Here is a 55,005-nt window from a genome sequence, read left to right on the forward strand (position 1 = left end):
CGGTCTCATTCCGAACCCGGAAGCTAAGCCCTCCAGCGCCGATGGTACTGCACTCGGGAGGGTGTGGGAGAGTAGGACGCCGCCGGACTCAACGTAACGAAAGGCCCACCCCATCGGGGTGGGCCTTTCGTCGTTTAACAGGCCTATCGTCGTGGGGATGACGGACTCTTCGCGAGACGCTCGACAAGCGGTGCCGGTGATCCTGGATTGCGATCCGGGGCATGACGATGCGCTGGCCCTGCTGCTGGCCGTGGGCGACCCGCGGGTGCGGCTCCTCGGGGTCACCACCGTCGCCGGCAATCAGACGCTCGACAAGACGACCCGTAACGCACTGAAGATCCTCGCGCTGGCCGGCGTCGGTGACGAGCTCCCGGTGGCGGCCGGCTGCGATCGTCCGCTGGTGGGCCAGCTGATCGTCGCCGAGGACATCCACGGCTCGTCCGGCCTCGACGGTCCCCAGCTCGACGTGCCGGTCGCCCAGGTCGTCAACGTGCACGCGGTCGAGCTGATGCGCCGGCTGATCGTCGGCTCGCCCGAGCCGGTCACGCTGATCGCCACCGGACCGCTCACCAACGTCGCCCTGCTGCTGCGCTGTCATCCCGAGGTGCTGCCCCGAGTGCGGCAGCTGGTCTTCATGGGCGGTTCCACCGAGCGGGGCAACTCCACCCCGTACGGCGAATTCAATATCGTCACCGACCCCGAGGCCGCCGATATCGTCCTGCGCTCGGGCCTGCCCACCACCATGATCGGCCTGAACGTCACCCACCGCGCCCTGGCGACCACCGAGATCATCGCCGAGTTCCAGAGCATGGGCACCCGCCTGGGCGCCATCTGCGCCGAGCTGATGACCTTCTTCGCCGGCACCTACCGACGCGAGTTCGGCTTCGAGCACCCACCGGTACACGACCCGATAGCCGTGGCCGCCGTAATCGACCCGGCGATCCTCCGCACGATCGCCTCCCCGGTAGCGGTAGAGCTGGGCGGCACACACACCCGAGGCGCCACCGTCGTAGACCTGCATCGCCGCACGGGCCGAGCGCCAAACGCCGACGTAGCGGTAGCCCTGGACGTGCCCACCTTCTGGCGCCTGCTGATGACCGCGGTCCGAACCGTCGGCGCAGCCCCCCACCAACCGGCGGCCCGGAGGTGAAGCGAGGCCTCCACCCTGGCCGCGACGCGAGTGACGGTCGGGTCGAGAGTGGTCGTGTGACTATAGTCGCAGGCACGGGCCTCGTGACGCGGCCTGATTAGACGGCAAGGTTCCTGCCGGACATGCGCCGGAACGCCAACAACGTCCGGTTCGTGGACTTGTTTTTGTCTGTCGTCTCAACATCCAAGAACAGGAGCGGCAAGGCGAAGCCGTACCAGGTCAAGCAGGTCCTGGTCGCGATCAAGAAGCTGCAGGCGTGATCGTGAGCGTTCTTCCCAACTTCGGAACGCCTGAAGCCCCGGATCGGTCTTTTGCAACTAGAGGCGGTCCGAGGCTTTGTTGTGCTCGTCGCGCCTGCCGCCGGGCTGGAACCGCCGGCGCCGGGCCGCAGGTTTAGGCTTCCGGCGGTGGGCCCGGCCCGGCCCTGCTAGGCGGCGCGGGCGGCCCGTTCGCGGGTCGCCTCTTGAACCCGTACAGAAACTTCTCACAGAAATCGGGATCTACGTCGCTGAACCTGCTCTTTGAACGCCCGTGTGGAGATGCTGGACGATCGGATGGCTGCCGCGCCAGACTCATTGCGAGCGGAGCCGTCCAGCGGAGAGTGATTGTTGATGCGCAGCCATGACGAGCAAGTCCTGCGAACCACTCTGCCGGACATCGCGAGCGACTTCGGTGCGCTCGTGGCCGACCAGCTTGATCAAGAACAGGCAACGGCGCTTGATCACTCGTTGCGGAGGGTCCGCGAGGGGAACTCGGTCTCCGCGTTCCAGAGCGCTGCGCCCCAGCATGGCCGTGAGACCGGGTGATCGACACCTCTCCTGTCAAGCCGCGGCAATAGTTAACGCTTTAGTTCTGTTCGCTCTGCCATTCATCGGCCAAGACTGCGTAGAAAAGGGAGTCTCGCCAGCCGCCGTTAGTGAAGACGTGGTCGCGTATCCGACCTTCATACGCCATACCTAAACCGTGACGCGACGGCGATGGAGCCCGCGTTGTCGGGACCGATTGCCGACGAGGTCGGCTTGCTGGCCGTCCCACAGGTGCGGGAAGCCTTCGGTGCGGCGCCAGATGGTGCGTTGCAGGCGCAGGAAGCCGTCGGGCCCGCGACCGGGACGCGTCATCCAACCGCGCTGGTACTCCCCAGCTGAGGTGGCGGCGCTCCTGGGACATGGCCTGTCGAAAGTCAAAATGAAAATTGCCACCGGCGAACTGCGCTCAGTGAAGGACGGCAGCATCGCCGCATCCTGCCGGAATGGGTCGATGAATACATCCACGACCTGATCGAGCGGCAGGACGCGGCCTGATACCTGGCCGCGCCCGCGCCAACGGGGAAGGCTCCATCTATCCCTACCGCAACGGCTTCGCCGCCTACGTGTGGGTGGAAAAGCCCGATGGCACTCGAACCCGGAAGTACGTGTACGGGCAACGGCGCGAGGACGTCCACGAGAAGTGGCTCAAGCTGCATCAGCAAGCGAAGGCCGGCCCCATGGCCACGCGAGGTCTGACCGTGGCCGCCTATGCGACCTATTGGCTCCGCGAGATCGTGAAGCCGAACCTCGCGCCCGACACTTACGTCACCTACGAAACCCTCGCCCGGCTTTACATCATCCCCGGCATCGGCGCCCGCCGCCTCGATCGGCTACGCGTCAACGAAACCCAGACCTGGCTCAACGCGCTGCGGCGGCGCTGCCAATGCTGCGCCCAAGGAAAGGACCTCCGGCGGCCACCGCCGAAACGCCGCTGCTGCGCCGTCGGCCACTGCTGCCAAGACCTTCCGTCGGTCAATACCGTTGCCCACATCCGGCGAGTCCTGCGCACCCTACTGACCCAAGCCATCACCGACGGCCATATTCCTGTGAACATCGCCAAACGTGTCAAGGTCCCCACGGCCCGGAAGAAGAAGCGGCGAGCCTGGTCGAGCGACGAAGCACGGCGCTTCCTCGAATCGGCCCGGGACGACGACGATCCGCTCTACGCCGCGTACGTTCTCATCTTGGTCCACGGCCTGCGCAAGGGCGAAATGCTCGGCCTCACCTGGCCCGATGTCGACCTGACGGCATATGAACTCACCATCAACCTTCAGTTGCAACGCATCGGCAACCAATTGCTGCACCGGGAAACGAAAACCGAACAGTCCGAGGGCACACTCCCTCTCCCTGACGTCTGCGCCGTCGCGCTCCACCAGCGGCAGGCGATTCAGCAGACTCTGCGTGAGGCCGCCGGCCAAGCCTGGCAGGAGAACGGCTTCGTCATTACCACCCGCTATGGCACCCCGATCGAGCCGCGGAACTTCAACCGCTTCTGGAATCGGCGCTGTGACCTCGCCGGGGTACCCCGCATCACGGTCCGCGACGCCCGGCGCACCTGCGCCTCACTGCTGGCGGATCTCGACGTGCACCCGAGAGTCGCCATGCAGATCCTGCGGCACGCCCAGTTCGCGATCACGATGGAGATCTACACGGTGGTGTCCTCGGCCGCGACACGTGCGGCCCTGAAGAAGCTCGGCGAGTCTCTGGATCACTGACCACGCCGACCCTTACTGCTGTACTTCGCTGCTGTACCGGGCAGATCGGGTGGGATGCGTACCGGCCTACATGGGCCCTGACCAGGCGTTTTGGTGGGCCGCCGGGGACTCGAACCCCGAACCTAAGGATTAAAAGTCCTCAGCTCTGCCATTGAGCTAGCGGCCCGCGATCATAGAGTACCTGCGGTGTCCGGCGAATTTGCTCGGGCGGTCGGCAACCGCGTGTTTCGGCTGGTCACGGCAGGGATGGGCGGTGTCGGCCGTGGTGGGTGGCGGCCTCGAAGGCGGCGCCCACCTGGAGGGTCAGGCGGTCGGTTCGGGGGCGGGTGACTATCTGCAAACCGATCGGCAGACCGGTGGGGGTGAAGCCGGCGGGAACCGAGAGGGCGGGAGCGCCCAGCAGCGTCACGTGGTAGGCCGAGCGCATCCAGTCCAGGTAGGACTCCTGGGGGACGCCGGCCACCGAGTGCGGGTACTCCCAGTCGGCGGGGAACGGGGGGACCTGGCTCACGGGGGCCAGCAGGACGTCGTAACGGTCCCAGAATGCCAGGGACGCCTGCCACAGGCGGGACCACGCCTGCTGGGCGCGGCCCAGGTCGGCTCGGGTCAGCTTGCGGCCCTCCTCGATGTTCCAGGCCAGGGACGCCTTGAAGGCCGACGGGTGGGCGTCGTAGTCGGGGCCGAGGGCCAGATCGAACTGGTGGGCTCGGATCGTGCGGAAGATGAGCTCGGCCTCGGACAGGTCGGGGTCGGCCTCCTCCACCTGGCAGCCGAGCGAGGCGAACACCGAGACGGCGGGCGCGAGGACCTCGAGCACGGCCGGGTCGACGGGCAGGCCGCCGAGCGTGGGCGACCACGCGACCCGCAGGCCGGTGGGAAGGGAGTCCGCGAAGCCGGTGAAGGGGGTCTCCAGCGCTATCGGTGACCGTGCGTCGTACCCGGCCATCACCGAGAGCAGCAACGCCACGTCGCTGACCGTGCGGGCCATCGGGCCGGCCGTGGTCAGGGTGTCCCAGGGTGCGTCGGAGGGGAACGACGGGACGCGGCCGGGGGTCGGGCGGAAGCCGACGACGTTGCAGAAAGACGCGGGGTTGCGCAGCGAGCCGCCCATGTCGCCGCCGTCCGCGATCGGCTGGAGGCCCGCGGCCAGGGCGGCCGCGGCGCCGCCACTGCTGCCACCGGCGGAGCGATCCCGCGCGTACGGGTTCCGCGTCACGCCGAAGATCGGGTTGAACGTGTGGGAGCCGGCGCCGAACTCGGGCACGTTGGTCTTGCCGATGCGGATCGCGCCGGCGGCCTCGATGCGGGAGATGTGCAAGGCGTCGTGGTCGGGGATGAAAGAGGCAAGCAACGGTGAGCCGTACGTCGTACGCATGCCCCTGGTTTCGTGGGTGTCCTTGAACGCGATCGGCAGGCCGTGCAGGGGACCCGGCGCCTCGTACATGATCCGTTCGTCGGCGGCCACCGCGGCGTCGAGGGCGCCGGCCGGGTCGAGCGTGACGATCGCGTTGATCAGCGGATTGACCGTGTCGATGCGGGCCAGGAATGCGTCCACCACCTCGCGGGCGGACACCTCCCGGCGGCGGAGACGCTCGGCGAGATCGGTGGCGGTCAGATAGCACAGCTCGGATGTCATACCGACATCGTGCAGCGCATGCGGACCGCGGCCTCGTGTGCGGCAAGGAACCCGACCACCGACGCCGACCACGGGAACTTCTCGGCCTGGGCCCGAGCCCGGGCACGCCGCTCGTCCTCGGGGACCGCCAGCAGCCGGCGGACCGCCTGCGCGTAGGCCGGGCCCTCGCCCGCCGCCGCCAGGCCGGCCGAGCCGATCACCTCGGGCAGCGCGCTCTCCGAGCTCACCACCACCGGCGTGCCGCTGGCCAGCGTCTCCAGCGCGGCGAGCCCGAACGTCTCGATCGGGCCGGGCGCGATCGCCACGTCCACACTGGCCTGCAGCGTCGCCAGCTCGGCCGGATCGCTCACGTGCCCGAGGAAGCGCACCGGCAGACCTCGCTCGGCGGCCTCGTCCTGCAGCGTGTGCCGCAGGGGCCCGGCCCCGGCGACGACGAGCACCGCGCGTACGCCCGCCTGACGAAGACCCTCGACGGCCGCGAGCGAACGCCGGGGTTTCTTCTCCGGCGAAAGCCGGCCGCAGTGCAGCAGCAGCACGTCGTCGGGCGTGGCCCAGCGGGCGCGCATCTCGGGCGAGCGGCGGGACGGCGAGAAACGGTCGAGGTCGACGCCGAGCGGCACCCGCACCACGTTCGGCATGCCGATCCGCTCGAACTCGTTGGCCGCCCACTGGGTGGTGCAGACGATCTGGTCGTGGTCCTGGGCGGTGCGACGGTTGAGCACGTCGCCGATGCGCCGGCCGGACGCCGGGCCGAACAGCCGCAGCAGGCCGTCGAGGCTCTCGTGCGACACCATCATCGACGCCACGCCCTCGCGGCGCGCCCATCGGCCCAGCCAGCGCAGGGTGGTGCGGTCGCTGATCTCGATGCTGTCCGGCCGCAGCGTGCGCAGCATGGTGGCGAGGCGACGCCGTTCGAGCAGCACGCGGTAGCCGCCGACGCCGGGCACCAGCGGCCCGGGCAGCGTGATGACCCGGCCCTGCGGCGTCTGCTCGTCGGCGAACTCCGGCCCGGGAATGACCATCATCGACTCGTGCCCGGCGTCCCGGTAGCCGGTGCCGAGATGACGCAACGCCGTCTTGAGGCCACCCGACCGGGGCGCCACGAAATTCGCCACCCGCACGATCCTCACGCGGCCACCGCCATCACCGAGTTACCGCACACGGCCTCATAGTGCCCGATCAGTTCCTCGCCAACCGCCGACCAGCTGCGGCCTTGGATCGCCACCCGGCCGGCGGCGCCGAACATGGCCCGTTTCGAAGGATCGGCGGCCAGATCGCGTACGGCGTCGGTGAAGCCTTTTGCCTCGAAGGGCGGCACCAGATAACCGGACCGCCCGTGGTGCACGAGATCGACCGGACCGCCCGCGTTCGGCGCCACCACCGGCAACCCGCTGGCCATCGCCTCCTGCACCGCCTGACCGAACGTCTCGTACGGCCCGGTGTGCGCGAAGATGTCGAGGCTCGCGTAGATGCGCGCCAGCTGGAGGCCGCGCCGCACGCCGAGGAAATGGGCGCGGGGGAGAGCCTTGCGCAGGGCGGGACCGGCCGGGCCGTCGCCGACGATCACCAGGCGTACGCCGGGCAGGCGGCTGACCTCCTCGAGCAGGTCGATCTGCTTCTCCACCGCCAGGCGGCCCACGAATCCGACGACCACCTCGCCGTTCGGCGCCAGCGCGCGTCGCAGGCCGTCGCTGCGCCGGCCGGGATGGAACTGCACGTCGTCGACGCCGCGCCGCCACAGGTGGATGCGCTCCACCCCGTGCGCGCCGAGCGCCGCGCCCGACTCGGTGGAAGGCACGAGCGTGCGCGCGGCCGAGTTGTGCACCGTGCGGATCCAGCGCCACGCGGCGCCCTCGGTCATGCCGACCTTGTAGGCGCGGGCGTAGGCGGCCACATCGGTCTGGTAGACGGCGACCGCCGGCAGCCTCAGCGACCTGGCCGCCGCCGCGCCCCACGCGCCGAGGAAGAACGGGCTGGCCAGGTGCACCACATCGGTGCCGTGCGCCTTCAGCGCGCCGGTCATCGTGGGCGTGGGCAGACCCAGCCGGACCTGCGGGTAGCCGGGCATCGGCAGTGAGGCGATCCGGACCACCTCGTAGGGCACGTCGACCCGGGCATCGCGCAGCGCCGGCGGCGGCTGCGGGGCGATCACCATCGGCTGGTGCCCGCGACGCATCAGATGTTCGGCCGCTCGCACTACCGAGTGCGCGACCCCGTTGACATCCGGCAGGAAGGACTCCGTGACCAGAGCGACTCGCATACCGTCACGATGATCTGCGCCGATGTCCGGCACATCACATTGCCGTTAGCCGATTCCCGAACACAACTCAAACGCCGAGGGTGCTCGCGTACGCGCGGAACCGCTCGACCGCCCGGCCGCTGACCGCCTGGCCGTGGCCGAACACGGCGTTCTCGAAGTCGTGCGACGCCAGCTTGACCACGCTGCGGTCGAGCTCGTCGACGTTTTCCGCGGCGGACCGTGGCGCGCTGCCGACCTCGCCCTTCTTGCCGGCCGCCGCGTCGCCCGCGAACAGCACGCCGCCGGCCCGGTCGAGCAGGAACGAGACGTGCCCGCGGGTGTGGCCGGGGGTGTGCAGGGCGGTGAAGCCCGGGATCGGCTCGGACTCGTCGACCGAGATCACCTGGTCGATCTTCGTGGGCGCGGCGGTCATGAACCGGCCGACCAGGCGGACCAGTGCCCGCTTCGGCTCGGCCCGAGTGGCGCCGCTGATGATGGTGGCGTCGGCGGCATGGGCCACGACCCGGGCGCCCGAGCGGGTGCGCAGATCGGCGACGTTGCCGGTGTGGTCGAAATGATGATGCGTGAGCAGGATCGTGCGTACGTCGCCGATCTGCTTCTTGATCTCGTGCAGCGCCTTCTCGATGCGCGCCGAACGCCGGGGCAGGCCGGTGTCGACCAGCACGACACCGTCGTCGGTCAGGACCAGATGCACATTGACGAAACCGAGGCTGAGCTCGAAGACGCCGTCGACCACTTCTCGCACCCGGCCATTATGCCGCCTTGGTCAGCTTCGCCAGCCGTTCCGGCGTCGGCCAGCGCACGTCGTGGGCCCAGCCGAGCCGCTCGAAGATCCAGATGACCCGGGCCGAGATGTCGATCTGGCCGGGCCGCACACCGTGCCGGGCCTGCGTCGGGTCGGCGTGGTGCAGGTTGTGCCAGGCCTCGCCCATGCTCAGAATGGCCAGCGGCCAGAAGTTCGCCGACTTGTCGCGGGCCGCGAACGGCCGCTCGCCGATCATGTGGCAGACCGAGTTGACCGACCACGTGACGTGGTGCAGGAACGTGATGCGCACCAGGCCGGCCCAGAAGAACGCGGTCAGCGCGCCCGCCCAGGACCAGGTGATCAGGCCGCCGAGCAGGGCCGGGGCGACCAGCGTCGCGATCGTCAGCGGGCCGAACAGCCGGTGCACGATGCGCAGGTCGCGGTCGTCGAGCAGATCCGGAGCGAACCGTTCCTGGTTGGTCAGGTCGCGGTCGAGGATCCAGCCGAGGTGGGCGTGCCAGAAGCCGCGGGCGAGCGCGGCCGGCGAGGTGCCGAACAGCCAGGGCGAGTGCGGGTCGCCCTCCTTGTCGGAGAACGCGTGGTGCCGCCGGTGGTCGGCCACCCAGTGCAGGATCGGGCCCTGCACGGCCATGCTCCCGGCGACGGCCAGGGCCAGCCGGAGCGGGCGCTTGGCCTTGAACGAGCCGTGCGTGAAGTAGCGGTGGTAGCCGACCGTGGTGCCGAGGCAGGTCAGCACGTAGAAGCCGGCCGCGAGGGCCAGGTCGAGCCCGCTCAGGCCGTGTCCCCAGGCGAGCGGGACGGCCGCGAGCAGCGCCACGAACGGGACGATGACGAAGACGTAGACGGTGATGTGCGCGGGCATCGGCCGACGTCCGGCCAGCATGGTCTTGGACAAATGATCACCTCGTACCGGACGCTACAGGCCCTCGGCGGACGGCGGGCCTCGCTGCGGGGAACCCGGGCATGCCATCCCGTGAATCCCCCGCGCCGGTGATTCATTGACGTCTATTTATGCTGGAAGTAGCCTGTCTGCGGAACGGTGCCACGGTCTCATTCTCTCGAGGGCTCGTCGAGAAAGGACCTCCGATGAGACGTCGCGCCGTTTGGGCGCTTGCCTGCCTGCTGGCCGCATTCTCGGTCGTGGGCGTGCTGAAGCCGGCCTATGCCGCGGTCGGGTGCCGGGTCGCCTACACGATCCCGAGCCAGTGGCAGGGCGGCTTCCAGGCCTCCGTCACCATTTCCAACCTGGGCGACCCGCTGAACGGCTGGACGCTCGGGTTCACGTTCCCCAACTCCGCCCAGAAAGTGAGTCAGGGCTGGAACGCCACCTGGGCGCAATCGGGTCAGGCGGTGACCGCGGCCAGTGTCAGCTGGAATGGGGCGGTCGCCTCCGGTGGCACGGTCAGTATCGGGTTCACGGGCGCTTGGAGCGGGTCGAACCCTTCTCCGGCCGGTTTCACCATCAATGGCACGGCCTGCACCGGTGGCACCACGCCGACCACCCCGGCCACGCCGACCACTCTCCCCACGACGCCTCCGGCCGGGGATTCCTGGAACCCGCCGTCGAACCTGGCCGGGCCGCTCGCCTCCGTCTGGTCGCACGAGGAGCAGACGTACAGCGATCTCTATGGGTTCAGGAACTACGGCTGGGACCAGCTGGTCGCCGGCGCCGGGGCGATCAATTACTGCGTTCGCTGGGACTCGACCGCGCACGTGACGGCCGCCCAGCGCGATGCCGTGGCGGCCGCCCTGCAACGGCAGTACCAGAAGTGGATGGACCAGATGCTCGACAACGGCGCCGGCTGGAACAACTGGCCGTACAAACAGGTGCCGGTGAAGGTCGTCGGCTGGGCGGTACGCGATCGGTCACAGCTCGAATGGACCGACAGCTCGGTCGACGTCTATGTCAATAACATCCGGGAAAACGCGCCGCAGTGCAGCGAGCCCTGTGGTCGGTTCTTCCATCAGGACGGGAACTATTCGGGGTGCCCGGGCGGCGCCTCCCACCATTACGACCATTCGCTGTGGCTCACCGCGGGCTTCAGCGGCGGGGCCGGTGGCGACTGGGGTCAGCGGATCGGCTCCGAGTACTTCATGAGCAATCTGAGCACGGAAAACATCCACATTTTGCTGCATGAAATGGGACATACGTACGGGTTGGATGACTTCTACGATTGGGACCCGCTGCCCGGGCAAGGCTTCATCATGAAGGCCGGCAGCGCCACGCAGATCACCGAGTTCGACAAGTGGATGCTGCGCGACTTCTGGCGGCACCTGAAGAGCCGATACGGCCGGTGACGGAACCGCCGGCGTCCCTCACGCGGGGGCGCCGGCGGCCTTCGCGTCCTGCTCGATCTCGGCCGTGTCCGCCTTGAGCTGCTTGGCCTCGACCTTCTGGGCGTGCTTCATGGCCCGCTCGACCTTCGCGCCGATGTCCGACGCCGCCACCACGACCAGCGCCGCCTGGCCCTCGTCGAGCCGCTCGCCGAGCTCCTTGAGGTCTTGCCGGCTCATCCCGGACGCCGCGTGGCCGGCCACCGCGCCGAGGATCGCCCCGCCACCGGTCGTCGCCGCGAGCAGCCCGCCCCCGATCGCCGCGAACGGGAACAGCGCCACGACCAGGCCGGTCGCGAGCCCGATCCCGCCGCCGAGCACGCCGCCGACCCGGGTGGGCGTCTCGTGCTTCTTGACAATCTTGGTCTTCCCGCCTTCTCGGCGCTCGATGACCGCCGCGTCGTACGCGTCGATCAGGTGCGCCTCCCGATGCAGCTCCTTGACCAGGTCGTAGTCGGCCTCGGCGTCCTCGACGCTCGGATAGACCCCGGCATAAACCATGAACGTATCGAAAGCCATCGTTTCGCCTCCTCGGGCGATGCAGGTGCCGAAAGGGTCCCGTGCGCCGCGCCGGGCTCGCCTCATCCCGCGGTGATGACCCGATGTGCGCGCACGATCAGGTCGGCCGTCCGGGTCGCGATCGCCCGGCTCTGATCCCTGGTCAGGCGCCTGGTTCCCCAGGACGTGGCCAGCCGCCCCTCGGTGACCAGCAGCAGGGCGAACTGCCGCGCGGCCAGCTCGGGATCGGGCACGTCGAGAGTGCCCGCGTCGTGGCAGCGGCGCAGGTAGCCGGCGACCTCGTCGTCGAGAACCGAGGCGGGGCCGTCGTTCCAGTGCCGGTTGAGCCCGGGGTGGGCGGCTATTTCGCCGACGGTGATCCGGTGCAGGGCGGCGACCGCGGGGGACAGGGCGACGCCGAGGATGCGCTCGCCCGCCCGGATCAGCTCGTCGGCCGGGGCATCGGTCGGGGCGAGGACTTTCGGGGCCTTGAGGGCGGACGTGCGGCGTGCCTCGTCGACGGCGGCGAGGAAGAGGGCCTCCTTGCCGCCGAAGTGCCGATAGACCGTCTGCTTGCCCACGCCGGCGGTGGCGGCGATCTCGTCGATGCTCACCGCGTAGCCCGAGTGGAGGAACGCCGCGATCGCGGCCTCGACGATGGCCTGGCGCTTGGCCTGGGACGGGATGCCGGTCATGCCCGCCATTCTAGCCATCCCTAGACGAGACCGTCTCGTCTCGTTATGGTAGGCCGGCAAGACGAGACGGCCTCGTCTCATGATGGCCGGAACGGGGTGGCACGGTGGACGCTGATGTTGTGGTGGTGGGAGCGGGGCCGGTGGGGTTGTTGCTCGCGGCTGAGCTGGCGCTCGCTGGGGTGCGGCCGATCGTGCTGGAGCGGCTCGACGCACCGGACGGCGCGGATGGCGTGGGCGGCGCGGCGGGCGCGGCGGGCGTGGGCGGCGCGGTGGGCGCGGCGGGTGGGGGCGGCGCGAGCATGGGCGGCGCGGGCGGCGCGTGTGTGGACGCCGCGGGCGGAGTGGGAGCGGGCGATGGCGGGGGTGTGAGTGCGGGCGGCGCGGATGGCTCGGGCGGGCGCGGGAACGGGCCGGCGAGGCCGCCGCGCGCGCGGGGGATCGGGCCGCTTGCGGCCGAGGCGTTGCGGCGGCGCGGGCTGGGCGCGGCGCTGGATCGGGAGCAGGAGCGCGGCCTGCGGAAACTCGCTCGGGACCACGGGACGACCAAGTCGCACTTCGCGTGGATCCACAAGCTTGACCCGGCGGCGGCCGATCCGGGGCGGCGTGGGGCGCTGGTCGAGCAGGCCGTGCTCGAGGGGATTCTGCGGCGGCATCTGGCGGGGCTCGGCGTCGAGGTGCGCTACGGGCAGACGGTCACCGGCGTCCGCGGCGAACTTGGCCAGGTGGTGGTGACCAGCGAAAACCAGCGGTTCACCGCCGGGTGGGTGGTCGGTTGCGATGGCGGCCACAGCGCCGTACGGAAGATGGCCGGGTTTGAGTTCTCCGGGACACCGCCCCTCATGACCGTACGGCGGGCTCGCGCGCGGGTCGGCGATCCGTCGATGCTTCCGGCGCCGGGGCGGCTGCCGGGCGGGACGTTGCTCTATGACGAGCACAGCATCGCGACCTTCGACTTCTCCGCGTCTGAAGTGGACCGGGCGGCGCCGCTCTCGGCCGCGGAGATCGGGGCCAGCGTGCGGCGGGTGACCGGCGTCGACGTGGCGATCGAGGACTTCCGGGGCGGGCTGCGCTTCACCGATCAGGCCCGGCAGTCCGACACCTACCGGCTCGGGCGCGTGCTGCTGGCCGGCGACGCGGCGCACGTCCACTCGCCGAACGGTGGGCAGGGGCTCAATCTCGGGCTCATGGACGCCATGAACCTCGGCTGGAAGCTGGCGTCGGTCGTGCGCGGCGAGGCCCCGGAGGCGCTGCTCGACACCTACACCGCCGAGCGGCACCCGGTGGGTGCGGCCGTGCTGGCGAACACCCGGGCCCAGTCGGCGCTGCTCGCGCCGGGGCCACACGTCGACGCGCTGCGCGAGGTGTTCTCCGGGCTGATGGATCTGCCCGAGGTCAACCAGCATCTGTGCCGGCTGATCTCGGGGGTGACGACTCGTTATCCGATGCCGTATCCGACCGCCAACGAACGGACCGGCACGCACTCCCCGCCCCTGGTCGTCGACGGGACGCCGCTCGAGGACCTCACGACCGCCGGGAGGTGGCTGCTGCTGCACCCGCGGGCGAAGGACTTCGACACCGGCGGCCGGGCCGACGCGATCACCGTGGCCGCCGCAGACGCCATGCTCCTGCGGCCGGACGGCGTGATCGCCTGGGCCGAGGGGGATGGCGACCTAGGCCGCGCGCTCGAGGAGTGGCTCGGCCCGGGTCGCTGAGGCGGCCGGTCGCGGGAGCAGGGCCAGCGCCAGGAGGCCGGCCGTCAGGTAGCCGGCGCCCTGGATGGCGATCACCGGGACGATGCCGGCGTGCGCGGGCAGGGCGCCGGCCAGAGCGATGCCGACCAGCATGGCGGCCGCCTTCAGGGCGGTGATCGCGCCGAAGACCCGGCCGCGGTGGGCGTCCGACGTGGCCGTCTGAAATACGGTGACCAGGCCGGCCACGGTCAGCGCGCCGGGCAGGCCGACCAGCACCATGATGACCAGGGCCGGCCAGATCGCGGTGAGCAGCAGCGGGTAGAGGAACAGCGCGAGGTCGAGCAGGCCGAAGACGACCGCGCCGCCGCCGAGCAGCAGGCGGGGCGGGAAGCGGTGGCCGATCAGGGTGGCGACCATGCCGCCGGCCAGGCCGCCCACCGCCTGGACGGCCATGATCGTGCCGAAGATCTGGTTGCCGCCGTGCAGCACGTCGCGGACGAACGGCGCCATCAGCGTCATCATGATGGCCTCGCCGACGCCGGTGATCAGGGCGAACCCGAGCAGGGTCCGCAGCGTGCGGCTGGACAGAGCTACCCGCGTACCCTCTCGCCATTCCTTGAGCAGATGCGGCGTCGCCGTCGCCGTCGCGCCCGCCCGGACCACCCGATGCCTGATCGCCGCCAGCAGGGCGGCGGCCACCGCGAAGGTGGCCGCATCGGCCAGCGTGATCAGCCGGATGCCGCCGGCGGCCGCCAGCACCCCGCCCAGCGCCGCGCCGGTCAGCCGCGCCACGTCGCGCGCCTGGCCGTTCAGCGCGTTCGCGGTGACCAGCTCGCGCTCCGCGACCAGGGACGGGACCAGCGCGGCCTCGGCCGACGCGAAGCAGACCGCGAGCGTGCTCTGCACGGCGGCCACCGCGTAGACGATCGGCGCGCGCCCGGGCTGGTCGACCAGCAGCAGCGGGAGCAGGGTGCCGGCGAGCAGCAGGTTGCAGAGGATCATCGTGCGCCGGCGGTCCCACCGGTCGGCCAGCACGCCGGCGAACGAGCCGAGCGCCACCTGCGGAATCAGCGCCGCGAGGACCATGGCGGCGGACGCGATCGTCGACCCGGTGAGCACATAGACCTGGTACGCCAGGCCGGCGTTGAGGATCCAGTCGCCGGTGAACGAGACGAAGTTCGCCGCGAGCAGCAGCCGGTAGTCGCGGTTGCGGAGCATGTCAGCCTCCCGTGGCCGTCGGCCGCAACGGGACGGCGACCAGCGTGACGTCGATCGGAACGGCATCGGCCGGGCGGCTCGCCGGGTCGCCGATCGGGCGCCGCCGGACCAGCGGGTCGATCAGCGCGGACCAGGCGCGGCTCAGCTCGGCCATCTCGTCGAGGGTCAGGTAGACCAGGCTCTGCGAGATGCCGGTGTGCTCGGTCCAGGCCGGATCCTCCTCGCCGCGGCGCTGCTGCCAGTCGGTGAGGAAGGCGGCGCTGCGCTCGATCAGGACGCGCTCGAGGGCCTCGGCCGCCTCCTGCGCGTCGGCCGAGTCGCCGGGCTCGAAGCGGTTGGAGGTGTGGGTGACCCGCCACGGCCGCTCCCGGTTGTCGCCGGCGTCGGCGTGCTCGACGTAGCCGTATTTGGCCAGCTGACGCAGGTGGTGCGAGGCGAGCGCCTGGCTCACGCCGAGCTGACGGGCGGCCTCGGCCGCGGTGACCGAACCCTCGCGGCCGACCAGCGCGTGCAGCTTGAGCCGCAGCGGATGGGCGAGCGCCCGCAGCGCCAGCGGGTCGCCGACGACACGCCGGTCGTCGGCCTCACGGCCCGATTCCAAAGACATGCTTGGAATATTGCGCCCGTCGATGAGCGATGTCAAGCAAGTGTTTGGAATCCACATCGGTAGGGTTAGCCGGATCGGCCAGTTCCGGGAAATCCGCTGGTCAGCGCCGGGAAAGCCGGTCACTATCGGATCCGTGGAATACGGGGTCGAACAGTTGAGCGCGGGGTTCCGCGCCATGAACATGCTGGCCGGGTTCGTCCGGCGGGGCGGCCATCCGGCGGGGGTGGCGCCGACCATCCCGCTGCGGCCTTCCGAGAAGCAGTACGGGTGGTTCCCCGTCACCGTGGACGGGACCGATCGGCGGATCGCGGTCATCACGAACCTGCGGCTGATCGTCGGTCTCGGCGAGGAATATCCACTCTGGCTCATCACCCGGGTGCGGCCCGTTCCCGGGGAGTGGTCGGTGACGCTCGAGCTGCGTGGGCGCCCGCCGCTGACGCTGAGCGGGCCGTGGGTGCCGTGGTTGAGCGTCGTGATCTGTGCCGAGCTGTACGGGACGGCGTGGCCGCCGGCATCCGAGGTGACAGCCACCGTCCCCGCGCCGCGCCGCCGCCAGGTCGCGACCTGTCCGAGCCGCCGGTGATCTTCGGCTAACAGTGCGAAAAAAGCTGATGGCGGCCATAGACCGGCGCGCCCGTCGGCTGCGACGCTAAGCGATGTGTATGACTACGACCTGTTGGTGCTGGGCTCCGGGCCGAGCGGGCAGAAGGCCGCGATCGCGGCGTCGAAGCTCGGCCGTCGCGTAGGGATCATCGATCGTCGCGACATGATCGGCGGCGTCTGCATCAACACCGGCACGGTGCCGTCGAAGACGTTGCGCGAGGCCGTTCTCTACCTGACCGGCCTGAGCCAGCGCGACCTCTACGGGTCGAGCTACCGGGTCAAGGAGGAGATCACCGTCTCCGACCTGGCCGCCCGCACGCAGCACGTGATCAGCCGGCAGACCGACGTCATCCGCAACCAGCTGGCCCGCAACCACGTCGCGATGGTCACCGGCACCGGCCGGTTCGCCGACGCGCACGCGCTCTGGGTGGACGGCGGCGACGGCCGGGAAACCAAGGTCACGGCCGACAAGATCATCATCGCGGCCGGCACCCGGCCCGCCCGCCCGGACAGTGTGGACTTCGACGACCGCACGATCGTCGACTCGGACGGTGTGATCAACCTCGAGACCGTCCCGCGCAGCATGGTCGTGGTCGGCGCCGGCGTGATCGGCATGGAGTACGCGTCGATGTTCGCGGCGCTCGGCACCAAGGTCACCGTGGTCGAGCGGCGGGAGAAGATGCTCGACTTCTGCGACGACGAGATCATCGAGTCGCTGAAGTACCACCTGCGCGACCTGAGCGTGACGTTCCGGTTCGGCGAAGAGGTGGCCGCCGTCGAGAAGCACGCGACGGCCGCGCTCTGCATCCTCAAGAGCGGCAAGAAGATCGTCGCCGACACGGTCATGTACTCGGCCGGCCGGCAGGGGCAGACCGACGACCTTTCGTTGGAGGCGGCCGGCCTGGTCGCGGACCGTCGCGGGCGCATCGAGGTCGACCTCAACTACCGCACGGCGGTGGAGAGCATCTACGCTGTCGGCGACGTGATCGGCTTCCCGGCGCTGGCCTCGACCTCGATGGAGCAGGGCCGCCTGGCCGCGCACCACGCCTGTGGCGAGTCGGTCCGCGAGATGGGCTCGCTCCAGCCGATCGGCATCTACACGATTCCCGAGATCAGCTTCGTCGGGAAGACCGAGGACGAGCTGACCGATTCGTCGACGCCGTTCGAGGTCGGCATCGCGCGGTATCGCGAGCTTGCCCGGGGTCAGATCGTCGGGGACTCGTACGGGATGCTGAAGCTCTTGGTCGCTCCGGACGACGGCAAGCTGCTCGGCGTGCACGTCTTCGGGACCGGCGCCACCGAGATCGTCCACATCGGGCAGGCCGTGATGGGGTGCGGCGGCACGGTCGACTACCTGGTCGACGCGGTGTTCAACTACCCGACGCTGTCGGAGGCGTACAAGGTGGCGGCCCTGGACGCCTCCAACAAGATCCGCAACATCACCCGGATCGACGGTTAGGCGTTGTAGACCCAGACCTTGGTCTTCAGTGGCATCTTGGCCGTCGACCAGATCCAGTTGATCGCCGCGTTCGACACCCGGGCGCAGCCGTGCGAGGCCGGGTAGGGCGGGATGCTCGGCGAACCGTGCACCGCGATGCCGCCGTTGAAGTACTTCGGCCGGAACAGGTCGCCGAGCGGTCCGTGCCGCACGCCGTCGATCTGCCGGCCCATCACGAAGTGCCCGGTCGGGGTGTCGGCGAGGTAGGTCTGACCCTCGTAGTCGTAGTGCTGGTTCGAGCCGGTCGAGGTGTTGAGCGTGGCCACCACCTCGCCGTTCTTGACGAACATCAGCAGCTGCTTCGTCAGGTTGATCTCGACGAGGTAGCCGCTGCCGGCCTTCGACTTGGCCTTCGGGCGCACGCCTGCGTCGAGCGCCTTCTGAGTCTTGGGCCCGACCGTGCCGTCGCGGCCGATGCCCGCCGCCTTCTGCAGCGCGTAGACCGCCTGCTGGGTGGTGCCGCCGAACTTGCCGTCGACCTTGCCGTTCCAGTAGCCGAGGTCGGTGAGCCGCTGCTGGAGGGCGAGCACCTCGGGACCCTTCGCGCCGACCTTGAGCTTCTGCGGCTTCGCGGTCGGGGTGGGCGTCGCGGTCGGGCTCGTGCTGGGACTGGCGGTGGGGCTTGCGGAGGGCGATTCGCTCACGCTGGGTTCAACCGACGTCGGCTGTACGCTCGGAGCCGGCGCCGCCCCGGTATCGGTGGCGTCGTCCGAGTTGCAGCCCGTCGCGAGCGTGAGTGTCGCCGCGACCGCGATCGCGAGCGTCAGAGCCTTCCGCATCATGCGCTCCTCCTGTCCCACAGAGGATCATTGCCGAAAACGTCTCACAATGACCAGCAGATGGCGAATGAGATCTTTTCGCATCCGCATCGTGACCCACCGTGGCTGCTTCTCGCGGGTCTCTTCGAACGAGAGGTGGACGCGGTCATGAAAAAGAGTCAAGTACCCTTCGGCTATGTCATGGATGGCCAGCGCCCGGCACGGTGTACGCGAAGCCCCCGCCGGGCTCGCGCTCGTGCAGGATTTGCTGAACACCCGCGCGACCATGCACTACGGCTCTGATCTTCTGCTCAACCCCGATGACGCGCAGCGCTGGCTGACCGAGTCGCTGGCCACGTGGTCGCGGGTCTCCGGCCTCCCGGCGCCCACGTTGCTGATCTCCTCGACCGATCTGCGCTCGCTGCGCCGCCTGCGAACCGCCTTCGAGAACGTGATCCTGGCCGCCGGCGACGGCCGCCACGACGGCGCGCTGCCGCCCGCGGACGTGCCGGTGAGCCTGGTGCCCGACGCCGACGGCTGGGTGCGGATGGTCCCGACCGGCCGCGGCACCCGATGGCTGGCGTCCGCGCTGTGGGCCGAGGCGCTGCTGGCCCAGCAGGCGGGCCTGTGGCCGCGGCTCAAGCTGTGCCACAACACCGACTGCCGGGCCGCGTTCTTCGACACGTCCCGCAACAACAGCGGCGTCTGGCACGACGTCTCCACCTGCGGAAACACGGCCAACTTGCGAGCGTTCCGGGAGCGAAAGCGCCTGCTGGGCGGCAGCGGCGCCCAGCCCGGGCGGCCGCAGTTGCCCGGGCCCAGCATGCGCTGACGCGCCCTTCGCGCACCACCGGGGAACTTTGCGGGCGCGGCGCGCGACTATGGGTACATGGCTTGTGAGCGGTGGCGCGAGATGCTGTCTGCGCAGCTGGACGGCGAGGATGACCCGGCCGGCCGGCCGGCGGTCGATGAGCACCTGGCCGGGTGTGCCGGCTGCCGGGAGTGGCTCGACCAGGCGGCCACGGTCAACCGGTTGACCCGCATGGGTGTGGGCGCCGCGCCCGACCTCAGCGCCAGTATTCTCGCTGCCATTCCCGCCCAGGTGGCGGTCGCGCCCAAGAAGCGGTTCCCGTGGGCCACGGCGCTCTATGTCGCGCTGGCGGCGGTCGGCGCGGTGCAGCTGATTCTGGGGCTGGGGCAGGTCGGCGGGGGCGTGGCCGGCACCCACGTGCACGCGCCGGGGCTGGATGCCACGCCGGGACATCTGTGGCACGAGTCGGCGGCCTGGAACGTGGCCGTCGGGGCCGGGTATCTCTTCATCGCGCTGCGTCGCAGCCGGCCCTCGGGGCTGGTGCCGATGCTCACGGCCTTCGTCGGGATGTTGCTGCTGCTCTCGGTCAACGACCTGACCGGCGGGCGGGTCGACTCCACCCGGCTGGTCAGCCACGGCTTCGTCATCGGAGGATATCTGCTGGTCGTGGCCCTCACCCGGATTCCGGGCGGCTTTGCCGCTCCGCCGGGATTGCGCTCTACCGGCGGCTGGTCGGGCTGGCGGGCGCGCTTCGGCGATGACGACGAGGGAGAGCCGGTCTTCCGGCCGGGGCTGCGTCTGGTGCCCCGCGGCCCGATGACCGCGGAGCACGACGAGCATCGCCCGGCCGCATAGGGAGCTGGATCAGCGGGCCGGCGGGCGGATGGAGAGCTCGCGCCACTCGTCGGGGCCGGCCAGCAGGGCGCGGACGGTGTCCAGGGCCGCTTCCTCGCTCTCGTACTCGAAGAAGTGGGAGACGCCGTCGGCGCCGCCCGCGCGCTGCTCCACATACCACTGGTCGCCGCTCACCCGCAGGTATACGTCCTTGCGGGCGATGCGGCCCCATTTGCCGTTCCACCAGTGCTTACGCTGCTCCATCCCGGCACTGTATCGAACATTTGTTCGAGACACGCCGGGTCTGGATGATCTTTTTCGCAGCGTGCCCAAGGCACCGGTCAGCGCGGCGGCTCCTGGTCCCGGTTCAGGATGTCGTTCACGGCGCCGCGCTGCGCACCGGACGCGCCGGCGCCCTGCGCGAGCAGGTCGCGGATCTGGGTGAGCAGCACGATGTCCTCGCTGGGCGCCTTCGGCGGCGGCTCCTCGCCGCGACGGCGCCGCTCGGCCAGCACGTTGAGGGGCATGACGACCAGGAAGTAGAGGACGGCCGCGGTGATCAGGAAGGTGATGATCGCGTTGAGGAAGGTGGCGTAGTCGAAGGCGACGCCGCGGACCTTCCAGGTGCCGGCGCTCATGCCCTTGCCGCCACCCATCAGCTGGATGAGCGGCTTGATGAAGCCGTTGGTGAACGCGGTCACCACGGTGGTGAACGCGGCGCCGATGACGATGCCGACCGCGAGGTCGACGACGTTGCCGCGCATGATGAAGTCTTTGAAGCCTTGGAACATCTTGTTCACGAGCACACTCCAGCACGCCGAGGGGGTGATCCGTCGTCCGGCAGCAGGTTCCCACCACCGGTCGGCGACAAACTACGCCGATCGGGGTAACTGGAGAAAGTCAGTCGAGGGCCGGCTCTTGCGCGGCGACCGCCTCGTCGACCGTCGGATAGGTGCGCAGCACCTCGACGAGGCCACTGACCTCGAGGATGCGCAGCACCCCGCGCTGCGGTGCGGCCAGGCGCACGGTGCCGCCGGCGTCGTCGGTGCTGTTCTTGGCCCGGACGAAGACCGACAGGCCGGTGGAGTCGCAGAACGAGACCTCGGCCAGGTCGAAGACCAGCCGGGTGCGCCCCTTCTCCAGCAGGTCACTGATCTGGTCCTGCAGCTGGGGCGCGGTGGCCATGTCGAGCTCGCCCGCCACCGACACGACGACCATGTCGGCGCGCTGTTCCGTTTGTACCGTCAGGGACATTCAGGACCTCCAGATATGTGCTGAACGGTACTCCAGGTCACCCCGGAAGGGCAGGACGGGGGGCTGACCTTGGTGCTTAGTTGGCTTACAGCAACTATTGAACCCGCCGGTGATAGAGTCCGCGCGGTTGCGTACGAAGGTAGGGGAGTCAGCGTGGCGCTGAGCGCGGAAGAGGCAGGTCGCTTCGCCGTCCTGCTGGAAGAGAACGAGGCCGCTCTGGTCGGGACGTGGACCGATCGGGTCGCCGAGGGCCTGCGGGGCCGGCTGAGCCGTACGGAGCTGCAGCGTCAGACCTCCGACCTGCGTAAAGGCTTCCAGGCGGCGTTCGCCGGCGGGGCCACCGATCTGCACCAGGAGCCGGCCGACGAGCTGCGCGCCCAGCTCAGCGAGCTGTCCACCGGCCGGGCTCGGCAGGGCTTCAGCGCCACCGAGACGGCGGTCAGCGTCTTCTCCTTCAAGGAGGCGCTGCTCGGGGTCATGGACGGCGGCGACGCCGGCAACCTGCGGGACTATGTCGCCCTTTCGGGTTTCGTCGACCAGGCGGCGCTGTTCACCTTCGACACCTACGTGCGCGTACGCGAAGGGCTGATCGCCGACCAGGCCGAGCAGCTGCTCGAGCTCTCCACCCCGGTGGTCAAGCTCTGGGAGGGCGTGGTCGCCGTCCCGCTGGTCGGCACGCTCGACTCGGCGCGGGCCCAGGTGGTCATGGAACGGCTGCTGCAGACGCTGGTGGACACCGGCTCGCCGTACGCGATCATCGACATCACCGGCGTGCCGGCCGTCGACACCCAGGTCGCCCAGCACATCCTCAAGACCGTGGTGGCCGCCCGCCTGATGGGCGCCGACTGCATCATCTCCGGCATCCGGCCGCAGATCGCCCAGACGATCGTGGCCCTCGGCATCGAGTTCGGTGACATCGCGACCAAGGCGTCGCTCGCCGACGCGCTGCGCTACGTGCTCGGCAAGACGGGCTCGAATGCCCGCAAGTCCAAGGAGCGCTGACGTGGAGCGGGTTCCGGTCCTCAAGATCGGCGACATTCTCCTGGTCTCCATCCAGATCGACATGGAGGACCAGGTCGCCCTGCAGCTGCAGGAGGACCTCGCCGAGCGGATCGTGGCCACCAGTTGCCACGGCGTGATCATCGACATCAGCGCGCTCGACATCGTCGACTCGTTCGTGGGCCGCACGCTGGCCACGATCGCCTCGATCTCCCGGGTGCTGGATGCCGAGACCGTGGTCGTCGGCATGCGCCCGGCCGTGGCGATCACCCTGGTCGAGCTGGGCCTCTCGCTGCCCGGCATCCGCACCGCCCTCAACGTCGAGCTCGGCATGGCCCTGCTCGCCCGCGACCGGTACGACGACGTGGAACTGGACGCCGACGCCGCCGACGACGAGGACGCCGGCCCGGCCGCGGTGCCTCAGTCGTGAGTGATTCGGCCGAGCGGATCGCGGTCACCACCGACCAGGACGTCGTGCGGGTACGGCAGCTCGTGCGTACCGTCGCGGTGGCGGTCAAGCTCTCCCTGGTCGACCAGACCAAGCTGGTGACGGCCGCGAGCGAGCTCGCCCGCAACACGCTGGTCTACGGCGGCGGTGGCGCGGTCGACGTCGCGCGGGTCGACAACGGGCGCCGGCAGGGCATCCGGATCGTCTTCGCCGACGAAGGCCCGGGCATCGCCGACCTGGATCTGGCCCTCACCGACGGCTATACGACCGGCGGTGGCCTGGGGCTAGGGTTGAGCGGCGCGCGGCGGCTGGTCGACGAGTTCGACATCGACACCGCCGTGGGCCGGGGTACAACGATTACCGTCACCAAGTGGTGCCGATGAACGGAGGCACGGTGGCGTCGCTACCCGAAGGACTCCTCGACGGAGGTGTCTGGTTCCGGGTCGAGGCGGCCGCCACAGCTTCCGCTGTCCGTCGCACGGCCGAGCGGCTGGCCAACCATCTCGGCCTGCCCGAGCAGCGGACGGCCGACCTGTCGATCGTGGCCGCCGAGGCGGCGGGAAACCTGGCCAAGCACGCCGACGAGGGCGCGCTGCTGGTCCGGGCGGTGCGCACCGAGCAGCAGGCCGGCGTCGAGATCGTCGCGATCGACCGCGGGCCGGGGATGGCCGACCTGGCGCATTCGGTCGGCGATGGGCATTCCACGGCCGGCACGCTCGGCATCGGCCTCGGCGCGATCGTCCGTCAGTCGTCGTGGTCGGACCTCCATTCCGTACCGGGCAAGGGAACCGTCCTGATCGCCCAGGTCTGGTCCGCCGCTCCGCCGCCGCCCGCCTGGGCCGCCGGGGTGACCCGCCCGCTCACCGGCGAGTCGGTGAGCGGCGACGCCTTCGCCGTCCGCGAGTCGGACGGCCGGCGCCAGGTGCTGATGTGCGACGGGCTGGGGCACGGCGGTCTCGCGGCGGCGGCTTCACACGAGGCGGTACGCGTGTTCGCCGAGACGCCATCGGCCCCGCCCGCCGCGGTCGTCGAGGCGCTGCACCGGAAGCTGAACCACACCCGCGGCGCCGCGCTGGCCGTGGCCGAGCTCGATCCGGAGGCCGGCCTGGTGCGCTACGCGGGCCTCGGCAACATCGCCGGCACCGTGCTCGCCTCGGACGGCAGCCGCCGCGGGATGATCTCGCTGCCCGGCATCGCCGGTCACCAGCGGCGCCAGATCCGGCAGTACGACTACCCGATCGCCCCGGACTCGGTCGTGCTCATGCACAGCGACGGCGTGGTCGACCGCTGGAACCTGCTCGACTACCCCGGCCTGCTGGCCCATTCGGCCGCCGTGATCGCCGCGACCGTGCTGCGCGACGCGGGTGTCCGCCGTGACGATGCCGGCGTCCTGGTGGCGCGCTTGCCATGACCGACGCCGCCGAGCCGCTGACCAGGATGCGCCTGCGGGTGGAGCAGGATGTCTTCGTGGTGCGTCAGCTCGGCCGCGAGGTCGCCCGCGCGGTCGGCATGGAGCAACAGGACCAGACCCGCATCGCGACCGCGCTGAGCGAGGTGGGCCGGGTGATGGTCGCCGGCGGCCGGGTCGCCGAGGTGACGTTCGTCGCGGAGCCGAACGGGGTACCAACCTTGCGGGTGACGGTGGTGGACCCGCTGCCCGGTGGCGCGACCGATGTCGGCGCGCAGCTTGGACAGGTCGGCCGCCTGGTCGACGCGTTGGAGGTCGGCGATGGTGAGACCGGCACGGTGGTCCGGATGGCTCGACGGTTGCCCGCGAGCGCCCCTAGGTTGACCCCGGAACGCATGGAGGAGATCCGTACCGGGCTGGCCGAGCACGTGCCGGGCACCCCGCTGGACGAGCTGAGCGTCCAGAACCAGCAGCTCATCGCCGCCCTCGATGAGGTGCGAGCGCAGCGCGACGACCTGGCCCGGCTGAACGCCGAGCTGGAGGAGACCAACCGCGGCGTGATGGCCCTCTATCACCAGCTCTCCGACGAGCTGGAGGAGACCAACCGCGGGGTGGTGGCGCTCTACGCCGAGCTGGACGAGAAATCGGTGCAGCTGCGGACGGCGAGCGAGGCCAAGAGCCGGTTCCTGGCCAACGTGAGCCACGAGCTGCGCGCCCCGGTGACCGCGGTGATCGGGCTGGCCCGGCTGCTCAACGACCCGTCGTCCGAGCCACTGGCGTCCGAGCAGCGCCGTCAGGTCGAGCTGATCAGTGGTTCCGCGGTCGACCTGCTGGCCCTCGTCAACGACCTGCTCGACCTGGCCAAGGCGGAAGCGGGCCGGATCGAGCCGGAGTGGGCCGACGTCGACCTGCGGGCCGTCTTCGGCCAGCTGCGCGGCACGCTGCGGCCGCTCGCCACCCGCTCCGAGGTCGACTTCGTGGTCGAGGAGCCGCCGATGCCCACCCTGCGCACCGACGAGGTGCTGCTCGCCCGGGTGCTGCGCAACCTGCTGACCAACGCGATCAAGTTCACGGCCGAGGGCGAGGTGCGCCTGTCCGGCCGGCTGGTCGACGGCGACGTCGAGTTCGTCGTCGCGGACACCGGCACGGGCATCCCGGCCGAGCTGCACGAGCGGATCTTCGAGGAGTTCTACCAGGTCCCGGGCAGCCAGGCGATCAGCGGCAAGGGCACCGGGCTGGGGCTGCCCTACGCACGGCGGCTGGTCACGATCCTCGGCGGCGGCCTGCGGGTCACCTCCGAGCCGGGCGTGGGCAGCTCCTTCGCGGTACGGCTGCCGGCGTCATGACCGCGGCCACCGTCCTCGTCGTCGATGACAGTGCCACCAAGCGATACCTGCTGGTCAGCTGGCTCACCCGGGCCGGCTTCACGGTCCGCCAGGCGGAGACCGGCGGCGAGGCGCTGACGATGCTGCCGGGCTCGGGCGTCGATCTCGTCGTGCTCGACGTGAAGCTGCCGGACATGAGCGGCTTCGACGTCTGCGAGAGGATCAAGACCGATCCGGCGTACGGTGTGGTGCCCGTCATCCACGTGTCGGCTCACGCGGTCGACGTCAGTGACCGCACCCAGGGCCTGAACCGTGGCGCCGACGCGTACCTGGTCGAGCCCATCGAGCCGGACGAGCTGATCGCCACCTGCCAGTCCGTGCTGCGCTACTACTCGGCCCGCCGCCGGGCCGAGTTCCTGGCCGCCCGCCTGGTCCGCCTGGCCGAGGCCACTCTGGAGATCAACTCGGCGTCCACGCTGTCCGGCCTGCTCTCCGCGGCCGCCGCCGGCGCGCACGACATCTTCGGGAGCCCGGTGGTCGTGGTGGCCGAGAGCGCCGAGGGCAGCAGTCTCGCCGCGTACGGCTCGCCGCCGGTGGTCCGCTCCTGGTCGCCGGCCGAGCGCAACCTGTCGGTCGGCTCGCTGGTGCGCACCGACCAGCCGGCCGACTGGAACGTGGTCGAGTGGCCGTCCGGCGAGACCGTGGCGGTGGCCGCGGCCCGGCTGCGCATCGACCGCCCGCCCGTCTACGTGGCCGTGCCGAGCAGCTCGCAGACCCCGGGCTTCCCGGTGCTGCGCCAGCTCTCCCAGGCGGTCGCGGCCGCGGTCGAGGCCCAGCGGTCGTACGACGAGGAGCACCGGATCGCGGTCACGCTCCAGCGCAGCCTGCTGCAGTCGCGGCTGCCCGTGGTGCCCGGCGTCGAGATGGCCGTGCGCTACATGCCGGCCGGCTCGCAGACCGAGGTGGGCGGCGACTTCTACGAGGTCACCACCCTCGGGGGCGAGCTGCTGGTGGCCATCGGCGACGTGGCCGGCCACTCGCTGCACGCCGCCACGGTGATGGCCGAGGTGCGGCACGCCGTTCGCGCGTACGCGGTCGAGGGCCACTCGCCGGGCCGGGTCCTCGACCTGGTCAACCGGTTCATGCGCACGGTGCTGCCGGCCGACTCGGCGACGATCTGCCTGCTCACGCTCGACCCCGCGACCGGCACCGTGCGGATGGCCGGCGCCGGCCACCTGCCGCCGCTGCTGCACACCGCGGACGGGGTCAGCTTCCTCCAGCCGGGCGGCACCCTGCTCGGCATCAACGCGCCGCGCCCGCCCGACCTCGAGTTCGTGCTGCCGCCCGGGGGCACGCTCGTGCTCTACACCGACGGGCTGGTCGAGCGCCGCGACGCCGACATCGACGTCGGCCTGGCCGCCCTGCAGCGGGCGTCGGCCGAGGTCGAGGACGAGCTCGACGACTTCTGCGACCGGCTGTTGCTGCAGCTCGGCGCGGCCGGGCAGGCCGATGACGACGTCGCCGTGGTCGCCCTCCGCCGGGGCTGAGATCTCGCGCGCCGCAAGGTCGGGGGCTTGACGACCACTATTCACTCATTGAATAGTGGTCGCCATGTCCACGGCCCACGTCCTCCTCGGCCTCCTCGCCGGCGGCCCGCGGCACGGCTACGAGCTGAAGCGGGCGCACGACGAGCGCCTGCCCCAGGCCAAGCCGCTGGCCTTCGGCCAGGTCTACGCCACCCTCGGCCGGCTCGAGCGGGACGGCTACGTCGTCGAGTCCGGCCAGGAACGTGAGGGCGGCCCCGACCGTACGTCCTATGCGCTCACCGACGACGGCCGCCGGCACCTCGACGCCTGGCTCACCACCGTCGAGCCGCCCGCGCCGTTCGTGACCAGCGAGCTGTTCAGCAAGGTGATCGTCGCGCTGCTCGCCGCCGACGCCGAGCGCGCCCGCGACTACCTGGTCGCCCAGCGCACCGCCCACATGGGCCGCATGCGCGAGCTCACCACCGCCAAGACCGCGTCCGGGGCGAGCGTCGGCGACGTGGTCGCCGCCGACTTCTCCCTCGGGCACCTTCAGGCCGACCTGCGCTGGCTGGACACCACGCTGACCCGGGTCGCCGACATGCAGAAGGAAGTGACGAAGTGAGCGCACTGATCAGCGGGACCGGCATCGTCCGCAACTACGGCGCCACCCCGGCGCTGCGTGGCGTCGATCTCGAGGTGGCGGCCGGTGAGATCGTCGCGGTCACCGGGCCCAGCGGCTGCGGCAAGTCGACGCTGCTGCACTGCCTGGCCGGCATCCTGCGGGTCGACGCCGGCACGGTCACCTACCGCGACCAGGACATCGGGCTCTGGTCCGAGGCGGCGCGGTCCCGGCTGCGGCGCACCGAGTTCGGCGTGCTGTTCCAGTTCGGCCAGCTGGTGCCCGAGCTGACCGCGGCCGAGAACGTCGCCCTGCCGCTGCTTCTCGCCGGTTCGGGGCGGCGAGAGGCACGGCAGGCGGCGCTCGGTTGGCTCGAGCGGCTGGGCGTGGCCGACCTCGCCGAGCAGCGGCCCGGCGCCATGTCCGGCGGCCAGCAGCAGCGCTGCGCGGCGGCCCGGGCGCTGGTCACCGAGCCGCGGGTGCTGTTCGCCGACGAGCCGACCGGCGCGCTCGACGTGCTCACCGGCGAGCAGGTGCTCGGCGAGATCGTCGGGGTGGCGCGCGAGCGGGACATGGCGGTCGTCCTGATCACCCACGAGACGACCGTCGCGGCGTACGCGGACCGCGAGATCACCCTGCGCGACGGCGTCCTCGATCCCTCCGGCCTCGGCCTGGGCGTGATCCGGTGAGAGCATCCACGCTGGCCCGCCTCGCGGTGGCCGGCAACCGCACCGATGTGCTGCGGACCGTCCTCACCGCGGTGAGCGCCCTGCTCGCGACGGTCGCGATGCTCTGCGCCGCCACGGTTCTCACGATCCAGGGCTGGGCCGACCGGTACACGAACGAGCTGCTCGTCGAGCCCGGCCTGCGCCCGGGCGTGGCGGCCACGTTCGTGCTGGTCGCGCTGCCGGTGCTGGCGCTGGCCGGCCAGTGCATCCGGCTCGGCGCCCCGGCCCGCGACCGGCGGCTGGCGGCGATCCGGCTGGCCGGGGCGACGCCACGCGAGGCGGTGTTGATCGCGACCGCCGAGACGGCCGTCGCAAGCCTGCTCGGCTCGGTCGCCGGGCTGGTCGCCTACGTCGTCGCCCACCGGCTGCTCGACCGGCCGGACCGGAACGGCCTGCGGGTCCTGCCGACGGACGTCTTCCCGCCGGCGCCGGTCGCGGTGATCCTGGTGCTGCTGGTGCCGGTGCTGGCCGCGGTGATCGGCGCGCTGCTGATGCGCCGGGTCATCGTCACGCCGCTCGGCGTGGTGCGGCGGAGCCGCAAGCGCGGCCCGCGGCCCTGGCCGGGCCTGCTGATCGCGGCCGGCCTGGTGCTGTTCGCCGTGCCGACGCAGGAGCGCTTCCACATCGCCTCGTCGAAGAACGTGGCCTATCTCTTCCTCGGCGGCGGCACCGTGCTGACCATGGCGGGCGTGGTGCTCGGCGTCGGGTGGATCTCGTACACGAGTGGGCGGCTGCTTCGGCGGTACGGCCGCGGGCCGGCCACGCTGCTCGCCGGCCAGCGCCTGATCACCGACCCGTGGAACGGCAGCCGCACGATGGCCGCGCTGCTCGTCGCCGTGATCGCCGGGTCGATCGCGCTCGCCTACCGGGCGCTGCTCGCCACCCAGTTCCTCTCCTACGACCTCTTCAACCGCCTGATGGGCTACACCGACGGCGAGGGGGTGGGCGCCGGCGGCGAACCCGGCTTCTACTTCGGCGCGATCCGCCTGGTCATGGTGGCGGTCGGGCTGAGCGCGGCGGTCGCGGCGGCCGGGCTCCTGGTGGCGCTGGTCGAGGGCGTCGTAGCTCGCCGGCGGACGTACGCCTCCCTGACCGCGGCCGGCGTCCCCCGCCGCACCCTCGGCGCCGCCCTGCTCTGGCAGACGCTGACGCCGATGGTCCCGGCGCTGCTGCTCGCCCTCGGCACCGGGGACGCGCTGGTCCGGCTGATCCAGACCGACTTCGACCTCCAGCGCGAGTACGCGAGCTGCCTGGCCACGCCGGAGACCGCGGACCATTGCATCCCGCTCGCGACCCTGCACGCGCCGCTGGTGCTGCGCGTCCCCATCCCGTGGGCCGACCTCGGGCTGCTCGGCGCGGGGGCGGTGCTCGGGGTGCTGGTGGCGGTCGGCGCCGGAGTGCTCGTGCTGCGCTCCAGCACCGACCTCGAGGAGCTGCGGATCGGTTAAGCGGCGCCCATCACGTCCAGGGACCAGGCGACCACGAAGGCCTCCTCCTTCCACGAGTCGTACCGGCCGCTCGGACCGCCGTGCCCGGCGCCCATCTCGGTCTTGAGGAGATAGGTGCCGTCGGGGGCCACGGCGCGCAGCCGGGCGACCCACTTGGCCGGCTCGTGGTAGAGCACGCGGGTGTCGTTGAGGCTGGTCACCGCCAGGATCTTGGGGTAGGCCAGCTTCGCGACGTTCTCGTACGGGCTGTACGACTTCATGTAGGCGTACACCTCGGTCGACTCGATCGGGTTGCCCCACTCCTCCCACTCGGTGACCGTCAGCGGCAGCGACGGGTCGAGGATGGAGGTCAGCGGGTCGACGAACGGCACCTGGGCCACGATGCCGGCGAAGTCGTCGGGCGCCAGGTTCGCGATCGCGCCCATCAGCAGGCCGCCGGCCGAGCCGCCGCGCGCCACCAGCCGCGCCGCCGTGGTCCAGCCCTTGGTGACCAGGGCCTCGGCGCAGGCGATGAAGTCGGTGAACGTGTTCTTCTTGGTCAGCATCTTGCCGTCCTCGTACCACCGGCGGCCCATCTCGCCGCCGCCGCGGACGTGCGCGATGGCGAAGACGACACCCCGGTCGAGCAGGGACAGACGGGCGATCGAGAAGTACGGGTCGATGCTGTGCTCGTAGGAGCCGTAGCCGTACAGCATCGCCGGCGCCGAGCCGTCCCGCTGCACGCCCTTGCGCGCCACGATCGAGATCGGCACCTTGGTGCCGTCGGCGGCCCGCGCCCACTCCCGGAACTGCTCGTAGTCGGCCGGGTCGTAGCCGCCGAGCACCGGCTTCTGCTTGCGCAGCGTCATCTGCCGGGTCACCAGGTCGACGTCGTAGACCGAGTCGGGCGTGACCATCGAGGTGTAGCTGATCCGGACCGTGCCCGTGTCGTACTCCGGGTTCCCGGTGAGGCCGACGCTGTAGAGCGGCTCCGGGAACGGCATGTCGTACGAGTCGGTGCTGCCGTCGCCCATCACCCGCAACCCGGTCAGCCCGTCGCGGCGCTGCGAGATCACGATGTGCCGGGCGAACGCGTCGACCGCCTCGAGCCGGATGCCGGGCTGGTGCGGGATCAGCTCGACCCACTCGCCGGGGCTGTCCGCCGACGTGTACGCGAGCGCGAAGTCCTCGGCGTTCTTGTTGTGCAGGATCAGGAACCGGTGGCCGTGGTGCTCGATCGAGTACTCGACGCCCTGCTCCCGCTCGCGGATCACCACGGGCTCGGTCGTCGGCGACTCGGCCGGGATGACCCGTACCTCCGAAGTGATCTTGCTTTGGGTGTCGACGACGATGAACTTCTCGCTGCGGGTCAGCTCGACGCCGACCCAGAAGCGCTCGTCCGGCTCCTCGAAGACCTGGACGTCGTCGGCCGCCGGCTTGCCCACGGTGTGCCGCCACACCCGGTACGGCCGCCAGGCGTCGTCGACGGTGATGTAGAACAGCTCGCTGCCGTCGGCCGACCACGCCGTGCCGTAGAACGTGTCGGGCACCTCGTCCGGCAGCACCTCGCCGGTCGCCAGGTTCTTGACCCGCAACGTGAAGCGCTCGTCGCCGGCGAAGTCGGTGGAGTAGGCGAGCCAGTTCCCGTCCGGGCTGACGTCGAAGGTGCCGAGCGCGAAGAAGTCCTTGCCCTCGGCCAGCGCGTTGCCGTCGAGCAGCACCTCCTCGCCGGGCTTGTCGTCGCCGGTCGGCGGGTCGGTCTCGCCGGGCCGGACCGCGACCCGGCAGTGGATGCCGTACTGCTTGCCCTCGACCGTGCGCGTGTAATACCAGTGGCCGCCCTTGCGGCTGGGCACCGAGAGGTCGGTCTCCAGGGTGCGGCCCTTGATCTCCTGGAAGACGGTGTCGCGGAGCCCGGCCAGGTGCTCGGTCGCCCTCTCCGTCCAGGCGTTCTCGGCCTCGAGGTAAGCGATGGTCTGCGGGTCTTCCTTGTCGGCGAGCCACGCGTACTCGTCGGTCACGGTGTCGCCGTGGAAGGTGCGCTCGCTCGGGACCTGGCGGACCGTGGGCGGCGTGTCGGGCTTGTCGGAAGTCACGGGAGCTACGTTACCGGCCTAGCTGCGGAGACAGACATTTTTCGGGCGCGGGAGAGACCGGGCGTTCGAACACCTGTACGATATGCCAGAGTGGACGATCTTAGAGCTTGTCGATCTTTTGGGATTTACGCGTGACTGACCGGTTGCTCGATGCGCTTGTGGACATCTGTGGGCCCGACTACGCGCGGGCGGCCCGCTCGATCGACGAGGTCGGCGGCTCCCGCGCCCGATACGTCGCGGTGCCGGCGACCAACCAGGCGGTCGCCGACGTGCTGCGGCTCGCGATCGACGAGGGACTCGCGGTGGTGCCGCGCGGTTCCGGGAGCAAGATCGATTGGGGTACGCCGCGGTCCGGCGCCGACCTGATCATCGATACCGGGCGGCTCAACGGCCTGTGGAACCACGACGTCGACGGCCGGACGGTCGAGGTCGCGGCCGGCACGCCGGTGCGCTCACTCCAGGCCGCCCTCGCGCTGCGTGGCCAGCGGCTCGCGGCCGACCCGCCGTCCCGGACGGCCACCGTCGGCGGCATGCTCGCGGTCAACGAGTCCGGCCCGCTGCGGCACCGCTTCGGCACCGCGGCCGAGCAGGTCGACCGGGTGTCCTATGTCGATGTCGCCGGCCACCTCGCGGAGTCCGACGGCGAGGGCGACCGGCCCGGCCTCGCCGAGATCGCCGGCGTGCTCACTTCGGCCGTGGTCCGACTCCAGGCGGCGCCGGCCGCGCGTCGCTGGGTGACGAGGGACGTCGCGAGCCCGCTGCAGGCGGCCAAGCTCGCGGGCGAGGCCGCCGGGCACGGGGTCAGCGCCGTCGAGGCCGATCTGCCGGCCGACGGCCGGGGCACGATCTCGGCGTTGTTCGAGGATGCCGACGCCGGCTCGCTCGCCGCGGAGTGGGGAGTTCCGGTCGCGCCGGTCGCGCCGCGCTGGTGGGGGCAGTACCCGTTCGGCCGGGGCGACGTCGCGCTGCGCCTCGCGGTGTCGCCGGCCCACCTCGCCGCCGCCGTCTACGCCCTGGCCGACGCGCTCGGCGGGCCGGTGCCCGTGCGTGGGTCGGCCGGGATCGGCAACGTGGTCGCGGTGCTGCCCGGCTCGCTGCCGGCCGAGCGGCTCGAGCAGGTCATGGAGACGGTGCGGCACGTGCTGATGGCCCGTGACGGCCGGGCCGTGCTGATGGCGGCGCCGCTCGACCTGGCCGGCCGGGTCGACATGGCCGCGCCGCACGAGTTCTTCTAGGTCTACCGGACTCGTTCCGGGCGCCGGGACGCCGCCGTCGACGGGTGCCGCTCGGGGAGCGGGGTGTTGCCCACCGCGTATGTGAGATAGGCGAAGCGGCCGACCTGGGCCGAGCCGGTCAGGATGAGCTCCCGGGCGCTCAGGTGGCGCGGCAGCAGCGGCGCACCGCGGCCGAGCAGCACCGGCGCGATGCCGAGGATGATCTCGTCGAGCAGGCCCCGGTCGACGAACTGGCCGACCAGATCGCCCCCGCCGACCAGCCAGACGTTCTTGCCCTTGGCCGCCACCAGCATGGCCTCGTGCACCCGCTGGACGTCGCCGCTGACCATGAAGACGTTGGCGTCCGGCACCAGGGGCAGCTCGCGATTGCCGAACACCCAGCACGGCACCTCGCCGTACAGGTCGTGCCAGTTCTGCGGCTTGTTCAGCACGTCGTCGTTGCGGAGCACCCACTCGTACGTGTTGGCGCCCATGGCGAACGCGCCCACTCCGGCGAAGAACCCGCCGAACGGGTTCTCGGCGCCGCCGTCGACGTCGAAGAGCCAGTCGAGCGAATTGTTCTCGTCGGCGATGTATCCGTCGATGCTCGTCGCCGTGTAGTACTGAGTTTTCGCCATGTGACCCACCATGCCACGATCTTGCGGGCGAAAGTGGCGGAATCGGGCCTATCCCGCGTCGTTCCGGAGCACCAGAATCGCGATGTCGTCGCGGGGCTCCTCGACCGAGAAGTTGATCGTGATGGAGCGCAGCCGGGCGGCCATCACTTCGGCCGGATAGCCGGCCAGCGGGCCCGCCGCCTCGCGCAGCCGGCCGGTGCCGAACAGCTCGCGGCCGCGGCGCCGCTCGGTGACGCCATCGGTGTAGAAGATCAGCGAATCGCCGGGCTGCAACCGCACCTCGGCGTCGGGGGAGGAGATCGTCTCGAGCAGGCCGAGCGCCGTGCCGCCCTCGCCGACGAACGACGTCTTGCCGTCGCTGCGCACCAGCACCGCCCGGTCGTGCCCGGCCAGGTGCAGGCAGACCACGAGCGTGCCGTCCGGCTCGCGATGCACCGAGGCCATCGCGAGCGTGCAGTACCGGCCGCCGCCGCGCTGCACCAGGGTGCGGTTGACCCGGCAGAGGATCTCGGCCATCGGCTTGCCGTCGTCGACCAGGATGCGGATCACGTCGCGGACCAGGCCGGTCACGGTGGCGGCCTGGACGCCCTTGCCGGAGACGTCGCCGACCACCACGAGCCAGCGGTCGTCGCCGGACGGCACCACGTCGTAGAAGTCGCCGCCCACCTCGGAGCCGGTCGGGACGTACTCGGCGGCGAAGCCGACCCCGTCCACGTGCGGCAGCGCCGGCGGCAGCAACGACGCCTGAAGCGTGCGGGCCACCTTGCGCCGCTCGTCGTGAATGCGCGCGTTGTCGATCGCCAGCGCCGCCCGCCGCGCCACGTCCTCCAGCACCGCGACCTCGTCGGCGTCGTGCCGGTGCTTGGCGTGCTTGCCGATGGCGAGCGTGCCGAGCCGGGTGCCGCGGGCCACCAGCGGGACGGCGAAGCCCTCGTTCGGGGTGCCGAACATGACCTGGGTGCCGAGCCGGGACGCCTCCTCGAGCCGGGCCAGGATCGAGTCGGGGCCGGTCTCGGCGAGCGTCTCGTGCAGGTCGGCCAGCGTCGACTCGTCGGCGTGGGTGGCCGCGGCCAGTTGCAGCCGGCCCCACGAGTCGGTGGTGTGCACCGCGCACCACTGGCCGAGCCGGGGCACCACCAGCTGCGGGATCAGCGCCATCGTGAGGTTGACGTCGAGTGACTGGGCGAGCAGCTCGCTGGCCTCGGCCAGGAACGTCAGCCAAGTCTGCCGGCGCAGGTCGGCGCGGCGGAGGCGGTCGTTCTCCAGGTGCAGCGAGAGGCGCTCGGCCACGATCGTCGCCAGCGGCTGGGCGTAGCCGGTCGGCGCCGCGTCGAGCTCGAGCTCGCCCGAGTAGGGCCGGTGGACGGCGAGCGGCACGCGGATCGTGTCGGCGTTCTCCCGCGGCTGGCGACCGTGCCGGGCCAGCAGCTGCCGGCCGGTGCCGTCGCCGCGGTCGAGCCGCACCACGCCGCCGGCCGCGCCGGTCAGCCGGGCGAGGCGGGACAGCAGGTCGGTGGCGAACTCGGCGAGCGCCTCGTCGGTCTGCCGCTCGGGGTTGATCTGCAGCAGCGCGGTCAGCGCGCCGACGCTCGGGATGCCCGCCTCGGTCACGTTCCCGGCCGGGACGACGGCGGTGGTCGGCTCGGGCGGGGAGTGCCCCTCCAGCCGGAACCAGACGCCCTTGCCGGTGCCCTCGTGCACGGTGCCCCAGCGGCTCGCGAAGTGGTCGACGAGCAGCAGGCCGCGGCCGCGCTCGGCGACCTCGCCGATGTCCACGCTCTCGTTGCGCGGGCCGACCGCCAGCTGCTCGACCGGGCCGGGCGCGAAGTCGGTCACCGTCACGGTCAGCCCGGTCTGATCGGCGCTGACCTCGATGTCCAGCTCGGTGTTGGCGTGCACCACCGCGTTGGTGGAGAGTTCCGTGGTGAGCAGCAGAGCCTCGTTGAGCAGCGCATCGAGCCCGGCGTCCTCGAGCACCGAGCGGACCAGCGCGCGGGCGGCCGCCGGGGTGCGACGGTCGTTGGGCAGCCGGACCCGCCGGACGAGCCCGCCCGCCGGGTATTCCGATGCTGACACGCCCTGCATCCTCTCCTGTTGATGGGGGGATGTACAAAGTCGTCTCTCGCATTGACCCGGTTGGGCGAGAGAGGATAGGTAGCCCACCGCCGTTGGACAGCAAATGAGGACGGCATGACTGCTACAAAAGAAGCCCCCGACGAGGCCGCCCTGCTCGGCGAGCTCGCCGAGGCTTTGCGGCGAGTACGCCGCGGCGATCTCAAGGTTCGGCTGCCCCGCCGCGGCGGCGCGGCCGGTGAGGTCGCCGACGCGTTCAACGAGGTCGTGTCCCTCCAGGAGCGGCAGAACCTCGACCTGCGCCGGATCAGCCGAATAGTCGGGCGCGACGGCCGGCTCACCGAACGGCTGGACGACGAGGGCCTGGACGGCGCGTGGGCGGACAGCGTGCGATCGGTGAACTCGCTGATCGACGACCTCGGGCGGCCCACCACCGAGATCTCGCGGGTCATCGTGGCGGTGGCCGAGGGCGACCTCTCCCAGCACATGGCGCTGGAGATGGACGGGCGACCCCTCCGGGGTGAATTCCTGCGCATCGGCCGCACCGTCAACACGATGGTCGACCAGCTCTCGTCGTTCGCCGACGAGGTGACCCGGGTGGCCCGCGAGGTGGGCACCGAGGGCGAGCTGGGCGGCCAGGCGGACGTGCGCGGCGTGGCCGGCACCTGGAAGGACCTGACCGACTCGGTGAACCTGATGGCGTCGAACCTGACCCACCAGGTGCGCTCGATCTCGCAGGTCGCCACCGCCGTGGCCCGCGGCGACCTGTCGCAGAAGATCACCGTGTCGGCCCGCGGCGAGGTGGCCGAGCTGGCCGACACCATGAACGGCCTCACCGACACCCTGCGCCTGTTCGCCGAGCAGGTGACCCGGGTGGCCCGCGAGGTGGGCACCGAGGGCAAGCTCGGCGGCCAGGCCGACGTGCCGAACGTGGCCGGCACCTGGAAGGACCTCACCGACTCGGTGAACTCGATGGCGACCAACCTGACGAGCCAGGTGCGCAACATCGCCCAGGTCTCGACGGCGGTGGCCAAGGGCGACCTGTCGCAGAAGATCACGGTGGCCGCGCAGGGCGAGATCCTCGAGCTGAAGGACACCGTGAACACGATGGTGGACCAGCTGTCCTCGTTCGCCGACGAGGTCACCCGGGTGGCCCGCGACGTGGGCACCGAGGGCAAGCTCGGCGGCCAGGCTCAGGTGCGCGGCGTCTCCGGCACCTGGCGCGACCTCACCGAGAACGTCAACCAGCTCGCCAACAACCTCACCGACCAGGTGCGCAACATCGCCCAGGTCTCGACCGCGGTGGCGAAGGGCGACCTGTCGCAGAAGATCACGGTCGACGCCCGCGGCGAGATCGCGGAGCTGAAGAACACCGTGAACACGATGGTCGACCAGCTGTCGTCGTTCGCCGACGAGGTCACGCGGGTGGCCCGTGAGGTCGGTTCGGAGGGCAAGCTCGGCGGTCAGGCCCAGGTCAAGGGCGTCTCCGGGACCTGGCGCGACCTCACCGACAACGTGAACTACATGGCGTCCAACCTGACGAGCCAGGTGCGGAACATCTCCTCGGTCACCACGGCGGTGGCCAAGGGCGACCTGTCGCAGAAGATCACGGTCGACGCCCGCGGCGAGATCCTCGAGCTCAAGACCACGGTCAACACGATGGTCGACCAGCTGTCGTCGTTCGCCGACGAGGTGACCCGGGTGGCCCGTGAGGTGGGCTCGGAGGGCAAGCTCGGCGGTCAGGCGCAGGTGCGGGGCGTGGCCGGCACGTGGCGCGACCTGACCGACAACGTGAACTACATGGCGTCGAACCTGACCGGTCAGGTGCGCAACATCGCCTCGGTCTCGACCGCGGTGGCGAAGGGCGACCTGTCGCAGAAGATCACGGTCGACGCCCAGGGCGAGATCCTCGAGCTGAAGAACACCGTGAACACGATGGTCGACCAGCTGTCGTCGTTCGCCGACGAGGTGACCCGCGTGGCCCGCGAGGTCGGTTCGGAGGGCAAGCTCGGCGGTCAGGCGCAGGTGCGGGGCGTGGCCGGCACGTGGCGCGACCTCACCGACAACGTGAACTACATGGCCTCCAACCTGACCGCCCAGGTGCGCAACATCGCCTCGGTGACCACGGCGGTGGCCAAGGGCGACCTGTCGCAGAAGATCACGGTCGACGCCCGCGGCGAGATCCTGGAGCTCAAGGACACCGTCAACACGATGGTCGACCAGCTCTCCAGCTTTGCCACCGAGGTCACCCGGGTCGGGCGCGAGGTCGGTGTGGAGGGCAAGCTGGGCGGTCAGGCGCAGGTCAAGGGCGTTTCCGGTACGTGGCAGGACCTCACCGACAACGTGAACCAGCTCGCCTCGACGCTCACCATCCAGCTGCGTGCGATCGCCGAGGTGTCCACGGCGGTGACCCGCGGTGACCTGACCCAGAGCATCGCGGTCGAGGCCCAGGGCGAGGTCGCCGAGCTCAAGGACAACATCAACCAGATGATCGTCACTCTGCGCGAGACCACGAAGGCGAACGCGGAGCAGGGCTGGCTCGACTCCAACCTGGCCCGCATCGGCGGCCTGTTGCAGGGTCAGCGCGATCTCGGCGAGGTCTGCCGCATGATCATGACCGAGGTGACGCCGCTGGTCGACGCCCAGCTCGGCGCGTTCTTCCTGGTCGACAACGAGCAGGCGGTGATGCGGCTGCGGTTGGCGGCGTCCTACGGCTACGTCGCCCGCAACCACGAGGTGACGTTCGGGCCCGGGGAGGGACTGGTCGGTCAGGCGGCCGTCTCCCGCCGTACGATCCGGGTCCGCGCGACCCACGACGGCATCCTCACCATGCGCTCGGGCCTCATGTCGATGCCGCCGAACGATCTGGTCGTGCTCCCGGTGCTGTTCGAGGGCGAGATGCTCGGCGTGATCGAGTTCGCGTCGGTGGCGGCCTTCTCCGGGCTGCACCTGACGTTCCTCGAGCGGCTCGTCGCCACGATCGGCGTCGCCCTCAACACCATTCAGGCCAACCGGCGTACGGAGGAACTGCTCTCCCAGTCGCAGCGGCTGGCGCGCGAGATGCAGGACCAGTCGGCCGAGCTCCAGCGCACCAACGCCGAGCTGGAGGACAAGGCGCAGCTGCTCAGCGAGCAGAAGGCGAACATCGAGACGAAGAACCGGGAGATCGAGCAGGCCCGGCGCGGTCTCGAGGAGAAGGCCCAGCAGCTGTCCCGGGCGAGTGCCTACAAGTCGGAGTTCCTGGCCAACATGAGCCACGAGCTGCGTACGCCGCTGAACTCGCTGTTGCTGCTGGCGCGCCTGCTGGCCGACAACAGCGAGCAGAACCTGAGCGAGAAGCAGATCGAGTTCGCCCGCACGATCCACAGTGCCGGCTCCGACCTGCTCTCCCTGATCGACGACATCCTCGACCTCGCCAAGATCGAGGCGGGCCGGATGGACGTCGAGGTCGACCAGATCGACTTCGTCGGCGTCCAGGGCTACGTCGAGCAGGCGTTCATCCCGCAGGCCGAGGAGAAGGGCCTCGACTTCCGGGTCGAGGTGGCGCCCGACCTGCCGGCGTCGATCGTCACCGACGGTCAGCGGCTCCAGCAGATCCTGCGCAACCTCTTGTCGAACGCGGTCAAGTTCACCGACTCGGGCTCGGTCACGCTGAGCATCTTCGCGGCGCCGCCGAGCACCGACTTCGACATCCCGGCGCTGACCGCGGCCGGCCAGGTGGTGGCGTTCGCGGTCTCGGACACCGGCATCGGCATCTCCGACGAGAAGCTGGCGATCATCTTCGAGCCGTTCCAGCAGGCCGACGGCACGACCACCCGCAAGTACGGCGGCACCGGCCTCGGGCTCTCGATCAGCCGCGAGTTCGCGGCGCTGCTCGGCGGCACCATCGTGGTGTCGTCGCTGCCGGGCGAGGGTTCGACCTTCACGCTGTACGTGCCGGACGCGCTCACGCCCGACACGGCGCCCGTGCTGGCGCTGCCCTCGGAGCCGTCGACGACGGTGGTCGTGCGGCCGGCCCAGTCGGTCGACATGCCGCTGCTCGACCTGCCGGTGATCAGTCACCGCGAGCAGGAGAGCCACATCAGCCCGGCCGGCCGCCAGCTCGACGGCGCGACCGTGCTGATCGTCGACGACGACGTGCGTAACGTCTTCGCCCTGACCAGCGCGCTCGAGATGCACGGGCTGAACGTGCTCTACTCCGACAACGGCGTCGACGGCGTACGCCTGCTGGCCGAGCACCCCGAGGTCGACATCGTGCTGATGGACGCCATGATGCCCGATCAGGACGGGTACGAGACCACTCGCGGCATCCGCCGCAATCAGCGCTTCCGCGACCTGCCGGTAGTGTTCCTTACCGCAAAGGCCATGCCCGGTGACCGGGAGTCGGCCCTTGCCGCCGGCGCGAGTGACTACATCACCAAGCCGGTCGACCTGGACGAGCTGATCGAGCTGATGGCCCGCTGGGTGAACGCCGACAAGACCACCGAACCGGAGCGCGGCTGACCTCGCCGGTTTCGCGGAAAGGACTGGATGTGGCGGAACGTGCCAAGGCCCTTCTGGTCGACGACCGTAAGGACAACCTGCTAGCCCTGGAGGCGATCCTCCAGGGCCTGCCGGTGACGCCGGTGGCCGTCGAGAGCGGTGAGGCGGCCCTGAAGCAGCTGCTCACCGACGACTTCGCGGTCATCCTGCTCGACGCGCAGATGCCCAACATGGACGGTTTCGAGACGGCCAGCCACATCAAGCGGCGGGAGCGCACCCGGCACGTCCCCATCCTGTTCCTGACCGCCGCCGACCGAGACGCCCAGCTGGCGCTGCGCGGCTACGCGGTCGGCGCCGTCGACTACCTGACGAAGCCCTTCGACCCGTGGGTGCTGCGGGCCAAGGTCTCCATCTTCGTCGAGCTGTGGACAAAGACCCAGCAGCTCAAGGCCCAGGCCGACGCCACCCGCGAGCGAGAGGCCCAGTGGCAGCGCCTGACCGAGACGGTCGACGAGGCCGCCCGAGTCCTGCGAGCAAACGGCGACGACGCGGCGGCCGAGGCGCTGGCCTTGCTGGAAAAGGCGCGCTGGGGCAGCAACTAGCGGTTGACGTACGGGGCGACCGCGTTGGTGAGGGCCGCCCGCAGCACGGACTTCGGGCGGAAGCCGACCAGCGATGACGTGACGACGCCGCCGCTGAAGAACAGCAAAGTCGGCATCGACATGACGCGGTAGGCGCGGGTCGTCGACGGGTTCTCGTCCGAGTTGAGCTTGCCGATCAACAGCCGGTCCTCGAACGACGGGGCCAGTTCCTCCAGGACCTGGGCCATCGGGCGGCACGGCGGGCACCATTCGGCCCAGAAGTCGACGACGAAGGGCAGGTCGGCGGCGAGGACGGTGTCGGCGAAGTTCGCATCGGTGACGGTGATCAGTGGCATCGGGACTCCCGGTGTTCGACGGCCTCGGTCAACTGCTCGTGCAGCCGCCGCCGGACGTCGGTCAGCTGCGACAGGTAGCCGTCCACCTCGGCCAGCTTCCGGCGCAGCACCGCGACCGAGTCGGGACAGACATGGCCGGACCCGGTGGCGCGCAAGCACGCGACGAAGGGCTTGATGTCGTCCATGCCGAAGCCGACCGCGAGCAGCGAGCGGATCTCGTGGACGACGCGCATTTCCGCCTCGTCGTACTGCCGGTATCCGTTGGTGTCGCGCGTCGGGCGTACGAGACCCTGCTCCTCGTAGTAACGCAGGGTCCGCGTGCTCGTCCCGGCCCGGGAAGCCAGCTCACCGATCAGCATGTCCAGACGCTAGGCCTTGACGCCGGTGTGAAGGCAACCCCTAAAGGCGCGTCACGAGGCTGAGCTGATCATGAGGGCGCTACGCAGGCCCGTAATGTCCAGAACGCGCATCAGGAACTCGCCGACGTTGCTCAACGCCAGCACGCTGCGGGCGTGCTGGGCCTTGCGGCTGAGCACCACCAGCGTGCCGAGACCCTGGGAATCGCAGAATGTGACGCCGGCCATGTCGAGCATGATCCGCGGCGGCGGATCGGCCAGCGTCTCGTTGACGATGGCGGAGAGGTTCGCGACCGTGAGCACGTCGATTTCCCCGGCGAGGTGGAGGACAACCTCGTCGGGAGCATGCTCGATCGCGATGGACAACTCCGGTCGCTCCACAGCCTCAGCCTATCGTCCATGGTGTGGATCTGCCCGTCGGGCACGTTCGTATCGGGTCGATCCGGACAAGCTGGTGTGACGCACGCTCGACGTGAACAACCCTCTTGAGACGGCACACCCCGGCCGCTGACAGAATGGGAGCCGCTGTGACCACCTCATACCGCGCCGAGGGCCTCCCCTACCCGGAGGACGCCCCGGTCTCCCAGGCCCTTTTCGACCGCGCCAGCGCCATCGTGCCCGGCGGGGTCAATTCACCCGTGCGTGCGTTCCGAGCGGTCGGCGGCACGCCCCGATTCATGGCCAGCGGCACCGGGCCGTGGCTGACCGACGCCGACGGCCGGCGCTACGTCGACCTGGTCTGCTCGTGGGGGCCGCTGATCCACGGTCACGCCCACCCCGAGATCGTGGCCGCGGTGCAGGAGGCGGCCGCCCGCGGCACCAGCTTCGGCACCCCGACCGCGGGCGAGGTCGACCTGGCCGAGGAGATCGTCCGGCGCACGCCCGTGCAGGAGGTGCGGCTGGTCAACTCGGGCACCGAGGCGACCATGACGGCGATCCGGCTGGCCCGCGGCTTCACCGGCCGGGCCAAGGTGATCAAGTTCGCGGGTTGCTACCACGGTCACGTCGACGCGCTGCTGGCCGCGGCCGGCTCCGGCGTCGCCACCCTGGGCCTGCCCGACTCGCCCGGCGTCACCGGCGCGGCCACGGCCGAGACGATCGTCCTGCCGTACAACGACGTGGCCGCGGTCGAGGCGGCGTTCTCGCAAGAGGGCCCGCAGATCGCCGCCGTGATCACCGAGGCGGCGGCCGGCAACATGGGCGTCGTCGCCCCGCGCGACGGCTTCAACCAGCGGCTCGCCGAGATCGCCCACCGGCACGGCGCGCTGCTGATCGTCGACGAGGTGATGACCGGCTTCCGGGTCTCGGCCGGCGGCTGGGCCGGGCTCGACCCGGTCGACGCCGACCTGTTCACCTTCGGCAAGGTCATGGGCGGCGGGCTGCCCGCGGCCGCGTTCGGCGGCCGTCGCGAGATCATGTCGCGGCTCGCCCCGGCCGGCCCGGTCTACCAGGCCGGCACGCTCTCCGGAAACCCGCTGGCCTGCGCGGCCGGCCTGGCCTCGCTGCGGCTGGCCGACGACGCGGCCTACAAGCGGCTCGACGAGCTGTCGGCCACGGTCGGCGCGCTCGCCTCCGACGCGCTCAACCAGGCCGGGGTCGCGCACCGCCTCTCGTACGCGGGCAACATGTTCTCGATCTTCTTCGGTCCCGACGAGGTCATCGATTACGACTCGGCCAAGACGCAGGACGCGGCCGCGTTCAAGGCCTTCTTCCACGCCATGCTGAGCCGGGGCGTCTATCTGCCGCCCAGCGCGTTCGAGTCGTGGTTCGTGTCGACGGCGCTGGACGACGCGGCGCTCGAGCAGATCGCCGCGGCGCTTCCGCACGCGGCCCGGGCAGCGGCGGGGGGCGCAGCTTGAGCGAGCCGACCAAGACCACGGTGCATGTGCTGCGGCATGGCGAGGTCTACAACCCGAGCAAGATCCTGTACGGGCGCCTGCCCGACTTTCATCTGTCCGAGCTCGGCGTGCAGATGGCCAAGGCCGCGGCCGAGACGCTGGCGGCGCGCGACGTGACCTACGTGGTGGCGAGCCCGCTCGAGCGCGCGCAGGAGACGGCCGCCCCGATCGCCGCCGAGTTCAAGCTCGACGTCGCCTCCGACGTACGGCTGATCGAGAGCAGCAACTACTTCGAGGGCAAGCGGGTGTCGGTCGGCGACGGCGCGTTCTCGAACCCCCGGCACTGGTGGGTGCTGCGCGACCCGATCACCCCGTCCTGGGGCGAGGCCTACCTGGTCATCGCCCAGCGCATGTTCGCGGCGCTGCAGGCGGCCCGGGTCGCGGCCGAGGGCCACGAGGCGGTCTGCGTCTCGCATCAACTGCCGATCTGGACCCTGCGGCGGTACGTGGAGAAGAAGCGCCTGTGGCACGACCCGCGCCGCCGCCAGTGCGGCCTGGCCAGTCTCACCTCCTTCCGCTTCGAAGGCTCGACGATCGTCGGCATCGACTACTCCGAGCCGGCCGCCCACCTGGTGGCCCTGTCCGCCTCCGCCAAGACCGCCAAGGGAGCTTGACCATGCGCCGCCTCGCCGGAGTCCTGGCCGTCGCCGCCCTTGCGGTGCCCGCCCTGGCGGCCTGCGGCGGCGAGAACTGGGCCAAGAAGTGCACCACCACGGGCACCGTGGTCGAGTGCGCGCCCGACCAGCGGCCGCAGGTCAAGGAGGTGACCGGCGATCTGCTCGACGGCGGCACCTACGACATCGCCCAGGACAAGGGCAAGGTCGTCGTGGTCAACTTCTGGGGCTCGTGGTGCGCGCCGTGTCGGGCCGAGGCCGACGACCTCGAGCAGACCTACCAGGCGACCAAGGCCAAGGGCGTCTCGTTCATCGGCATCAACTCGCGCGACGACAAAGACTCGGCCCGGGCATTCGAGCGCGGCCGGGTCACGTACCCGAGCATCTACGACTTCAGCGGCAAGGTCGCGCTGAAGTTCGACGTCACCCAGACCAGCACCCCGCAGACGCTGATCCTCGACCGGCAGGGCCGGATCGCGGTCGCGCTGCGCGCCGCCACGACGCACACCGAGCTCCAGCCGCTGGTGGAGAAGGTGGCGGAGGCCACGGGCTGATGGGCGCGCATTTCGCCTCGATCGCCGGCACCGGCCCGCTGCTGCTGGCCATCGGTGTCGCGGCGATCGCGGGCCTGGTCAGCATCCTGTCGCCGTGCGTGCTGCCGCTGGTGCCGGGCTATTTGTCGTACGTGACCGGCCTGGCCGGCTCCGACCTCGACGCGGAAACGCCGGCCGAGGGTTCGGTAGCGGTGAAGACCCGGGTCAACGGCCGCGTCCTGGCCGGCACCAGCCTCTTCGTGCTCGGTTTCTCGGTCGTCTTCACCCTGCTGCTGACCCTGGTGGCGAACATCGGCTTCGCCCTCAAGTCACACCAGGACCTGCTCAACGTGGTGCTCGGCGTGCTGGTCATCGTGCTCGGCTTCGGCTACCTGGGCTGGATCCCGGGGCTCCAGCGCGAGGTGCGGATCAGCAAGCTGCCGACGGCCGGGCTGGTCGGGGCGCCCGTCTTCGGGGCGATCTTCGCGCTCTCCTGGCTGCCCTGCACGGGACCGACGCTGACGGTGGTGGCCGCCCTGGCGACCACGAGCGGGCAGACCAGCCGGGCCGTGACGCTGTCCCTCGCGTACAGTCTCGGCCTCGGTCTGCCGTTTGTGATCTTCGGTTTGTTCTTCCGGCGCCTGCTCGGGGTCTTCCGGGCGATCCGCCGCAACAGCCGCTGGGTCACCCGGATCGGCGGGGTGCTGTTGATCCTGGTCGGGATCGCGCTGGTCACCGGCGGGTGGAACCACTTCCTGGTGTGGCTGCTGACCACCTTCGACTTCGGTCAGGAGATGCCGCTGTGACCGTGGTCGAGGAACGTCCCGCGCCGCCCGCCGCGCCTCCGCCGAGGCGGATCAACCGGCTGTGGGCCTTCCTGCGCAACTCGTGGCGCCAACTCACCAGCATGCGTACGGCGCTGGTGCTGCTCTTCCTGCTCGCGGTGGCCGCGATTCCCGGCTCGATCTTTCCGCAGCGCGCGGTCGACTCGCAGCGCGTCACCGAGTACTACGCCGCCCACCCGAAGCTCTCGCCCTGGCTGGAACGTCTCGGCGGCTTCGAGGTCTACGGATCGCCCTGGTTCGCCGCGATCTACCTGCTGCTGTTCGTTTCGCTGATCGGCTGCGTGGTGCCCCGCCTGCGTGACCACGCCCGGGCACTGCGGCAGGCCCCGCCCGAGGCGCCGAGCCGATTCGGGCGTCTGCCTTTTTCAAGTGATTTGTCCGTATCAACGGCAACCGCCGCCGACGTAGCGCGCATACTGCGCAAACGCCGGTTCCGCACCCGCGTCCGCGAGCAGAAGGACGGCGGCTGGACGGTCTCGGCCGAGAAGGGCTACCTCAAGGAGACCGGAAACCTGCTCTTCCACTTCGCGTTGCTCGCGGTCCTGATCGGGGTGGGCTTCGGGCACTGGTACGGGTGGAACGGCAACCGCATCCTGGTGGCGGGCGCCGACCAGGGGTTCTGCGACATCCTCGCGCAGTACGACGACTCCACGCTCGGGCCCCGCGTCGACGCCGCCGACCTGCCGAACTTCTGCCTCACGCTGAACAAGTTCGACGTCACCTACCAGAGCACCGGCCAGCCGAAGACGTTCTCGGCCACGGTCGCGGTCTCCGAGGACAACGGCGCCGACCAGGTACGCAAGTTCACCGTCAACGACCCGCTGCGGCTGCACGGGGCGAACGTGCACCTGATCGGTCACGGCTATGCGATCACGCTGCGCTACACCGACCGGTTCGGCGCCAGCCAGACCAAGACGGTGCCGTTCCTGCCCGTCGACGGCATGTTCACGAGCGAGGGCGTCGCGCAGTTCCCGGACGTGAACATCGACCCCAAGACCGACAAGCGGCACCCTGGGCTGCAGATGGGCTTCGAGGGGCGATACCTGCCCACCACGCCCACCGACGGCAGCGCGACCTCGTCGTTCCCGGCCGAGAACGCGCCGGCGCTGTTCCTCACGGCGTACCGCGGCGACCTCGGGCTCGACGTCGGCACGCCGGGGTCGGTCTACTCGCTCGACCAGGGGCAGATCGCGACCGGCGACCTCAAGAACGTGAGCGGGACCCGGCCGCACGAGCTCAAGATCGGCGACGCCTGGACCCTGGACGACGGCACCAAGCTCGAGTTCATGGGCACCCGGCCGTACGCGACGCTGTCGATCCGCTATGACCCGACCCAGACGCTGGTGCTGGCCGGGGCGGCGCTGGGCCTGCTCGGGCTGACGCTGTCGCTCTTCGGGCACCGCCGCCGGGTCTGGTTCCGCGCCCTGCCCGCTTCGTCCGAGGCGTCCGGCGGTACGTTGTTGACGGCCGGTGGTCTCCCGCGCACCGACTATCCCGGTTTCGCCGATGAGTTCGCGGCGTTGGTGAAGGCCGCCGAGGAAGGGAAATCCTGATGGCGGAGTTGTCGAACCAGCTGATGGCGTTCACCGTGCTGGCCTATCTGGCCGCGATGGTGCTGTACGCCGTCGACTACTCCTTCGGCACGAAGAGCAGGATCGGGCGGGCGGCCGTACGCCCGGCGCGCCAGCTCGTCGGCGCGGGCGCCCCCGCCGACTCCGTTCCCGACGATCTCCCGGTCGAGCCGCCGGTCGTCGTCAACCGCCGCGCCGAGCTCATCGGGTACGCCGCGGTCGGCGTCAACCTCATCGCCCTCGCGCTGCACCTCGCCACCCTGGTCACCCGCGGCGTCGCGGCCGACCGGATGCCGTGGGGCAACATGTACGAGTACATCCTGTCGGCCACCTTCGTCGGCTCGGCGGTCTGGGCCGGCGTGCTGCTGCGGCGCCCGGCCGTGCGGCACATCGGCCTGTTCGTGTCGCTCGCGCTGGTGCTGATGCTCGGCGCGGCCGGGATGATCGCGTACACCCCGGTGGGTCCGCTGGTGCCGGCCCTGCACTCGTACTGGTTCATCATCCACGTCTCGACGGTCATCATCGGCTCCGGCATCTTCCTGATCGGCGCGGTGCCGGCCGCGATGTTCCTGATCCGCGACGGGCACGACAAGGGCAAGCGCCGCTTCCCGTACTCGCTCGGCCGCAACATGCCGGAGGCGGTCCTGCTCGAGCGGCTCACCTTCCGCCTGCACGCGTTCGCGTTCCCGCTGTTCACGTTCGGCGCGCTGATCGCCGGGCCGATCTGGGCCGAGGCGTCCTGGGGCCGCTACTGGGGCTGGGACCCCAAGGAGGTCTGGGCATTCATCTCCTGGGTCGTCTACGCCTGCTACCTGCACGCCCGGGCGACGCCCAGCGTGAAGCGGAACGTCGCCACGTGGATCGCGCTGCTCGGCTTCGCGACCATGCTGATGAACCTGTTCGGCGTCAACCTCTTCTTCAGCGGCTTCCACTCGTACGCCAACGCGGGCGGGATGTAGCCCTCGGGTAGTTGCTGTCGCTGAGCAGGCCGCCGAGCAGGGACGGTGGCGGTGACGTCGTCGTCGCCGGCTGGGCGCTTTGTGTCGGCTCGACGGCCGGGGTCGGCGCGTCGGTCGAGGCCGGGTCGGTGCCTGGCCCGATCTCCGCGCCCGGAGTGGTCTCCGCTCCTGCCCCCGCCCCTGCGCCCGCGCTCGACCCCGCGCTCGCGCTCGGCGCAGCGCCTGCGCTCGGCCCGGCGCCCGCGCTCATCCTTGCCGGATTTATCGGATTTGTCGGGCTGGCGGTGTCGCGGCAGTCGCCGGCCGTCCAGGTGTCGTAGCGGTTCACCCAGTTCAGGCAGAAGCCGCCGGTCATCTGCCGCTCCCCGGAGTCGTAGCCGGTCAGCGTCGGCACGTCGTCCCGCCAGTAGCGCGCCGCCCCGCCGTCCGGGGGCCGCAGCTGCACGTTGTCGACGGTCACCTCGGGCACGTCGATCCGCGCCGGCCGGCCCGAGTCGACGTGCACCTCGACGTACTGCTCGACATAGGCGGCCGGCCCGATCGGCAGGCGCTGGGCGGTGAGCAGGTTCCACCGATTGTTCCACCACAGCCAGGCGCCCCACACGCCGCTCGGATCGCTGTGCAGGTCGATCCAGGCCCGGTCGCCGGGCCGCAGCGCGTACTGGTCGTAGAACTGCCAGGTGTGCGTGTTGGTGTTGAACGTGTAGATGTGCTGCCGCAGCGGCCCGGCCCAGCCGGTCTGTGCCCAGCCGGCCTCGAGCCACGAGATGCGGCCGCCGCCCATGTTCCGCTTGACCATGAAGCGCCCGGCCACGAAGTCGTAGCTGCCGGGCCGGATCGAGCCGTCCACCACCGAGATGCGGCCGGAGACGCCGCTCCACTCGCCGGCCGAGTTCGCGCCCAGGTGGTGGTAGCCGCTCGGGGTGAAGCCGGCCTGCTCGGGCCGGGTGAGCTGCACCCCGGACTCGAGGACCCGGCCGGACGCGCGACAGGCGCCGGGCGTGGCCGGGCCGGCCGGGGTGGTCGGCGGCCGGGTCGAGGCGTGGCCGGCGGGACAGGCCGGCAGCTTCTGCACGGCCGCGATGCTTTGCGGGGCGGAGACTCCTGCCGCCAGCAGTACCGTGACCGCCGCCAGTCCGCACCAACGCGCAAGATTTCGGACTTTCACGGTCACCTCAACTCGAATCGGACATCGCTAGTGACGGTGATCGCCCGGGTGCCGAACTGTCGTACCGGTGGTGAAGACTGGATGCATGGCACCTCGCGGGTTTCCCTTCGACGATCTGCAGAGCTTCCTCGCCGCTCTCGAGGCGGCCGGTGAGCTGCGCCGGGTCACCGTCCCGGTGGACCCGACGCTGGAGGTCAGCGAGGTGGTCACCCGCACCGTCCGGGCCGGCGGCCCGGCCCTGCTGTTCGAGCGCCCCACGCGCGGCGACATGCCGGTGGCGATCAACCTGTTCGGCACCGAGAAGCGCATGGCCATGGCGCTCGGCGTCGAGTCACTCGACGAGATCGGCGACCGGATCGGCGCGCTGATCCGGCCCGAGCTGCCGGTCGGCTGGTCCGGCATCCGCGAGGGCATCGGCAAGGCCCTGCAGCTCAAGTCGCTCCCGCCGAAAAAGGTCAAGACGGCGCCGTGCCAAGAGGTGGTGCTCAAGGGCGACGAGGTCGACCTCGGCCTGCTGCCCGGCCTGCAGGTCTGGCCCGGCGACGGCGGCATCTTCCACAACTTCGGTCTCACCCACACCAAGCACCCCGAGACCGGCAAGCGCAACCTCGGGCTCTACCGCCTCCAGCAGCACTCGAAAAACACGCTGGGCATGCACTGGCAGATCCACAAGGACTCGACGGCCCACCACGCGGTCGCCGAGCGGCGCGGCGAGCGGCTGCCGGTGGCGGTGGCGATCGGCTGCGACCCGGTGGTCAGCTACGCGGCCAGCGCCCCGCTGCCCTCCGACATCGACGAATACCTGTTCGCCGGCTTCCTGCGCGGCGAGCGGGTCGAGATGGTCGACTGCCTGACCGTCCCGCTCCAGGTGCCGGCGCACGCCCAGGTGATCCTCGAGGGCTACCTCGAGCCCGGCGAGCGCCGGCCCGAGGGCCCGTTCGGCGACCACACCGGCTTCTACACCCCGGTCGAGCCGTTCCCGGTGCTGCACATCGAGACGATGACCAAGCGGAAGAAGCCGATCTACCACTCGATCATCACGTCCAAGCCGCCGCAGGAGGACCACGGCCTCGGCAAGGCGACCGAGCGCATCTTCCTGCCGCTGCTGCGCATGCTGATCCCCGACATCGTCGACTACGACATGCCGGCCGCCGGCGTCTTCCACAACTGCGTGATCGTCTCGATCCGCAAGCGCTACCCGAAGCACGCCCAAAAGATCATGAACGCGATCTGGGGCGCCCACCTCATGTCGCTGACCAAGCTCATCGTGGTCGTCGACGAGGACTGCGACGTCCACGACTACGCCGAGGTCGCGTTCCGGGCCTTCGGCAACGTCGACTACGACCGCGACCTGCTGGTCACCCAGGGCCCGGTGGACCACCTCGACCACGCGTCCTACCAGCAGTTCTGGGGCGGTAAGGCGGGCATCGACGCCACCCGTAAGCTGCCGTCCGAGGGCTACGGCCGCGGCTGGCCGGAAGAGATGGCCATGTCGAGCGAGGTGGTCGCGCTCGTGGACAAGCGCTGGAAGGAATACGGCATATGACGGCGGTGGCGGCGGTCCCGGAAAAGCCGGGCAAGATCAAATCGTTCCTGCGGCTGGTCGCCATCGAGCACTCCGTCTTCGCGCTGCCGTTCGCCTATCTGTCGGCGCTCGTCGCCCTCGATCGGCTGGACACCGGCATCCACTGGGTCGATCTGCTGCTGATCACGATCGCGATGGTCTCCGGGCGTACGTTCGCGATGGCCGCCAACCGCATCCTCGACCGCAAGATCGACGCCCAGAACCCTCGCACCCGCAACCGCGAGCTCGTCACCGGCGCCGTCGCCGTCCGCACCGCCTGGACCGGCGCCGTCGTGTCGCTGATCGTCATGGCGGTCGCGGCCGGCCTGCTCAACTGGCTCTGCCTGGTGCTGTTCCCGCTCGCGGTGATCCCGCTGGTCGTCTACCCCTACGCCAAGCGCTTCACCAACTACCCGCACTACGTGCTCGCCCTGGCCCAGGCGGTCGCCCCGGTCGGCGCCTGGCTCGGCATCACCGGCACGTTCAACGGCTCCGGGCCGGCCTGGCTGCTCGGCGTCGCGGTCGGCCTGTGGATCGGCGGGTTCGACATCATCTACGCCTGCCAGGACGTGGAGATCGACCGGCAGATCGGCGTGCACTCGACCCCGGCCCGCTGGGGCGTCCGCACCGCCCTGCACATCTCGACCGTCACGCACGTGGTGACCTTCGCCCTGTTCGTCTGGTTCGGGCAGGTCGTCGGCCTCGGCTGGCTCTGGTGGATCGGCCTGGCCCTGACCGCGGCCGCCTTCATCTACCAGCATCTGGTCGTCACCCCGACCGATCTGTCGAAGGTCAACCGGGCGTTCTTCACGGCGAACGGCTTCGTCGGCATCGCGCTCTTCCTGTTCGCCGTCCTCGATCTGGCCCTGTTGTAACCCGCGGGGCAGTCATCTCCGTCTAATCCGCGTGAGCGACAAAGAGGCCGAGTTCCGGGAGTTCGTGAGCGCCCGGATGGACTCGCTGCGCGGGCTCGCCTACCTCACCTGCGGGGACTGGCAGGTCGCCGAGGACGCGGTTCTCGGGGCCCTGGCCAAGCTCTACGGGCGGTGGCAGCGCGTGGACAACCACGAGGCGTACGCGAAGACCGCCGTGGTGCGAGCCGCGATCGACGAGACCCGGCGGCCGTGGTGGCGGCGCGAACAGGCGCACAGTCACGCCGCGCTGCCCGACCGGGCCGTGCCCGACCGCACCGGCATGATCGAGGACCGGCTGCACGTACGGGCCGCGCTCGATCAACTTCCGGCCAAGGTGCGGGCCGTCCTCGTGCTGCGGTTCCTCGAGGGGCTGAGCGTGCAGCAGACCGCCGCCGCCCTGCGCTGCCCGGAGGGGACCGTCAAGGCGTACACGTCGCGGGGCCTGGACACGATGCGCCGCATCCTCGACGGCCGGTGGGAGGGGCGTCATGAAGCAGCTGTCTGATCTGCTGAACGAGGCGCGGACGGACGCGCCGCCGGCCCGGTACGACGTCGACGATGTCGTGGCCGCCGGGCGTCGCCGGGTGCGCCGCCGGAACGCCGGGTGGGCGATCGGGGCCGTGGCGGCGGTAGCCGTCGCGATCGGGGTTCCCCAGATCGTCACCCGGGCCGATCCGGCGCCGCAGCCGGTCACGCCGCACGTCACCACACCGGCACCCACGCCGCCGACCGGTTCGGCCGTCCACTACTCGTTCGGCGGCTACTCGGCGGGCACGTTCCGGGTCGCCGCCCCGAGCAGCTGGAACCTCGGCGGCGAGATGGCGGCCATCCGGAAGGCGGGCTCGCCCGATGTGGTCGGCTGGCTCAACGTCTTCCGCCCCGGCGTCGACCCGTTCAGCCGGAACAAGCAACCGCCAACCGAGGAAGACACGGCGCCGGTACGCGGCCGGCACGCCTTCTTCGTCGAGCAGGGCGGCTCCAACGAGCGCTACATCGCCTGGGAGTACGCGGACGACGCGCTCGCCCTGATCGAGCCACACGTCATGCGGGGAATGACCGACGCCGAGCTGAGGCAGGTGGCCGAGGGCTTCGACCGGGGAAGGGTGTCGGAGGTCCGCCTGGCCTTCACGACCGGCTACGTGACCGGCGACTACACGCTCGTCGACGTCTTTGCCGACCTGAGCAGCGGGGTGCCCTCCGCGGCCACCTTCGTGCCGGCCGCCCAGGCCGCGGCCCGCATGCGCCAGCCCGACCATGGCCTGCCGCCGGACTCGCAGGGCGAGGCCTCCAAGGTCGTATCCATCCGGATCGCCACGCCGTCCCAGCGGTCGTCGCCCGAGGTGCCCACCAAGACCAGCTGCATCGACGGCCATCGCCGCGACGGGGTGCTGTACGGCGGCAGCTGCGGCCGTCCGCTGCCCGGCGGCAAGTACGTGCTCGATGTCGTCGGCCCCCAGGTGAGCCAGAGCGAGCTCCGCAAGATGCTGGACTCGGTCAAGGTCAACGACCCGTCGATGCCCTCGGCCTGGGTGCCCGTGACCACCGCCATCCCGGCATCGCACCTGCTGGAGCGGTACTAGCGGGCACACTTGAGGCATGCGTGAACCATGGGTCGTCGGCGTCTCGGGCGCCTCCGGCACGCCCTATGCCCGGGCCGTGCTGTCCGCGCTCCTCGACGCCGGCGAGTCCGTCGACCTGGTCATCTCCCGGGCCGCCCGGCTCACCCTGCTCGACGAGACCGGCACGACCGTACGGGACGCGCATTGGAAGGACGACGTGGCCGCCTGGCTCGGGCGCGATCTGGGCGACCTCGCCTACTGGCCGGCCGGCGATCTGGCGGCGGGCCCGAGCAGCGGCTCCTATCCCGCGAAGGGGATGGTGGTCGTGCCCGCCAGCACCGCGGCCTGCGCCGGCATCGCCATCGGTCTCTCGAAGGACCTGTTGCAGCGGGCCGCCGAGGTGAACCTCAAGGAACGCCGGCGCGTCGTCGTGGTGCCGCGCGAGACCCCCGTGACGCGCAGTCACCTGGAACATCTGATCGGACTTCTCGATGCCGGGGTGGTCGTGTTGCCGGCCAGCCCCGGGTTCTACGGCTCCGGGGCGTCGGCGACCGCTCAGCAGCTCATCGACTTCGTCGCGGGCAAGGTGCTGGACGCGCTCGGCGTACAGCACACGCTTTTGACTCGGTGGAAGGGCGAGCTGAACGCTCAGCGCAACCCATTCGGTGGGCCGTAACCCATGCCAGGGTTGCTGGGGCCCGCATTTCGGGGACGATTAGCGGCGTCGTCCTCGCGCATCTCCTCGACCACGCCGTCGCCCTCGAGGAGGGCGCGGACCTCGGACTCGCGGAACCGGCGGTGGCCACCCGGAGTCCGGATGCTGCCGATACGCCCGGCGGCGGCCCAACGCGTGACCGTTTTGGGGTCGACGCGGAATAACGCGGCCACCTCGCCCGGTGTCAGCAGACGATCTCCAGTGTCCACAACCCCCTCCTCGCGTCGGTCTTCTGGAGCGGCCGTGATCACGGTGAGTGTCGGCGTGCTCGATCGGGACGTAAAGCCATTAGAGCATTGCCCCGGAACCGAGTCCCTGGAATGCGGAAAAAGCCCTAATTGCGACAGTGATCGTTATCCTGCCGCCGATTCGTCGCTACCGGGCGTGAGTAGCCATCTGCCACCCGATTAGGGTCTGACCCATGGACTCCATCGACCTCCGGCTGATCGACCTGCTACGGGAGAACGCGCGCTCGTCGTACGCCGAGCTGGCCCGCAAGGTCGGGCTGTCGGCGCCGGCCGTGCACGAGCGGGTCGGCAAGCTCGAAGCGGCCGGGACCATCCGCGGTTACCGGGCCGACGTCGACCACGACGCGCTCGGCCTCGGGGTCACGGCGTTGATCGGCATCATCGAGGACTCGGGGGCGGACACCGACGACGTGCTCGCCGCGCTGCGCGCCATGCCCGAGGTGGAGAGCTGCTACTTCATGGCCGGTGTGGAGTCGTACCAGCTGATCGTGCGGGTCGGGACGATCGCCGAGCTGGAGCAGCTGATCGTGCGCATCAACCGCACGCCGGGGGTGGCCTCGACGCGTACGGCGATCGCCCTGTCGACGAAGTGGGAGAACCGCCCGCAGCCGGGCCTCGGGTGAGATTTACTGGGCTCTGCGCGCCAGTCCCGGATAGTCGACCACGAAGCCCTCGTCATCGACGGTGAGGTCGGCGCTGAACGTCTCGCTCGCGTACCGGATGCGGTTGTCGCCGAGCGGGGTGTAGATCTGGTCGGCCTGGACGACCTCGAGACTGGGCAGGAGCACCCAGGCGGCGCTGATCCGATGCGAGACGCCGGGTTCCGCCTTGAGCAGGCCGAGGCGGCGGATCGGCAGCGTGTTGGTCAGGGGTGATCCACCGAGGTCGACGTCGAACGCCCCGTACAGGAGATCGGGGTCCTCAATGCCCGGAAGCCCGGCGCCGGCGTGCCCGGCGGCCGAGAGCACCGCGTCGAGGTTGCCCTGCTCGGCGGTGGTGGCGCGCCA

General features: G+C 70.5%; 54 protein-coding genes, 1 tRNA gene, 1 rRNA gene and 1 pseudogene (1 of these 57 only partly in view). 34 read left to right on the top strand and 23 right to left on the bottom strand.

The window, feature by feature from the left end; genetic code table 11:
• The 4 genes and pseudogenes from rrf to ACZ6TB_RS33935 all read left to right on the top strand — a co-directional run.
• Positions 1-88: ribosomal RNA gene (gene rrf / locus ACZ6TB_RS33920) — 5S ribosomal RNA — on the top strand; the annotation flags it as partial.
• A 69-nt stretch (positions 89-157) separates the two neighbouring features.
• Entirely contained in the window at positions 158-1,150 is a 993-nt protein-coding gene (locus ACZ6TB_RS33925) for a nucleoside hydrolase (protein ID WP_465561518.1), read from the top strand.
• Between the two features lie 1,065 nt (positions 1,151-2,215).
• Positions 2,216-2,451, top strand: a pseudogene (locus ACZ6TB_RS33930) (excisionase family DNA-binding protein).
• Entirely contained in the window at positions 2,451-3,671 is a 1,221-nt protein-coding gene (locus ACZ6TB_RS33935; RefSeq protein ID WP_465561938.1) for a site-specific integrase, read from the top strand. Before ACZ6TB_RS33930 ends, ACZ6TB_RS33935 begins: the two are co-directional and overlap by 1 nt.
• Positions 3,672-3,762: 91 nt before the next feature.
• Here ACZ6TB_RS33935 and ACZ6TB_RS33940 read toward each other — a convergent pair.
• The 6 genes from ACZ6TB_RS33940 to ACZ6TB_RS33965 all read right to left on the bottom strand — a co-directional run bounded on the left by ACZ6TB_RS33940 (position 3,763) and on the right by ACZ6TB_RS33965 (position 9,216).
• Positions 3,763-3,837 (bottom strand) — tRNA-Lys (locus ACZ6TB_RS33940).
• 69 nt (positions 3,838-3,906) lie between these two features.
• Positions 3,907-5,307: an amidase gene (locus tag ACZ6TB_RS33945; RefSeq protein WP_465561520.1), complete on the bottom strand. Its 1,401-nt coding sequence runs from the start codon at positions 5,305-5,307 to the stop codon at positions 3,907-3,909.
• Positions 5,304-6,437, bottom strand: a complete 1,134-nt coding sequence (locus ACZ6TB_RS33950) for a glycosyltransferase (RefSeq protein ID WP_465561522.1) — start codon at positions 6,435-6,437, stop codon at positions 5,304-5,306. Before ACZ6TB_RS33950 ends, ACZ6TB_RS33945 begins: the two co-directional genes overlap by 4 nt.
• The gene (locus ACZ6TB_RS33955) at positions 6,434-7,567 is read right to left on the bottom strand and encodes a glycosyltransferase family 4 protein (RefSeq protein ID WP_465561523.1); all 1,134 of its coding nucleotides are present in this window, start codon (positions 7,565-7,567) and stop codon (positions 6,434-6,436) included. Before ACZ6TB_RS33955 ends, ACZ6TB_RS33950 begins: the two co-directional genes overlap by 4 nt.
• A 67-nt stretch (positions 7,568-7,634) precedes the next feature.
• Positions 7,635-8,312, bottom strand: a complete 678-nt coding sequence (locus ACZ6TB_RS33960; RefSeq protein WP_465561525.1) for an MBL fold metallo-hydrolase — start codon at positions 8,310-8,312, stop codon at positions 7,635-7,637.
• 7 nt (positions 8,313-8,319) lie between these two features.
• Complete coding sequence (locus tag ACZ6TB_RS33965) at positions 8,320-9,216, bottom strand: acyl-CoA desaturase (protein WP_465561940.1); 897 nt, start codon at positions 9,214-9,216, stop codon at positions 8,320-8,322.
• 257 nt (positions 9,217-9,473) lie between these two features.
• Here ACZ6TB_RS33965 and ACZ6TB_RS33970 point away from each other — a divergent pair, with 257 nt between their 5' ends.
• Positions 9,474-10,631 carry a cellulose-binding domain-containing protein gene (locus ACZ6TB_RS33970; RefSeq protein ID WP_465561527.1) on the top strand — a complete coding sequence of 386 codons (1,158 nt, stop codon included), beginning with the start codon at positions 9,474-9,476 and terminating at the stop codon, positions 10,629-10,631.
• 18 nt (positions 10,632-10,649) lie between these two features.
• Here the strand turns inward: ACZ6TB_RS33970 and ACZ6TB_RS33975 are convergent, their stop codons facing one another.
• Both ACZ6TB_RS33975 and ACZ6TB_RS33980 read right to left on the bottom strand, forming a co-directional pair.
• Entirely contained in the window at positions 10,650-11,186 is a 537-nt protein-coding gene (locus ACZ6TB_RS33975) for a DUF1269 domain-containing protein (protein WP_465561529.1), read from the bottom strand.
• A gap of 62 nt (positions 11,187-11,248) precedes the next feature.
• Entirely contained in the window at positions 11,249-11,860 is a 612-nt protein-coding gene (locus ACZ6TB_RS33980; protein WP_465561531.1) for a TetR/AcrR family transcriptional regulator, read from the bottom strand.
• A 104-nt stretch (positions 11,861-11,964) separates the two neighbouring features.
• On the opposite strand from ACZ6TB_RS33980, the gene ACZ6TB_RS33985 reads away from it, so the two are divergent.
• The gene (locus ACZ6TB_RS33985) at positions 11,965-13,572 is read left to right on the top strand and encodes an FAD-dependent monooxygenase (protein WP_465561532.1); all 1,608 of its coding nucleotides are present in this window, start codon (positions 11,965-11,967) and stop codon (positions 13,570-13,572) included.
• Here the strand turns inward: ACZ6TB_RS33985 and ACZ6TB_RS33990 are convergent.
• Positions 13,531-14,769 carry an MFS transporter gene (locus ACZ6TB_RS33990; RefSeq protein WP_465561534.1) on the bottom strand — a complete coding sequence of 413 codons (1,239 nt, stop codon included), beginning with the start codon at positions 14,767-14,769 and terminating at the stop codon, positions 13,531-13,533. The two genes, ACZ6TB_RS33985 and ACZ6TB_RS33990, sit on opposite strands and share 42 nt — an antisense overlap.
• A gap of 1 nt (position 14,770) precedes the next feature.
• Positions 14,771-15,376, bottom strand: a complete 606-nt coding sequence (locus tag ACZ6TB_RS33995) for a winged helix-turn-helix domain-containing protein (RefSeq protein ID WP_465561535.1) — start codon at positions 15,374-15,376, stop codon at positions 14,771-14,773.
• Between the two features lie 133 nt (positions 15,377-15,509).
• Here ACZ6TB_RS33995 and ACZ6TB_RS34000 point away from each other — a divergent pair, with 133 nt between their 5' ends.
• On the top strand, positions 15,510-15,959 hold the full coding sequence (locus ACZ6TB_RS34000; protein ID WP_465561537.1) for a hypothetical protein: 450 nt from the start codon (positions 15,510-15,512) through the stop codon (positions 15,957-15,959).
• A gap of 75 nt (positions 15,960-16,034) precedes the next feature.
• Positions 16,035-17,438 (top strand): Si-specific NAD(P)(+) transhydrogenase, encoded by a 1,404-nt coding sequence (gene sthA / locus ACZ6TB_RS34005; protein ID WP_465561539.1) that lies wholly within the window; start codon positions 16,035-16,037, stop codon positions 17,436-17,438.
• Here sthA and ACZ6TB_RS34010 read toward each other — a convergent pair.
• Positions 17,435-18,256 carry a L,D-transpeptidase family protein gene (locus tag ACZ6TB_RS34010; RefSeq protein WP_465561540.1) on the bottom strand — a complete coding sequence of 274 codons (822 nt, stop codon included), beginning with the start codon at positions 18,254-18,256 and terminating at the stop codon, positions 17,435-17,437. The genes sthA and ACZ6TB_RS34010 overlap by 4 nt on opposite strands.
• 175 nt (positions 18,257-18,431) lie before the next feature.
• On the opposite strand from ACZ6TB_RS34010, the gene ACZ6TB_RS34015 reads away from it, so the two are divergent.
• Positions 18,432-19,067 carry a CGNR zinc finger domain-containing protein gene (locus tag ACZ6TB_RS34015; protein WP_465561542.1) on the top strand — a complete coding sequence of 212 codons (636 nt, stop codon included), beginning with the start codon at positions 18,432-18,434 and terminating at the stop codon, positions 19,065-19,067.
• Positions 19,068-19,124: 57 nt separating this feature from the next.
• Positions 19,125-19,901 (top strand): zf-HC2 domain-containing protein, encoded by a 777-nt coding sequence (locus tag ACZ6TB_RS34020; protein ID WP_465561544.1) that lies wholly within the window; start codon positions 19,125-19,127, stop codon positions 19,899-19,901.
• Between the two features lie 9 nt (positions 19,902-19,910).
• Here ACZ6TB_RS34020 and ACZ6TB_RS34025 read toward each other — a convergent pair whose 3' ends face one another.
• From ACZ6TB_RS34025 to ACZ6TB_RS34035, 3 genes are all read right to left on the bottom strand, one after another.
• Positions 19,911-20,144, bottom strand: coding sequence for a hypothetical protein (locus tag ACZ6TB_RS34025; protein ID WP_465561545.1), 234 nt, complete (start codon positions 20,142-20,144; stop codon positions 19,911-19,913).
• Between the two features lie 77 nt (positions 20,145-20,221).
• Positions 20,222-20,671, bottom strand: a complete 450-nt coding sequence (gene mscL / locus ACZ6TB_RS34030; protein WP_465561942.1) for a large conductance mechanosensitive channel protein MscL — start codon at positions 20,669-20,671, stop codon at positions 20,222-20,224.
• A 109-nt stretch (positions 20,672-20,780) separates the two neighbouring features.
• Positions 20,781-21,134 (bottom strand): STAS domain-containing protein, encoded by a 354-nt coding sequence (locus ACZ6TB_RS34035; protein ID WP_203785178.1) that lies wholly within the window; start codon positions 21,132-21,134, stop codon positions 20,781-20,783.
• Positions 21,135-21,287: 153 nt separating this feature from the next.
• Between ACZ6TB_RS34035 and ACZ6TB_RS34040 the strand changes: the two genes are divergently transcribed.
• The 9 genes from ACZ6TB_RS34040 to ACZ6TB_RS34080 all read left to right on the top strand — a co-directional run bounded on the left by ACZ6TB_RS34040 (position 21,288) and on the right by ACZ6TB_RS34080 (position 29,635).
• Positions 21,288-22,136, top strand: coding sequence for an STAS domain-containing protein (locus tag ACZ6TB_RS34040; RefSeq protein WP_465561547.1), 849 nt, complete (start codon positions 21,288-21,290; stop codon positions 22,134-22,136).
• Position 22,137: 1 nt separating this feature from the next.
• On the top strand, positions 22,138-22,563 hold the full coding sequence (locus ACZ6TB_RS34045) for an STAS domain-containing protein (protein ID WP_465561548.1): 426 nt from the start codon (positions 22,138-22,140) through the stop codon (positions 22,561-22,563).
• Positions 22,560-22,964, top strand: a complete 405-nt coding sequence (locus ACZ6TB_RS34050; protein WP_465561550.1) for an ATP-binding protein — start codon at positions 22,560-22,562, stop codon at positions 22,962-22,964. Before ACZ6TB_RS34045 ends, ACZ6TB_RS34050 begins: the two co-directional genes overlap by 4 nt.
• On the top strand, positions 22,961-23,992 hold the full coding sequence (locus ACZ6TB_RS34055) for a SpoIIE family protein phosphatase (protein WP_465561552.1): 1,032 nt from the start codon (positions 22,961-22,963) through the stop codon (positions 23,990-23,992). Before ACZ6TB_RS34050 ends, ACZ6TB_RS34055 begins: the two co-directional genes overlap by 4 nt.
• Positions 23,989-25,335: an ATP-binding protein gene (locus tag ACZ6TB_RS34060; protein WP_465561554.1), complete on the top strand. Its 1,347-nt coding sequence runs from the start codon at positions 23,989-23,991 to the stop codon at positions 25,333-25,335. Before ACZ6TB_RS34055 ends, ACZ6TB_RS34060 begins: the two co-directional genes overlap by 4 nt.
• Positions 25,332-26,861 (top strand): SpoIIE family protein phosphatase, encoded by a 1,530-nt coding sequence (locus ACZ6TB_RS34065; protein ID WP_465561556.1) that lies wholly within the window; start codon positions 25,332-25,334, stop codon positions 26,859-26,861. Before ACZ6TB_RS34060 ends, ACZ6TB_RS34065 begins: the two co-directional genes overlap by 4 nt.
• Positions 26,862-26,925: 64 nt before the next feature.
• Entirely contained in the window at positions 26,926-27,462 is a 537-nt protein-coding gene (locus ACZ6TB_RS34070; RefSeq protein ID WP_465561558.1) for a PadR family transcriptional regulator, read from the top strand.
• On the top strand, positions 27,459-28,148 hold the full coding sequence (locus ACZ6TB_RS34075; RefSeq protein ID WP_465561560.1) for an ABC transporter ATP-binding protein: 690 nt from the start codon (positions 27,459-27,461) through the stop codon (positions 28,146-28,148). Before ACZ6TB_RS34070 ends, ACZ6TB_RS34075 begins: the two co-directional genes overlap by 4 nt.
• On the top strand, positions 28,145-29,635 hold the full coding sequence (locus ACZ6TB_RS34080; RefSeq protein ID WP_465561561.1) for an FtsX-like permease family protein: 1,491 nt from the start codon (positions 28,145-28,147) through the stop codon (positions 29,633-29,635). The genes ACZ6TB_RS34075 and ACZ6TB_RS34080 overlap by 4 nt, the downstream gene beginning before the upstream one ends.
• Here the strand turns inward: ACZ6TB_RS34080 and ACZ6TB_RS34085 are convergent.
• A complete protein-coding gene (locus ACZ6TB_RS34085) occupies positions 29,632-31,710 on the bottom strand; it encodes a S9 family peptidase (RefSeq protein WP_465561563.1) in 2,079 nt (692 codons plus the stop codon). The two genes, ACZ6TB_RS34080 and ACZ6TB_RS34085, sit on opposite strands and share 4 nt — an antisense overlap.
• 131 nt (positions 31,711-31,841) lie before the next feature.
• Between ACZ6TB_RS34085 and ACZ6TB_RS34090 the strand changes: the two genes are divergently transcribed.
• A complete protein-coding gene (locus ACZ6TB_RS34090) occupies positions 31,842-32,945 on the top strand; it encodes an FAD-binding oxidoreductase (protein WP_465561565.1) in 1,104 nt (367 codons plus the stop codon).
• A gap of 2 nt (positions 32,946-32,947) precedes the next feature.
• Here the strand turns inward: ACZ6TB_RS34090 and ACZ6TB_RS34095 are convergent, their stop codons facing one another.
• Both ACZ6TB_RS34095 and ACZ6TB_RS34100 read right to left on the bottom strand, forming a co-directional pair.
• Entirely contained in the window at positions 32,948-33,562 is a 615-nt protein-coding gene (locus ACZ6TB_RS34095) for a dihydrofolate reductase family protein (protein WP_465561567.1), read from the bottom strand.
• Positions 33,563-33,610: 48 nt separating this feature from the next.
• Positions 33,611-35,647: a SpoIIE family protein phosphatase gene (locus tag ACZ6TB_RS34100; RefSeq protein ID WP_465561569.1), complete on the bottom strand. Its 2,037-nt coding sequence runs from the start codon at positions 35,645-35,647 to the stop codon at positions 33,611-33,613.
• Positions 35,648-35,752: 105 nt separating this feature from the next.
• On the opposite strand from ACZ6TB_RS34100, the gene ACZ6TB_RS34105 reads away from it, so the two are divergent.
• Complete coding sequence (locus ACZ6TB_RS34105; protein ID WP_465561571.1) at positions 35,753-40,138, top strand: HAMP domain-containing protein; 4,386 nt, start codon at positions 35,753-35,755, stop codon at positions 40,136-40,138.
• 29 nt (positions 40,139-40,167) lie between these two features.
• On the top strand, positions 40,168-40,719 hold the full coding sequence (locus ACZ6TB_RS34110; RefSeq protein WP_465561572.1) for a response regulator: 552 nt from the start codon (positions 40,168-40,170) through the stop codon (positions 40,717-40,719).
• On the opposite strand, the gene ACZ6TB_RS34115 is transcribed toward ACZ6TB_RS34110, so the two are convergent.
• From ACZ6TB_RS34115 to ACZ6TB_RS34125, 3 genes are read right to left on the bottom strand one after another with little or no spacing between them, the layout of a single operon-like run.
• Positions 40,716-41,054 (bottom strand): thioredoxin family protein, encoded by a 339-nt coding sequence (locus tag ACZ6TB_RS34115; protein ID WP_465561574.1) that lies wholly within the window; start codon positions 41,052-41,054, stop codon positions 40,716-40,718. The two genes, ACZ6TB_RS34110 and ACZ6TB_RS34115, sit on opposite strands and share 4 nt — an antisense overlap.
• Positions 41,045-41,413 (bottom strand): MerR family transcriptional regulator, encoded by a 369-nt coding sequence (locus tag ACZ6TB_RS34120; RefSeq protein WP_465561575.1) that lies wholly within the window; start codon positions 41,411-41,413, stop codon positions 41,045-41,047. The genes ACZ6TB_RS34115 and ACZ6TB_RS34120 overlap by 10 nt, the downstream gene beginning before the upstream one ends.
• Before the next feature lie 51 nt (positions 41,414-41,464).
• Complete coding sequence (locus tag ACZ6TB_RS34125) at positions 41,465-41,791, bottom strand: STAS domain-containing protein (protein WP_465561577.1); 327 nt, start codon at positions 41,789-41,791, stop codon at positions 41,465-41,467.
• Between the two features lie 134 nt (positions 41,792-41,925).
• Here ACZ6TB_RS34125 and hemL point away from each other — a divergent pair, with 134 nt between their 5' ends.
• Genes hemL through ccsB form a run of 6 tightly spaced genes read left to right on the top strand, consistent with a single transcriptional unit; the run spans position 41,926 to position 47,830 of the window.
• Positions 41,926-43,269 carry a glutamate-1-semialdehyde 2,1-aminomutase gene (hemL, locus tag ACZ6TB_RS34130; protein WP_465561579.1) on the top strand — a complete coding sequence of 448 codons (1,344 nt, stop codon included), beginning with the start codon at positions 41,926-41,928 and terminating at the stop codon, positions 43,267-43,269.
• On the top strand, positions 43,266-43,922 hold the full coding sequence (locus ACZ6TB_RS34135; protein WP_465561580.1) for a histidine phosphatase family protein: 657 nt from the start codon (positions 43,266-43,268) through the stop codon (positions 43,920-43,922). Before hemL ends, ACZ6TB_RS34135 begins: the two co-directional genes overlap by 4 nt.
• A gap of 2 nt (positions 43,923-43,924) precedes the next feature.
• Positions 43,925-44,476, top strand: a complete 552-nt coding sequence (locus tag ACZ6TB_RS34140) for a TlpA family protein disulfide reductase (RefSeq protein ID WP_465561582.1) — start codon at positions 43,925-43,927, stop codon at positions 44,474-44,476.
• Positions 44,476-45,261, top strand: coding sequence for a cytochrome c biogenesis CcdA family protein (locus tag ACZ6TB_RS34145; protein ID WP_465561584.1), 786 nt, complete (start codon positions 44,476-44,478; stop codon positions 45,259-45,261). The genes ACZ6TB_RS34140 and ACZ6TB_RS34145 overlap by 1 nt, the downstream gene beginning before the upstream one ends.
• On the top strand, positions 45,258-46,853 hold the full coding sequence (resB, locus tag ACZ6TB_RS34150) for a cytochrome c biogenesis protein ResB (protein ID WP_465561585.1): 1,596 nt from the start codon (positions 45,258-45,260) through the stop codon (positions 46,851-46,853). The genes ACZ6TB_RS34145 and resB overlap by 4 nt, the downstream gene beginning before the upstream one ends.
• Positions 46,853-47,830, top strand: coding sequence for a c-type cytochrome biogenesis protein CcsB (ccsB, locus tag ACZ6TB_RS34155; protein WP_465561587.1), 978 nt, complete (start codon positions 46,853-46,855; stop codon positions 47,828-47,830). Before resB ends, ccsB begins: the two co-directional genes overlap by 1 nt.
• On the opposite strand, the gene ACZ6TB_RS34160 is transcribed toward ccsB, so the two are convergent.
• Positions 47,790-48,905, bottom strand: coding sequence for a hypothetical protein (locus ACZ6TB_RS34160; protein WP_465561589.1), 1,116 nt, complete (start codon positions 48,903-48,905; stop codon positions 47,790-47,792). The genes ccsB and ACZ6TB_RS34160 overlap by 41 nt on opposite strands.
• 178 nt (positions 48,906-49,083) lie before the next feature.
• Here ACZ6TB_RS34160 and ACZ6TB_RS34165 point away from each other — a divergent pair, with 178 nt between their 5' ends.
• Genes ACZ6TB_RS34165 through ACZ6TB_RS34185 form a run of 5 tightly spaced genes read left to right on the top strand, consistent with a single transcriptional unit; the run spans position 49,084 to position 53,711 of the window.
• The gene (locus ACZ6TB_RS34165; RefSeq protein ID WP_465561591.1) at positions 49,084-50,544 is read left to right on the top strand and encodes a menaquinone biosynthesis decarboxylase; all 1,461 of its coding nucleotides are present in this window, start codon (positions 49,084-49,086) and stop codon (positions 50,542-50,544) included.
• A complete protein-coding gene (gene mqnP, locus ACZ6TB_RS34170; protein WP_465561593.1) occupies positions 50,541-51,437 on the top strand; it encodes a menaquinone biosynthesis prenyltransferase MqnP in 897 nt (298 codons plus the stop codon). The genes ACZ6TB_RS34165 and mqnP overlap by 4 nt, the downstream gene beginning before the upstream one ends.
• Before the next feature lie 31 nt (positions 51,438-51,468).
• A complete protein-coding gene (locus tag ACZ6TB_RS34175; protein ID WP_465561595.1) occupies positions 51,469-51,981 on the top strand; it encodes a SigE family RNA polymerase sigma factor in 513 nt (170 codons plus the stop codon).
• Positions 51,965-53,056, top strand: a complete 1,092-nt coding sequence (locus tag ACZ6TB_RS34180; RefSeq protein ID WP_465561597.1) for a hypothetical protein — start codon at positions 51,965-51,967, stop codon at positions 53,054-53,056. The genes ACZ6TB_RS34175 and ACZ6TB_RS34180 overlap by 17 nt, the downstream gene beginning before the upstream one ends.
• Before the next feature lie 16 nt (positions 53,057-53,072).
• A complete protein-coding gene (locus ACZ6TB_RS34185) occupies positions 53,073-53,711 on the top strand; it encodes a UbiX family flavin prenyltransferase (protein WP_465561599.1) in 639 nt (212 codons plus the stop codon).
• On the opposite strand, the gene ACZ6TB_RS34190 is transcribed toward ACZ6TB_RS34185, so the two are convergent.
• Entirely contained in the window at positions 53,684-53,959 is a 276-nt protein-coding gene (locus ACZ6TB_RS34190; RefSeq protein ID WP_026206443.1) for a BldC family transcriptional regulator, read from the bottom strand. The two genes, ACZ6TB_RS34185 and ACZ6TB_RS34190, sit on opposite strands and share 28 nt — an antisense overlap.
• A gap of 212 nt (positions 53,960-54,171) precedes the next feature.
• Between ACZ6TB_RS34190 and ACZ6TB_RS34195 the strand changes: the two genes are divergently transcribed.
• Complete coding sequence (locus ACZ6TB_RS34195) at positions 54,172-54,621, top strand: Lrp/AsnC family transcriptional regulator (RefSeq protein ID WP_465561601.1); 450 nt, start codon at positions 54,172-54,174, stop codon at positions 54,619-54,621.
• Positions 54,622-54,624: 3 nt separating this feature from the next.
• On the opposite strand, the gene ACZ6TB_RS34200 is transcribed toward ACZ6TB_RS34195, so the two are convergent.
• Positions 54,625-55,005, bottom strand: the 3' portion of a protein-coding gene (locus ACZ6TB_RS34200) for a putative glycolipid-binding domain-containing protein (RefSeq protein WP_465561603.1). Its footprint extends 243 nt past the window's final position; 381 of the gene's 624 nt are visible here — the last part of the coding sequence; the start codon falls outside the window, past its right edge; it ends in the stop codon at positions 54,625-54,627.

This window comes from Actinoplanes sp. NPDC051537, from assembly GCF_055586105.1.

What these genes read in the sequence shown, in the direction of transcription:
- ACZ6TB_RS33925 (WP_465561518.1), top strand. Translation starts at nt 158, where the DNA reads ATGACGGACTCTTCGCGAGACGCTCGACAAGCGGTGCCGGTGATCCTG.
- ACZ6TB_RS33945 (WP_465561520.1), bottom strand. Translation starts at nt 5,307, where the DNA reads ATGACATCCGAGCTGTGCTATCTGACCGCCACCGATCTCGCCGAGCGT.
- ACZ6TB_RS33955 (WP_465561523.1), bottom strand. Translation starts at nt 7,567, where the DNA reads ATGCGAGTCGCTCTGGTCACGGAGTCCTTCCTGCCGGATGTCAACGGG.
- ACZ6TB_RS33965 (WP_465561940.1), bottom strand. Translation starts at nt 9,216, where the DNA reads ATGCTGGCCGGACGTCGGCCGATGCCCGCGCACATCACCGTCTACGTC.
- ACZ6TB_RS33975 (WP_465561529.1), bottom strand. Translation starts at nt 11,186, where the DNA reads ATGGCTTTCGATACGTTCATGGTTTATGCCGGGGTCTATCCGAGCGTC.
- ACZ6TB_RS33980 (WP_465561531.1), bottom strand. Translation starts at nt 11,860, where the DNA reads ATGACCGGCATCCCGTCCCAGGCCAAGCGCCAGGCCATCGTCGAGGCC.
- ACZ6TB_RS33990 (WP_465561534.1), bottom strand. Translation starts at nt 14,769, where the DNA reads ATGCTCCGCAACCGCGACTACCGGCTGCTGCTCGCGGCGAACTTCGTC.
- ACZ6TB_RS33995 (WP_465561535.1), bottom strand. Translation starts at nt 15,376, where the DNA reads ATGTCTTTGGAATCGGGCCGTGAGGCCGACGACCGGCGTGTCGTCGGC.
- ACZ6TB_RS34010 (WP_465561540.1), bottom strand. Translation starts at nt 18,256, where the DNA reads ATGCGGAAGGCTCTGACGCTCGCGATCGCGGTCGCGGCGACACTCACG.
- ACZ6TB_RS34015 (WP_465561542.1), top strand. Translation starts at nt 18,432, where the DNA reads ATGTCATGGATGGCCAGCGCCCGGCACGGTGTACGCGAAGCCCCCGCC.
- ACZ6TB_RS34020 (WP_465561544.1), top strand. Translation starts at nt 19,125, where the DNA reads ATGGCTTGTGAGCGGTGGCGCGAGATGCTGTCTGCGCAGCTGGACGGC.
- ACZ6TB_RS34025 (WP_465561545.1), bottom strand. Translation starts at nt 20,144, where the DNA reads ATGGAGCAGCGTAAGCACTGGTGGAACGGCAAATGGGGCCGCATCGCC.
- mscL (WP_465561942.1), bottom strand. Translation starts at nt 20,671, where the DNA reads ATGTTCCAAGGCTTCAAAGACTTCATCATGCGCGGCAACGTCGTCGAC.
- ACZ6TB_RS34035 (WP_203785178.1), bottom strand. Translation starts at nt 21,134, where the DNA reads ATGTCCCTGACGGTACAAACGGAACAGCGCGCCGACATGGTCGTCGTG.
- ACZ6TB_RS34055 (WP_465561552.1), top strand. Translation starts at nt 22,961, where the DNA reads ATGAACGGAGGCACGGTGGCGTCGCTACCCGAAGGACTCCTCGACGGA.
- ACZ6TB_RS34060 (WP_465561554.1), top strand. Translation starts at nt 23,989, where the DNA reads ATGACCGACGCCGCCGAGCCGCTGACCAGGATGCGCCTGCGGGTGGAG.
- ACZ6TB_RS34065 (WP_465561556.1), top strand. Translation starts at nt 25,332, where the DNA reads ATGACCGCGGCCACCGTCCTCGTCGTCGATGACAGTGCCACCAAGCGA.
- ACZ6TB_RS34070 (WP_465561558.1), top strand. Translation starts at nt 26,926, where the DNA reads ATGTCCACGGCCCACGTCCTCCTCGGCCTCCTCGCCGGCGGCCCGCGG.
- ACZ6TB_RS34095 (WP_465561567.1), bottom strand. Translation starts at nt 33,562, where the DNA reads ATGGCGAAAACTCAGTACTACACGGCGACGAGCATCGACGGATACATC.
- ACZ6TB_RS34100 (WP_465561569.1), bottom strand. Translation starts at nt 35,647, where the DNA reads ATGCAGGGCGTGTCAGCATCGGAATACCCGGCGGGCGGGCTCGTCCGG.
- ACZ6TB_RS34105 (WP_465561571.1), top strand. Translation starts at nt 35,753, where the DNA reads ATGACTGCTACAAAAGAAGCCCCCGACGAGGCCGCCCTGCTCGGCGAG.
- ACZ6TB_RS34115 (WP_465561574.1), bottom strand. Translation starts at nt 41,054, where the DNA reads ATGCCACTGATCACCGTCACCGATGCGAACTTCGCCGACACCGTCCTC.
- ACZ6TB_RS34120 (WP_465561575.1), bottom strand. Translation starts at nt 41,413, where the DNA reads ATGCTGATCGGTGAGCTGGCTTCCCGGGCCGGGACGAGCACGCGGACC.
- hemL (WP_465561579.1), top strand. Translation starts at nt 41,926, where the DNA reads ATGGGAGCCGCTGTGACCACCTCATACCGCGCCGAGGGCCTCCCCTAC.
- ACZ6TB_RS34140 (WP_465561582.1), top strand. Translation starts at nt 43,925, where the DNA reads ATGCGCCGCCTCGCCGGAGTCCTGGCCGTCGCCGCCCTTGCGGTGCCC.
- ACZ6TB_RS34145 (WP_465561584.1), top strand. Translation starts at nt 44,476, where the DNA reads ATGGGCGCGCATTTCGCCTCGATCGCCGGCACCGGCCCGCTGCTGCTG.
- ccsB (WP_465561587.1), top strand. Translation starts at nt 46,853, where the DNA reads ATGGCGGAGTTGTCGAACCAGCTGATGGCGTTCACCGTGCTGGCCTAT.
- ACZ6TB_RS34165 (WP_465561591.1), top strand. Translation starts at nt 49,084, where the DNA reads ATGGCACCTCGCGGGTTTCCCTTCGACGATCTGCAGAGCTTCCTCGCC.
- mqnP (WP_465561593.1), top strand. Translation starts at nt 50,541, where the DNA reads ATGACGGCGGTGGCGGCGGTCCCGGAAAAGCCGGGCAAGATCAAATCG.
- ACZ6TB_RS34180 (WP_465561597.1), top strand. Translation starts at nt 51,965, where the DNA reads ATGAAGCAGCTGTCTGATCTGCTGAACGAGGCGCGGACGGACGCGCCG.
- ACZ6TB_RS34185 (WP_465561599.1), top strand. Translation starts at nt 53,073, where the DNA reads ATGCGTGAACCATGGGTCGTCGGCGTCTCGGGCGCCTCCGGCACGCCC.
- ACZ6TB_RS34195 (WP_465561601.1), top strand. Translation starts at nt 54,172, where the DNA reads ATGGACTCCATCGACCTCCGGCTGATCGACCTGCTACGGGAGAACGCG.